Origin of the sequence: Aeromicrobium sp. CF4.19 (assembly GCF_051262555.1) — a bacterium.
GTDB lineage: Bacteria > Actinomycetota > Actinomycetes > Propionibacteriales > Nocardioidaceae > Aeromicrobium.
Genome location: NZ_JBIMEU010000012.1, coordinates 1 through 41,020 on the forward strand (window position 1 = coordinate 1; position 41,020 = coordinate 41,020).

Annotated in this window: 39 protein-coding genes, 3 tRNA genes and 1 pseudogene; 17 read left to right on the forward strand and 26 right to left on the reverse strand. The window is 69.3% G+C overall.

What is annotated here, in order from left to right:
* Positions 1-228: 228 nt before the first annotated feature.
* The 4 genes from ettA to ACHAAC_RS16655 all read right to left on the reverse strand — a co-directional run bounded on the left by ettA (position 229) and on the right by ACHAAC_RS16655 (position 6,625).
* Entirely contained in the window at positions 229-1,911 is a 1,683-nt protein-coding gene (gene ettA, locus ACHAAC_RS16640) for an energy-dependent translational throttle protein EttA (RefSeq protein WP_435717439.1), read from the reverse strand.
* A 45-nt stretch (positions 1,912-1,956) separates the two neighbouring features.
* A complete protein-coding gene (locus ACHAAC_RS16645; protein ID WP_435717440.1) occupies positions 1,957-3,597 on the reverse strand; it encodes a GTPase in 1,641 nt (546 codons plus the stop codon).
* Positions 3,597-5,306, reverse strand: coding sequence for an ABC transporter (locus tag ACHAAC_RS16650; protein WP_435717441.1), 1,710 nt, complete (start codon positions 5,304-5,306; stop codon positions 3,597-3,599). The genes ACHAAC_RS16645 and ACHAAC_RS16650 overlap by 1 nt, the downstream gene beginning before the upstream one ends.
* A 92-nt stretch (positions 5,307-5,398) precedes the next feature.
* On the reverse strand, positions 5,399-6,625 hold the full coding sequence (locus ACHAAC_RS16655) for a PrsW family intramembrane metalloprotease (protein ID WP_435717442.1): 1,227 nt from the start codon (positions 6,623-6,625) through the stop codon (positions 5,399-5,401).
* A gap of 59 nt (positions 6,626-6,684) precedes the next feature.
* On the opposite strand from ACHAAC_RS16655, the gene ACHAAC_RS16660 reads away from it, so the two are divergent.
* Positions 6,685-6,758, forward strand: a tRNA-Arg gene (locus ACHAAC_RS16660).
* 26 nt (positions 6,759-6,784) lie between these two features.
* Here ACHAAC_RS16660 and ACHAAC_RS16665 read toward each other — a convergent pair.
* Positions 6,785-7,717 carry an aldo/keto reductase gene (locus tag ACHAAC_RS16665; protein WP_435717443.1) on the reverse strand — a complete coding sequence of 311 codons (933 nt, stop codon included), beginning with the start codon at positions 7,715-7,717 and terminating at the stop codon, positions 6,785-6,787.
* A gap of 154 nt (positions 7,718-7,871) precedes the next feature.
* Here ACHAAC_RS16665 and ACHAAC_RS16670 point away from each other — a divergent pair, with 154 nt between their 5' ends.
* The 3 genes from ACHAAC_RS16670 to ACHAAC_RS16680 are packed head-to-tail and all read left to right on the forward strand — an operon-like array spanning position 7,872 to position 10,745.
* The gene (locus ACHAAC_RS16670) at positions 7,872-9,977 is read left to right on the forward strand and encodes a PhoX family protein (protein WP_435717444.1); all 2,106 of its coding nucleotides are present in this window, start codon (positions 7,872-7,874) and stop codon (positions 9,975-9,977) included.
* Positions 9,978-10,029: 52 nt separating this feature from the next.
* Positions 10,030-10,401 carry a fluoride efflux transporter FluC gene (locus ACHAAC_RS16675; protein WP_435717445.1) on the forward strand — a complete coding sequence of 124 codons (372 nt, stop codon included), beginning with the start codon at positions 10,030-10,032 and terminating at the stop codon, positions 10,399-10,401.
* A complete protein-coding gene (locus tag ACHAAC_RS16680; protein ID WP_435717446.1) occupies positions 10,398-10,745 on the forward strand; it encodes a fluoride efflux transporter FluC in 348 nt (115 codons plus the stop codon). Before ACHAAC_RS16675 ends, ACHAAC_RS16680 begins: the two co-directional genes overlap by 4 nt.
* Positions 10,746-10,821: 76 nt before the next feature.
* On the opposite strand, the gene ACHAAC_RS16685 is transcribed toward ACHAAC_RS16680, so the two are convergent.
* Entirely contained in the window at positions 10,822-11,613 is a 792-nt protein-coding gene (locus ACHAAC_RS16685; protein WP_435717447.1) for a DsbA family protein, read from the reverse strand.
* A 128-nt stretch (positions 11,614-11,741) separates the two neighbouring features.
* Here ACHAAC_RS16685 and orn point away from each other — a divergent pair, with 128 nt between their 5' ends.
* Positions 11,742-12,353 (forward strand): oligoribonuclease, encoded by a 612-nt coding sequence (gene orn / locus ACHAAC_RS16690; protein ID WP_435717448.1) that lies wholly within the window; start codon positions 11,742-11,744, stop codon positions 12,351-12,353.
* Positions 12,354-12,437: 84 nt separating this feature from the next.
* Positions 12,438-12,510 (forward strand) — tRNA-His (locus ACHAAC_RS16695).
* A 71-nt stretch (positions 12,511-12,581) separates the two neighbouring features.
* Here ACHAAC_RS16695 and ACHAAC_RS16700 read toward each other — a convergent pair.
* From ACHAAC_RS16700 to ACHAAC_RS16730, 7 genes are all read right to left on the reverse strand, one after another.
* Positions 12,582-12,785: a hypothetical protein gene (locus ACHAAC_RS16700; protein WP_435717449.1), complete on the reverse strand. Its 204-nt coding sequence runs from the start codon at positions 12,783-12,785 to the stop codon at positions 12,582-12,584.
* Positions 12,786-12,905: 120 nt separating this feature from the next.
* The gene (locus ACHAAC_RS16705; protein ID WP_435717450.1) at positions 12,906-13,106 is read right to left on the reverse strand and encodes a hypothetical protein; all 201 of its coding nucleotides are present in this window, start codon (positions 13,104-13,106) and stop codon (positions 12,906-12,908) included.
* A 188-nt stretch (positions 13,107-13,294) separates the two neighbouring features.
* Complete coding sequence (locus ACHAAC_RS16710; RefSeq protein WP_435717451.1) at positions 13,295-14,086, reverse strand: DUF4097 family beta strand repeat-containing protein; 792 nt, start codon at positions 14,084-14,086, stop codon at positions 13,295-13,297.
* 2 nt (positions 14,087-14,088) lie between these two features.
* A complete protein-coding gene (locus tag ACHAAC_RS16715; protein WP_435717452.1) occupies positions 14,089-15,819 on the reverse strand; it encodes a glycerol-3-phosphate dehydrogenase/oxidase in 1,731 nt (576 codons plus the stop codon).
* 80 nt (positions 15,820-15,899) lie between these two features.
* A complete protein-coding gene (glpK, locus tag ACHAAC_RS16720; RefSeq protein WP_435717453.1) occupies positions 15,900-17,423 on the reverse strand; it encodes a glycerol kinase GlpK in 1,524 nt (507 codons plus the stop codon).
* Between the two features lie 46 nt (positions 17,424-17,469).
* A complete protein-coding gene (locus ACHAAC_RS16725) occupies positions 17,470-18,306 on the reverse strand; it encodes an MIP/aquaporin family protein (RefSeq protein ID WP_435717454.1) in 837 nt (278 codons plus the stop codon).
* Between the two features lie 106 nt (positions 18,307-18,412).
* Positions 18,413-19,705 (reverse strand): Nramp family divalent metal transporter, encoded by a 1,293-nt coding sequence (locus tag ACHAAC_RS16730; protein WP_435717455.1) that lies wholly within the window; start codon positions 19,703-19,705, stop codon positions 18,413-18,415.
* Between the two features lie 80 nt (positions 19,706-19,785).
* Here ACHAAC_RS16730 and ACHAAC_RS16735 point away from each other — a divergent pair, with 80 nt between their 5' ends.
* Both ACHAAC_RS16735 and ACHAAC_RS16740 read left to right on the forward strand, forming a co-directional pair.
* Positions 19,786-21,381 carry a phytoene desaturase family protein gene (locus tag ACHAAC_RS16735; RefSeq protein ID WP_435717456.1) on the forward strand — a complete coding sequence of 532 codons (1,596 nt, stop codon included), beginning with the start codon at positions 19,786-19,788 and terminating at the stop codon, positions 21,379-21,381.
* Positions 21,382-21,452: 71 nt separating this feature from the next.
* A tRNA-Lys gene (locus ACHAAC_RS16740) sits at positions 21,453-21,525 on the forward strand.
* A gap of 64 nt (positions 21,526-21,589) precedes the next feature.
* On the opposite strand, the gene ACHAAC_RS16745 is transcribed toward ACHAAC_RS16740, so the two are convergent.
* Positions 21,590-22,747, reverse strand: coding sequence for a tyrosine-type recombinase/integrase (locus ACHAAC_RS16745; RefSeq protein ID WP_435717457.1), 1,158 nt, complete (start codon positions 22,745-22,747; stop codon positions 21,590-21,592).
* Between the two features lie 82 nt (positions 22,748-22,829).
* Here ACHAAC_RS16745 and ACHAAC_RS16750 point away from each other — a divergent pair, with 82 nt between their 5' ends.
* A complete protein-coding gene (locus ACHAAC_RS16750) occupies positions 22,830-23,210 on the forward strand; it encodes a hypothetical protein (protein WP_435717458.1) in 381 nt (126 codons plus the stop codon).
* A gap of 21 nt (positions 23,211-23,231) precedes the next feature.
* Here the strand turns inward: ACHAAC_RS16750 and ACHAAC_RS16755 are convergent, their stop codons facing one another.
* The 5 genes from ACHAAC_RS16755 to ACHAAC_RS16775 all read right to left on the reverse strand — a co-directional run bounded on the left by ACHAAC_RS16755 (position 23,232) and on the right by ACHAAC_RS16775 (position 26,265).
* Positions 23,232-23,777: a hypothetical protein gene (locus ACHAAC_RS16755; RefSeq protein WP_435717459.1), complete on the reverse strand. Its 546-nt coding sequence runs from the start codon at positions 23,775-23,777 to the stop codon at positions 23,232-23,234.
* Between the two features lie 123 nt (positions 23,778-23,900).
* Complete coding sequence (locus ACHAAC_RS16760) at positions 23,901-24,614, reverse strand: hypothetical protein (RefSeq protein WP_435717460.1); 714 nt, start codon at positions 24,612-24,614, stop codon at positions 23,901-23,903.
* A gap of 620 nt (positions 24,615-25,234) precedes the next feature.
* Positions 25,235-25,492: a hypothetical protein gene (locus ACHAAC_RS16765; protein ID WP_435717461.1), complete on the reverse strand. Its 258-nt coding sequence runs from the start codon at positions 25,490-25,492 to the stop codon at positions 25,235-25,237.
* 7 nt (positions 25,493-25,499) lie between these two features.
* Positions 25,500-25,736, reverse strand: a complete 237-nt coding sequence (locus ACHAAC_RS16770; protein ID WP_435717462.1) for a hypothetical protein — start codon at positions 25,734-25,736, stop codon at positions 25,500-25,502.
* 349 nt (positions 25,737-26,085) lie between these two features.
* Positions 26,086-26,265: a helix-turn-helix transcriptional regulator gene (locus ACHAAC_RS16775; protein WP_435717463.1), complete on the reverse strand. Its 180-nt coding sequence runs from the start codon at positions 26,263-26,265 to the stop codon at positions 26,086-26,088.
* 148 nt (positions 26,266-26,413) lie between these two features.
* On the opposite strand from ACHAAC_RS16775, the gene ACHAAC_RS16780 reads away from it, so the two are divergent.
* Entirely contained in the window at positions 26,414-27,157 is a 744-nt protein-coding gene (locus ACHAAC_RS16780; protein WP_435717464.1) for a hypothetical protein, read from the forward strand.
* A 212-nt stretch (positions 27,158-27,369) separates the two neighbouring features.
* Here the strand turns inward: ACHAAC_RS16780 and ACHAAC_RS16785 are convergent, their stop codons facing one another.
* On the reverse strand, positions 27,370-28,437 hold the full coding sequence (locus tag ACHAAC_RS16785) for a hypothetical protein (protein ID WP_435717465.1): 1,068 nt from the start codon (positions 28,435-28,437) through the stop codon (positions 27,370-27,372).
* A gap of 223 nt (positions 28,438-28,660) precedes the next feature.
* On the opposite strand from ACHAAC_RS16785, the gene ACHAAC_RS16790 reads away from it, so the two are divergent.
* The 4 genes from ACHAAC_RS16790 to ACHAAC_RS16805 all read left to right on the forward strand — a co-directional run bounded on the left by ACHAAC_RS16790 (position 28,661) and on the right by ACHAAC_RS16805 (position 30,743).
* A complete protein-coding gene (locus ACHAAC_RS16790) occupies positions 28,661-28,864 on the forward strand; it encodes a cold-shock protein (RefSeq protein ID WP_435717466.1) in 204 nt (67 codons plus the stop codon).
* Positions 28,865-29,044: 180 nt separating this feature from the next.
* A complete protein-coding gene (locus ACHAAC_RS16795; RefSeq protein WP_435717467.1) occupies positions 29,045-30,040 on the forward strand; it encodes an endonuclease/exonuclease/phosphatase family protein in 996 nt (331 codons plus the stop codon).
* A 78-nt stretch (positions 30,041-30,118) separates the two neighbouring features.
* Positions 30,119-30,403, forward strand: a complete 285-nt coding sequence (locus ACHAAC_RS16800; RefSeq protein WP_435717468.1) for a DUF503 domain-containing protein — start codon at positions 30,119-30,121, stop codon at positions 30,401-30,403.
* Positions 30,404-30,407: 4 nt separating this feature from the next.
* Positions 30,408-30,743, forward strand: coding sequence for a TraR/DksA family transcriptional regulator (locus ACHAAC_RS16805; protein WP_435717469.1), 336 nt, complete (start codon positions 30,408-30,410; stop codon positions 30,741-30,743).
* A gap of 10 nt (positions 30,744-30,753) precedes the next feature.
* Here the strand turns inward: ACHAAC_RS16805 and ACHAAC_RS16810 are convergent, their stop codons facing one another.
* A complete protein-coding gene (locus ACHAAC_RS16810; RefSeq protein WP_435717470.1) occupies positions 30,754-31,188 on the reverse strand; it encodes an Lrp/AsnC family transcriptional regulator in 435 nt (144 codons plus the stop codon).
* A 140-nt stretch (positions 31,189-31,328) separates the two neighbouring features.
* Here ACHAAC_RS16810 and ald point away from each other — a divergent pair, with 140 nt between their 5' ends.
* A complete protein-coding gene (gene ald / locus ACHAAC_RS16815) occupies positions 31,329-32,444 on the forward strand; it encodes an alanine dehydrogenase (RefSeq protein WP_435717471.1) in 1,116 nt (371 codons plus the stop codon).
* Positions 32,445-32,502: 58 nt separating this feature from the next.
* On the opposite strand, the gene ACHAAC_RS16820 is transcribed toward ald, so the two are convergent.
* From ACHAAC_RS16820 to ACHAAC_RS16835, 4 genes are all read right to left on the reverse strand, one after another.
* Positions 32,503-33,315, reverse strand: a complete 813-nt coding sequence (locus tag ACHAAC_RS16820; protein ID WP_435717472.1) for an ABC transporter permease — start codon at positions 33,313-33,315, stop codon at positions 32,503-32,505.
* Complete coding sequence (locus ACHAAC_RS16825; RefSeq protein ID WP_435717473.1) at positions 33,315-34,235, reverse strand: ATP-binding cassette domain-containing protein; 921 nt, start codon at positions 34,233-34,235, stop codon at positions 33,315-33,317. The genes ACHAAC_RS16820 and ACHAAC_RS16825 overlap by 1 nt, the downstream gene beginning before the upstream one ends.
* Positions 34,236-34,393: 158 nt before the next feature.
* Entirely contained in the window at positions 34,394-34,705 is a 312-nt protein-coding gene (locus ACHAAC_RS16830) for a hypothetical protein (protein WP_435717474.1), read from the reverse strand.
* Complete coding sequence (locus ACHAAC_RS16835; RefSeq protein ID WP_435717475.1) at positions 34,702-35,013, reverse strand: hypothetical protein; 312 nt, start codon at positions 35,011-35,013, stop codon at positions 34,702-34,704. The genes ACHAAC_RS16830 and ACHAAC_RS16835 overlap by 4 nt, the downstream gene beginning before the upstream one ends.
* 435 nt (positions 35,014-35,448) lie before the next feature.
* Here ACHAAC_RS16835 and ACHAAC_RS16840 point away from each other — a divergent pair.
* Positions 35,449-36,641 (forward strand): annotated as a pseudogene (locus ACHAAC_RS16840) (IS3 family transposase).
* Positions 36,599-37,165 (forward strand): transposase, encoded by a 567-nt coding sequence (locus ACHAAC_RS16845; RefSeq protein WP_435717476.1) that lies wholly within the window; start codon positions 36,599-36,601, stop codon positions 37,163-37,165. The pseudogene ACHAAC_RS16840 and the gene ACHAAC_RS16845 overlap by 43 nt, the downstream one beginning before the upstream one ends.
* Before the next feature lie 354 nt (positions 37,166-37,519).
* Here the strand turns inward: ACHAAC_RS16845 and ACHAAC_RS16850 are convergent.
* The coding region (locus ACHAAC_RS16850) for an RHS repeat domain-containing protein (protein ID WP_435717477.1) at positions 37,520-41,020 on the reverse strand (3,501 nt) is incomplete at its 5' end.

Genomic DNA, 41,020 nt, shown 5'->3' on the forward strand with positions numbered 1-41,020 from the left:
GAAGCCGCCATGAACGCCCGACCCCGAAAACGACTCGACTACGCTCAACCCGACGAGCTCATGCCCCGACTCATCCTCGGAGCCTGAAACCAACCCTTGTTGCGTCCACGGCACGAATCCGCCCATGTCGACATGGGAATCGCGTGGCCCGCGGGGCGGATGTGACGCGCCCTCCCGGCGTCAGTCGCGCGTGAGTCGGCGCACGCGCCGACCGCCTCCAGCGAGTCCTCAGTCGCGCGTGAGTCGGCGATGGGTGACGCGGTGCGGGCGCGCGGCCTCCTCGCCGAGGCGCTCGATCTTGTTCTCCTCGTAGGAGGCGAAGTTGCCCTCGAACCAGAACCAGCGTCCCGGCTCGTCCTCGGTGCCCTCCCAAGCCAGGATGTGCGTGGCGATGCGGTCCAGGAACCACCGGTCGTGCGACGTCACGACGGCGCACCCGGGGAAGTCCAGCAATGCGTCCTCCAGCGAGGACAACGTCTCGACGTCCAGGTCGTTGGTCGGCTCGTCGAGCAGCAGCAGGTTGCCGCCCTGCTTGAGGGTGAGCGCGAGGTTCAGGCGGTTGCGCTCACCACCGGAGAGCACGCCGGCCTTCTTCTGCTGGTCGGGCCCCTTGAAGCCGAACGAGGCGACGTAGGCGCGTGAGTTCATCTCGAAGTTGGCGACCTTGATGAAGTCCAGCCCCTCGGAGACGACCTCCCAGACGTTCTTGGTGCCGTCGAGGTTCGCCCGGCTCTGGTCCACGTAGGAGAGCTTGACGGTCTGGCCGACGTCCAGGACGCCGGAGTCGGGCTCCTCCGCCCCGGTGATCATCCGGAACAGCGTCGTCTTGCCCACACCGTTGGGTCCGACCACGCCGACGATCCCGGCGCGCGGCAGCGAGAAGGACATGTCCTTCCACAGCACTCGGTCACCGAAGGCCTTGGTGACGTTCTTGGCGTCGAGCACGACGTCGCCCAGGCGCGGCCCGGCCGGGACGTTGATCTCGCTGGTGTCGATCTTGCGGGCCCGCTCTGCCTCGGCCGCGAGCTCCTCGTAGCGTGCGAGGCGGGACTTGGACTTGGCCTGACGCCCCTTGGCGTTGGACCGGACCCACTCCAGCTCCTTCTCCAGCATCTTCGCGCGCTTGGCGTCCTTGTTGCCCTCGACGACGAGACGGTCCTTCTTCGTCTCCAGGTAGGTGGAGTAGTTGCCCTCGTAGCCGTGGATGCGGCCACGGTCGACCTCGGCGATCCACTCGGCGACGTTGTCCAGGAAGTAGCGGTCGTGGGTGACGGCCAGGACAGCGCCCGGGTAGTTCTTCAGGTGGCCCTCGAGCCACTGCACCGACTCGGCGTCCAGGTGGTTGGTGGGCTCGTCCAGCAGGAGCAGGTCCGGCTGCTGCAGCAGCAGCTTGCACAGCGCGACCCGCCGCCGCTCACCGCCGGACAGGTGATCCACCAGCTCGTCCGCCGGAGGGCACCGCAGCGCGTCCATCGCCTGGTCGAGCCGGGAGTCGATGTCCCACGCGTCGACGCTGTCGAGGAAGGTCTGCAGGTCGCCGGTCTCGGCCATGAGGGCGTCCTGGTCGGCGTCGGGCTCGGCCATCTCCATGTACGCCTCCTCGAGGCGCTTCGTCTTGTCCTTGATCTCCGCGACCGCCTCCTCGACGTTCGCCAGGACGGTCGCACCCTCGGTCAGTGGGGGTTCCTGCTGGAGCATGCCCACCGTGGCGTCCGGGTCGCGGACGACGTCGCCGTTGTTCGGCTGGTCCAGACCCGCCATGAGCTTGAGCAGCGAGGACTTGCCCATCCCGTTCGGACCCACGACGCCGATCTTGGCGCCGTGCAGGAACGACAGGGAGACGTCGTCGAGGACCACCTTGTCGCCGTGGGCCTTGCGGATGTTGCGCAGTGTGAGGACGTAGTCAGCCATAGATCGACCAGCCTACCGAGCCGCACTGCGCGAGGACGCGGTGGATCAGCCGAGGGCCCGGGTGATGCCGGCGCGATAGCGCGCATAGCGCTCGAGCTCGAGCCGCACCGGGGCCAGCACCCGCTGCTCGGCCACCTCGACGACCGCGTCGTGGAGCTGTCGCTCCACTCGTCTCGCCGTGGAGCGGGCGGTGGAACGGACCAGGAGCCTTGCGAGCAGCGCCAGGACGATCCCGCCGACCAGGCCGCCGACGGCCAGCACCCCCGGCAGCGGGTAGCCCAGCACGTCCGGCCCGCCGGGCACCTCCGCGGAAACGAGGGAGCCGATGCCGAGGGCGCCGAGCCACACCACGCCGACGACGAGTGCGGCGAACAGCACCCACTGCAGCAGCCCGACCACGTGCCACCAGGGCGCCGGGCGGGTACGGCCGAGGTCGGTGCCGAGCACGGCGTCGTCCAGCGCTGCGACCGTGTCGTCGGTACGTCGAACGGAGGCGTCGACGACGGCCTCGCGCCACGGTGCGGCCAGGCCCACCGACGCCTTCTGCGACAGCTCGCGCACGGCAGCCTCCGCCTGCGCCCGGTTGGCATGTCCGGCTGCCGGTACCGCCCCTCGGGCCAGCGCCGAGAGGTCCTCCTCGAGCCCGAGCTCGGCCAGCGGGTCCTTGCGGAACCGGCCCAGCCACCGGATGGGCGGCCAGCCCGTGTGACGGACGGCGCGCCGGCGCGTCGACGCCTCGACCGCGTCGGTCAGCGCGGGGACACCCGCGGCGTCGAGCAGGCCGAGCTCGACCGCTTCCCTGTCGACGTCGCCGATGCCGGGGACCACGCTGGTCCCACCGGCCTCGGCGATGTCCTGTGCGACGTGGGAGAGATCGCTGCCGAGCCGGCCCTTGGCGGACTTCTTGGCCTTGATGCGACGCACGAGCTCACGCTTGAGGTCGTCGATGCCGTCGTTGCGGGTGGCCGAGACCCCGATGACCGGGACGTCCGGCAGGCCCTCACGGGCGAGGATCGAGCGTACGTCGTTCAGCGCCCGGTCGCGCTCGCCGTAGGCGATGCGGTCGATCTGGTTCAGGACGACGAGCGTGACGTCGCTGTAGGCCGCCATCGGCTTGATGTAGCGGTCGTGGATGGCGGCGTCGGCGTACTTCTGCGGATCGAGTACCCAGATGAGCAGGTCGGCGTACTCGACGAGCCGTTCCATCTCCAGATGGTGCGAGACCTCGGTGGAGTCGTGGTCGGGCAGGTCCAGCAGCACCAGGCCCTCGAGCTTGGTCTCCGCGGAGGAGGTGTCCAGCATGCTCATGCGGGAGACCTGGTGGCGCGCCGGGATGCCCATCCACTCCAGCAGCTCCGAGGCTCCGTCCGGGCCCCACGCACACGCCAGGGCCCACGACGTCGTGGGCCGCCGCACCCCCACTCCGGCGAGCTCGAGGTCGGTCAGCGCGTTGAACAGCGACGACTTGCCCGACCCGGTCGCACCGGCGAGCGCGACGATGGTGTGGTCGCCGGAGAGCTGCAGCCGCTCCGTGGCCCGTCCTCCGAGCGACCGAGCCGGCTCGAGCACCTCCTCCTCGAGCCGCCCGTGTCCCGCCTCGACGGCCTCGGACAGACCGGCCAGGCGGTCCGACACGTCGGCACGCGTGCCCTCGAACACCTGTCGGGCGTCTGCCAGCGCGCTCATCAGTGCCGTCCCCCGTCCAGGAAGTCGATGTGTCGTGCGTATTCTGCCCGACGCGCGGCCTCACGCAGCTCCGCCTCCGCGCCGTCCAGGCCGGCAGGCCCCGGCAGGAGGTCGGTGTAGCGCTTGCGTTCGCTCTCCAGCAGGGCGACGACGGACTGCTCCAGGTCGGCGCGAGCGCGACGCTCCAGGTCCTGGACCTCCTGCTCGCCGAAGATCCCCACCAGCAGCTTGCGGGCCACCGAGCTGCCGGCGACGTCGTCGCGGCCGGCGGTCCGCACGAAGACCTGGACCATGAGGGCGACGCCAAGCCCGTCGACGCCCAGCGCCAGGAACCTGGCGGTGAGCCGCTTGTCCGACCCCGCGGTGCGCACCAGGTCGAAGACGCGGGTCTGCCAGTCCCTGACGAGTCGCTCGGAGGTGACGCGGACGTCGCGCGAGGCGCGATCCATGCCGCGGTGCGCCGCCAGGACCCCTCGGCCCCCGGAGGTGGCCGACCACGCACGGTGGGTCTGCTCGGCCGCGGACTCCGCATGCTCCATGACGAGCACCTGCAGGCCCGACCCCACGGCCTCCAGGACCTCGGCGGCACGGGTGCGTCGGCCCGTCACGTTGTCGACCAGGCGGTCCCGCAGCCTGCTGACCCGCTCCTCGACCGACTTGAGCAGCTCACCGCTGCCCACGAACTCCTGCCACCGGCTCAGCACCTCACCCCTCAGGAGCGTGCCGTCGGAGGTCTGCTCCACCAGGGTCTCGATGGTCTTGGCGTAGACGCTGTCGACGTCGCCGCGCAGCTGCTGCGCCGCGGCGACGTGCTGACCGATCGCGTCCCCGACGTCGTGACTGCGCACGATGTTGTGCCGCACGGCACCGTCGAGCGTGCCCTGGATGACCGTGGCGCGGCCCTGCGGGTCGGCGGCCAGGTCGTGCAGCCAGGTGACGATGGGGGCGACCGCCTCGCGGGGCAGCAGGCCGTGCGCATCCACCTCGGACTCCGGCACCGTGAACAGGGGCGAGTCCGACAGCCCTCGCGAGGTCATCATCCGGGCCAGGTGCCCGCGGACCTCGACGACGTGCGCGTCGTGGGTGCGATCGAGCACGACCGCGACCGACGTGCTGCGCTCGGCGGCTCGGCGCAGGTAGTCCCACGGCACCTGGTCTGCGTAGCGGGCCGCGGAGGTGACGAACAGCCACAGGTCGGCCGCGGCGAGGAGCTGGGCGGCGAGCTCACGGTTGGCCGCGTCGATGGAGTCGATGTCGGGGGCGTCGAGCACCGCGAGGCCACGGGGCATGAAGCGTGACGGGGCCAGGCGCAGCGCGTAGACGTCGTTGGTGATGACGTCCGTGCGCGGCAGGTCAGGCAGGATGCGATCCGGCCGGAACCACTCGCCCTCGTCCGGGTGGTGGACCAGGACGGGCGAGCGGGTCGTGGGGCGCAGGACCCCGGACTCGGTGACGGTCTCGCCGACGATCGAGTTGACGAGGGTGGACTTGCCGGCGCCGGTGGACCCGCCCACGACGGTGAGCAGCGGTGCCTCGAGCTGGACCAGACGCGGGATCACGTAGTCGGAGAGCTGGTCGGCGATCTCGTCGCGCGTCTCACGGACCTCGTCGGACCCCGGGAGGTCCAGCGAGAGGTCGAGCGAGTTGACGGCGGACAGCAACCTGCTCAGGGCTCCCAGCATCTCTGCGGAAGCGTGTTCGCTGGGCACCGGAGCTCCTCTCTTGACCTCGTGTCTCGCGCTGTCGTCCAGATTAGTGGACGACGGCCCCCGATGAGCGCTGCCGTCCCCGTTCGACGCGCTCAGCGTGGACCCAGCGGCACGAGCGCCGGCGGCAACCGCAGCGCGGGACGCAGCTCGTTCATCTCATCGAGCAACCCGTAGGTGCGCTCGATGCCGTGTGGCTTCGCTCGTCCGGCCATGATCGCGTCGTGCAGGAAGGCCATCTCGGTGGCGAGTCGCTGGTAGCGCGTCACCACCTGACCGGCCACCTTGCCGTGCTCGGACCGCGCGTGGTCGCGGGCGGCCTTGCGGTGGCCGAAACGCGAGAGGTAGGGAATCTCTGCAGGGTGGATCCAACCACGCTCGGCGACGAAGGACAGTGACCGCTCCAAGGTGCGGACCTGCCCCACACGCATGACGATCGCGAGGACCCCGAGGCCGACCAGCAGGAGGCCGAGGACCAGGTAGACGAGCACGAAGGCGGCGCCCCCGCCGTAGGACAGGGAGGCGTTCCACAGCCCGTGCAGCGCGATGCTGACGGCCATCCCGGCCGTCAGCACCAGGACCTTGAGGACCTTGGAGCGCAACAGCACCGCGATGCCGATCGAGATGCCGAAGGCGGACAGGAAGAGCGGGTGCGCGAGGGGGCTGAAGATGCCCCGGACGATGAAGGTGGAGGTGGCGCCGTCGGCACCGGCCACCCGCAGGTCCGGCGAGCCGAGGTAGCTGGCGGCGTAGTAGCCGATGTTCTCCACGAAGGCGAAGCCGACGCCGACCAGTCCCGCGACGACCAGGCCGTCGACGAACCCGTCGATGATGCGGCGCCAGCGCAGGAAGGTCAGCAGCAGGAACAGGCCCTTGGCCGGCTCCTCGGACAGCGGAGCCACGAAGGACGCCATCTGCTCGTCACCGAGGTCGAAGACGGCCTGCACGCCGATCTGCACCGCGAGGGCGATGGCGACAGCCACGACGGCGCCCCACACGAACGCCGCGAGCTTGTAGCGGCGTGGCTCCGGCTCGTAGCGATCCAGCCACCAGTAGGCCAACCACAGCAGCGGCAGGGGGATGAAGGCGTAGCCGATGGAGAGTCCGGCGCCGGCGGCGTCGCCGGCCTGGGTGGAGATGAAGACGCCACCGACGATCCCCGCCAGCGCCACGATGCCCACCAGGATCGTCAGCAGCAGGCGCCCGCGCTGGCGCGGCCGCTCACGTCGGCGGGGCAGCCGCCCCGGGATATCGCCCGGGGCGGCGGCCGCTGCGGTGCGGTGGGTGCCGCTGGGCGCAGGGGCGGTGCTGGTCTCGTCCACCGGACGACCCTATGACACCGGGTCGAGACCCCGTGCAGCACGACTACGCTTGGTCCCGGGCGCCCGTAGCTCAGCCGGACAGAGCAAGAGCCTTCTAATCTCTGGGTCGCAGGTTCGAGTCCTGCCGGGCGCACTCGCCGCCCCCTCTGTGCCGTCGTGTCAGCGGGGGTCGTCCAGCGCGGCCAGCTCGTCGGGCCCGAGATCCACCGCGGCCACGGCGAGGGCGGACTCGAGCTGCTCGAGCGAGCTCACGCCGATGATCGGGCGGGCCCGCGGTCGCCCGGAGAGCAGCCAGGCCAGCACGATCGTCGAGCGTGCGACTCGATGGTGCTCGGCGACGGCGGTGAGGGCCTCGAGCCGGCTGGCCGTCCCGGGGTGGTCGTACGCGGGCGGGAACGGTCGGTCCGCCCGGTCGTAGGCGCCCTGGACGAGCGGCGAGTAGGCCCACAGCTCCAGGGCGGGGTGCTCCTGCAGGTAGTCCACCGTCTCGTCGGTGACGAACCCGAAGCGATGGTCCTTGCCCTCCACCGCCGCCCCGGGCCGCGGTGCCACGTAGGAGGTGGTCAGCTGCAGGAGGCTGAACGGCTCGACGCCCGCGTCGGCAGCGAGACGGCGTGCCCGCTCCAGCCGCCAGGTGGGGTGGTTGGACAACCCGACGCGCGATGCCCTCCCCCGCGCGACCACCTCACCGAAGGCGCCGACCGTCTCCTCCATGGGGGTGGAGCGGTCTTCGCCGTGGGCCCAGAAGACGTCCACCGACTCGACGCCGAGGCGCTCCAGGCTGCGATCGCACTCGCGCAGGACGACCTCCCGCGAGAGCCCCTCCACGCCGTCACCCGCAGGCTCCTGCCCCACCTTCGTTGCCAGCTCGACGAGCGGCCGATGCCCGGAGTCCGCGGCCAGCCAGCGGCCGAGGAGGCGTTCGCTGTCGCCTCCGCGCCCGGTCCCGGAGGCCCAGAAGGCGTAGCAATTGGCGGTGTCCAGGGTGCGTCCCCCCGCCTCCACGAAGCGGTCGATGATCGCGAGCGACGTCGGCTCGTCGACGCGGGTGCCGAGGTACATCGTGCCGAGCACGAAGCGCGAGACGTCCATGCCGGGAGCCTACGTCGTCACCCTGCGTTCATCCGATGGCTCGGTCCGCGTCGATCTGCGCGCCTAGCGTCCACGCATCGGGGGGACGGACACCTGTCCCCGAGCCTGTCAGCCCACCTGTCAGCCCACCTGTCAGCACTGCGAAGGGGAACACGTGACCACCAGCTCCGAGCGAGAGCTCCTGCCCGTCGTCGACCTCCATGGCGAGGGTGCCCCGGCCCCCTGCTCCACGGCGCGATCGGCCCTGACCTGCCGGTACCGGTGTGGTGACGCCTGCGCCCAGGAGGCCCCCAACACGTCCTCGAACGAGACCTTCGCGCAGGTCGTGGAGCGGGCGATGAGCCGCCGCGGTGTACTGCGTGCCGGTGCCGTGATCGGAGCAGCCGGAGCGGTGGGCCTGTCCAGCGGCGCACCGGCCGCTGCCTCCCCGCCGCTCTCGGCCACCCCGCGGGGGCGCGGACCCGGGCGGGGGCCCGGCCGCGGGCCGCTCGGCCTGCGCTTCGACGCCGTGGCACCCAACCGGGTCGATGCCGTGACGGTTCCGACGGGCTACGCCCAGGACGTCGTGATCCGCTGGGGCGACCCGTTGTTCCGAGGCACCCCGGCCTTCGACGCGGACCGCCAGACGGCTGCCGCCCAACGCCGGCAGTTCGGCTTCAACTGCGACTTCCTCGGCATCCTGGACCACGAGCGCGACGTGCACCTGCTCGTGGCGAACCACGAGTACACCAGCGAGACGCTGATGTTCCCCGGCTACGACCCCGCCAACCCCACCCGGGAGCAGGTGGAGACCGCGTGGGCCGCGCACGGGCTCAGCGTCGTGGCGGTGCGCTCCCACCGTCGGGACGGGTCCCTGAAGCCGATCGTCGGCCACCCGCTCAACCGCCGCCTGCACACGTCGTCCCCCTTCGAGCTCACCGGCCCCGTCGCCGGTCACCCGCTCGTGCGCACGACTGCGGACCCGCGTGGACGCACGGCGCTCGGCACGCTGAACAACTGCGGCGGAGGCCTCACACCCTGGGGCACCTGGCTGACCGCCGAGGAGAACTTCAACCAGTACTTCGCCAACGCGGACTCCGTCACGGACCCGGTCGCTGCCGAGCGCCTCGCCCGCTACGGCATCGCCGGAACCACGACCGAGCGTCGGTGGGAGGAGTTCGACCCCCGCTTCGACATCGCGCAGGAGCCGAACGAGGTGAACCGGTTCGGCTGGATCGTGGAGGTCGACCCGTACGACCCCGACGCGACCCCGAGGAAGCGCACCGCCCTCGGACGCTTCAAGCACGAGGCCGCCGAGCCCCAGCTCACCCGCGACGGCCGCATAGCGGTGTACATGGGCGATGACGAGCGCTTCGACTACCTCTACAAGTTCGTCTCCCACGAGAAGATGCGCAAGGGTCGCTCCGCCGCCGCACGTCGGCACAACGCCACCCTGCTCGACCACGGGACGCTCTACGTGGCGCGGTTCGCCGGCGACTCCCCCGACGAGATCGACGGCAGCGGCGAGCTGCCCGCAGACGGCGCGTTCGACGGGACCGGGGACTGGGTGCCCCTCGTCTCGGGAACGGACTCCTTCGTGCCCGGCATGAGCGCGCAGGAGGTCCTGCTGTTCACGCGCCTGGCCGCGGACCGGATCGGCGCCACCGCCATGGACCGGCCCGAGGACGTCGAGCCCAGCCCCCGCAGCGGCAAGGTCTACGTGGCGCTGACCAACAACAGCAATCGGGGCGCCGCCGGAGCCGCGGCTCCCGACGAGGCCAACCCTCGCAACGCCAACAAGCACGGGCACGTCCTGGAGCTGACCGAGCGCCGCAACGACGGCGCGGAACGTCGCTTCACCTGGAACCTGCTCCTGGTGTGCGGCGACCCGCAGGACCCGTCGACCTACTTCGGGGGCTTTCCCAAGGAGCACGTCTCACCCATCTCCTGCCCGGACAACCTGGCGTTCGACCCGCACGGGAACCTCTGGATCTCCACCGACGGCAACGCCCTCGGCTCCAACGACGGGCTCTTCGGCGTGGCGGTGGAGGGGCGCGACCGTGGCCGCACGACGCAGTTCCTGACGGTGCCGCGCGGCGCCGAGACGTGCGGCCCGGTGATCCAGGCCGAGCGCGTGATGGTGTGCGTCCAGCACCCCGGGGAGGTCGACGGCGCCAGCGCGGACGCACCCGCCTCGCACTGGCCCGACGGTGGCGCCTCGCTGCCTCGCCCGTCCGTCGTCTCCGTCTGGAACGCCCGGGGGCGCCGGATCGGCACCTGAGGGACGCCGGGCCCGCCCCCCTGCCCACCACGGGCGCGAGTAGGTTCGGGCCATGAGCTCCCCGAGCCCCCGCCTCGTGGCGGCGGTCGCCGCCGGTGGCGCCCTCGGCACCCTGGGCAGGCATGCGGTGGTGACGTGGACGGGAGAGGTCGGCGGCCTCCCGCTCGGCACGCTCGTGGTCAACCTCGTCGGCTCCCTGCTGCTCGGGGTCGTCGTCGCCATGCTCGGCTCCAGCCCGTGGCGGATGGCGCTGGGCACCGGGGTGCTCGGCGGCTTCACGACCTACAGCGCCCTCGCCGTGGAGACCCACGAGCTGATGGGCCCCGAGCCGGGCCTGGCACTCGCCTACGCCGCCACGACGATCCTGGGCGGGTGGGCGCTCGCCCTCGTCGGACTCGTGGTCGGCCGGCGGTGGCAGCGATGACCGTGATCCTGCTCGCCGTCGCAGGAGGGCTCGGCGCGGCCGCCCGGCTGCTCGTCGACGAGGCCGTCTCGGCACGCGTCGGGCGTCGGCTGCCCTGGGGCCTGCTGCTGGTCAACGCGACCGGGTCGTTCGGTCTCGGCGCGCTGGTGGGGGCCGAGCTCGCCCAGGCCTGGCACCTCGTGCTCGGCGCCGGCTTCCTCGGTGGCTACACCACCTTCAGTGCCGCCAGCGTGGCCACGGCCGAGCTGTCCCGACGACGTGACGTCGCCGGTGCTCTCGCGAGCAGCCTCGGCATGCTCCTGGTGTGCGTCGCCGCAGCCGCGCTGGGCCTGGCCATCACCTGAGACGACGATCGCGAGCCACCCCGACGGGGCGGCTCGCGATCGCACGACCACCGGGCTCGCGCCCGGTCGGTCCGGCTCAGCCGGCCCGTGCCGCCTCAATGGCCTCCTGCAGGTCCGGCGGGCCCGGCAGGGTCGGGTTGCCGCCCTGCTCCGGACCGGAGACGTCCTCGCCGTCGATGCGGACGGTCGGGGTACCGGTGACGTCGGCCTCCTGGCCCTTGGCCAGGGCCTCCTCGACCCACGGGGTGAACGTCTCGACCCGCAGGCACTCGGAGATGTCGCCCGCGCCCGCCTGCTCGGCGAAGTCGGCGAGCTCGGCGTCCTCGGGACCGGCGCCGCCCTCGGAGGGCTGGTTGGCGAACAGGATGTCGTGCATCTGCTTGAACGCCTCGACGCCGGAGTCGTCCAGCACGCAGGCCGCCGCGTTGGCCGCACGCTGGGAGTAGCGGTTGGTGCTCTGCCCGGTGAGGAAGGCGTAGGGCCGATACAGGATCGAGACCTCGCCCTCCTGGACCATCTCGGTCAGGAGGGGACCGTTGGTCTGCTCGAAGGCCCCGCATCCCGGGCACAGGAAGTCCTCGTAGATCTCGACGACGACCGGCTCGCCCTCGACGTCCTCCGCCCCGGCGGCCTCGGGCGTGTAGAGCACGCCGTAGTCGTCGGTGGCTCCCTCGGGCGCGACGAGCTCGGTGGCCGTGGCGTTGTCCTGGGAGGTCGTGGAGATCGCCCATGCGGCCCCACCGATGAGGGCGATGACGATCACGACGATCACGATGCTGATGACGTTGCGCTGTCGCTTCTCGGCCTTCTCGCGCTCCTTGCGCATCTGCTCGGCGCGTTCGGCTCGCTTCTTGCGGTCGTTCGTCACGTGCGGTGCTCCCTGGCGATGAGTCTGATGGGCCCTTGTGAGAACGGTCCCGGCCCGTGTTCGGTTCCCGGCGAGCCTACCGGGACGCACCCCAAGGGCCCGTCCGCGCCTCGACTATGGTGCGGAGCGTGAATGACAAGCTGGTGTGGATCGACTGCGAGATGACCGGGCTCTCCCTGGAGCACGATGCGCTCGTGGAGGTCGCGGCCTTGGTCACCGACTTCGAGCTGACGGTCCTGGGCGAGGGGATCGACCTGGTCATCAAGCCTCCGCCGGCTGCGCTGGAGCAGATGAACGAGGTCGTGACACAGATGCACACCGCCTCCGGCCTCATCACCGAGCTGGACGCCGGCATCGGGCTGCGCGAGGCCGAGGAGCAGGTGCTGGAGTACGTCCGCCAGTTCGTCACCGAGCCCCGCAAGGCTCCGCTCGCGGGCAACTCCATCGGCACGGACCGCGCCTTCCTCGCACGCGACATGGTCGAGCTCGAGGACTGGCTGCACTACCGCGTCATCGACGTGTCCTCGATCAAGGAGCTCGCCCGCCAGTGGTACCCGCGGGCCTACTTCGCGGCGCCGGCCAAGGCGGGGAACCACCGCGCCCTGACGGACATCACCGAGAGCATCGACGAGCTGCGCTACTACCGGCACGCCATCTTCGCCGAGCCCCCCGGCCCCGACAGCGAGACCGCGAAGGCCATCGCAGCGCAGGTCTCCGGCACACCGCCGGCCGACGCCTGACCCCAGGCCGGGGCCCGGGCGGCCCCGCGCCGAGACTGGGATATGATCGTCAACGCCGTGTCGGGCGCACGCCCGGCACGCATGGTGGGCGTAGCTCAGCAGGTAGAGCCCCGGCTTGTGATGCCGGTGGTCGCGGGTTCAAGTCCCGTCGTCCACCCCGATGATCGGCCCCAGCGTTCTCGCGCTGGGGCCGATCTGTTGCTCGAAGCTCCCGGTCCGCCGCCCCGACTATCCGCCGTCCGAGCCAGAGCTCGACGGTCGACAGAGCCGGGCGCCCACGGCGAAGACCCCGGCGAGGCACGCGAGCACCACGAGAGCCTCGACGCTGACCTGCTCGCCCGAGCCGAACAGCGAGGGGACGAGCAGGATCAGCACGGCGGCCGAGACGGACATGCCGGCCAGGCTGAGGACGAACGGCCAGGTCTTCGTCATGATGATGTCCTCCCTCGAGCCGTCCACGTCGTCGGGCTCCACTGCACCACAGCCGCTCGCCTCGCACCACCGACTGGGCGGAAAGGTCGAGGGAACAGGCGATCCTCGGTGAGGGCGCGGTCAGGTCCCGGTCCACTGCCGATCCGGGGGCAGGACCACCCGAGCGCCGGAGCCCGGCGCCCAGCCCTCGGGCACGTCGGGCTCGGTGCGGTCGGGGCCGGGCCGATCGGACTGCATCGGCGCGGTGGGCTCGGACCTCACCTCGCCCAGTGCCGACCACGGGGTGGGGAGCTGCACGGCGAGGATGCCGAGCAGGGCCATGGCACCACCGATCAGCGACAGGCGGACGGCGACGGCAAGGTCTCCGGGTCGTCGTTGCTCATGCGTCTGCTCCCTGCCGCGCTCTCGCCGTGCGGAAGGAGGCCGTCCGTCGCGGAGCACGTTGCTCGGTGTCATCAAGCACAACGCGCGCCGGCGTGGCGCGTCACGGCCGGGGCCGACTCGTGACGTCAGGGGCGGGCGAGGCTGATGTCGCCGGAGTCCGAGCGCACCCGGACGAACCCCGAGGACTCCTCTACGGACTCCATGTCCTGTTCCAGCTCGCCGGTCTCCGTCAGCACGTCGACCTGGTACTCCCGCTCACCCGAGGCCATCACGAGGTCGACGTCCCCGCTGTCGGTGGACGCCTTGACGGCGAAGGGCTCACCCACGAACGACGCATCGACGTCCCCGTCGGCGGCGGTGGCGGAGAGCTCATCGACCTCCAGGTCGCGGGCGCGGATGTCTCCTGAGGCCGCGGCGAGCGTGAGCACACGATCTCCGAGCCCGTCGGCCACGATGTCGCCCGAGCCGGTGGCGACCTCCACCGGCAGACCGGCAGGCACCGTCACCGTCACCTCCACCCCGCACCCGGGGTTGAGCACCGCGAGGCACCCGGACACGATCTCGATCTCCGGCCCCCGGCGGCGCAGCTCGTAGTCCGTGCCCAGCAGGCCGCTGGTCACCGAGGCCTCGATGTCGATGTCCTCGGTGTCGCCCTCGACGATGCGCACGTCGGCGCTCTCGGCCCGCAGCACCACCTGGGGGAGGTCGGTGGCGTCCACGCTGCTCCGGGCGGTCTCGGTGTCCCGCATCGCGACGGAGACCGCGATCAGGGCGCCGATGACCACCCCGGCGACGATCAACGTCGCGACGACGGTGATGAGCGTGCGTGCCAGCGGCGAACGCTCCTCGATCACCTCCAGCTCCTCGGCGATGCCGTCGGCGAGGTCCCCCAGACCGGAGTGGTCGTCCGTGGTCACGATCAGCCCTCCGTGAGCACGGGGACGACGTCCGCGGCACCCATGCGAGCGGCGTCAGCGGTCTCGTCGTCGGGCATCCGCTGGCTCTCGCGCTCGGCCTCGACCCGCTTGATGTAGTGCTCGACCTCGCGCTCGCGCTGCTCGGAGGTCCAGTCCAGGACGCCGCCCATCAGGTCGGCCACCTCCACGGCCACCTCCGCGCCGCGGTCGAAGGTCTCGATGGAGATGCGCGTCCTGCGGGCGATCGCGTCATCGAGGTGCCGAGCACCCTCGTGCGAGGCGGCGTAGACGACCTCGGCGCGGAGGTAGTCATCGGCGCCGGTGAGGCCACGCCCCAGGTCGGGCTGGTCGGCGACCAGCTCGAGCAGCTCGGTGACCAGGGAGCCGTAGCGGTGCAGCAGGTGCTCCACCCGCGCGACGCTCAGGCCGCTCTCACGGGCGAGCTTCTGGCGCTGGTTCCACAGGGCCTCGTAGCCGTCCGCGCCCAGGAGGGGCACGTCCTCGGTGCAGCACGGTGCGACGGTGCGATCCAGCATGCTGCTCATGCCGTGCACGGCGGCGTCGACGGCGTCCTTGGCCATGATGCGGTAGGTCGTGTACTTGCCGCCGGCGATGACGACGAGGCCCTTCACCCCCGTGCCCACGGCGTGCTCGCGCGACAGCTTGCTCGTGGCCTCGTCCTCACCCGCGAGCAGGGGCCGCAGCCCGGCGAAGACGCCCTCGACGTCGTCGTGCGTGAGGGGCTCGACGAGGACGGAGTTGACGTGCTCCAGGAGGTAGTCGATGTCGGAGCGGCTGGCGGCCGGGTGGTCCTTGGACAGGCTCCAGTCGGTGTCCGTGGTGCCGATGATCCAGTGCCGGCCCCACGGGATCACGAACAGGACGGACTTCTCGGTCTTGAGGATGAGTCCGGACTCGCCGCGGATCCGGTCCCGCGGGACCACGAGGTGGATGCCCTTGGAGGCGCGGACGTGGAACTGACCTCGCTGACCGGCGAAGGACTGCGTCTCGTCGGTCCAGACGCCGGTGGCGTTGATGACCTGGCGCGCCTGCACGTCGAGCTCCCGCCCGCTCTCCAGGTCCTTCACCCGGGCACCCACGACGCGGTCGCCCTCGCGCAACAGATCGACGACGCGGGTCCGGCTGGCCACGTGGGCACCGTAGGCAGCCGCCGTGCGCGACAGGAACATCGTGTGGCGGGCGTCGTCGACCTGGCCGTCGTAGTAGTGGATGGCGCCGACGAGAGCGTCCCGGCGCAGCGCCGGCATGAGCTTGCGCGCCCCGCGGCGGGTCTTGTGCCGGTGCAGCGGGACGCCCGAGCCGTAGCCCGAGGCCTTGCTCATCGCGTCGTAGAGCGCCACGCCGGACCCGGCGTAGAGCCGTTCCCACCCGTGGTGGGTCAGCGGGTAGAGGAAGCCGACTTCCCGCACCAGGTGCGGGGCCAGCTTCTGCAGGTTCAGGCCGCGTTCCTTGAGCGCCTCCGCCACGAGGCGGAAGTCCAGCATCTCCAGGTAGCGCAGCCCACCGTGCATGAGCTTGCTGGAGCGGCTGGACGTGCCGGAGGCGAAGTCCCGGGCCTCCACCAGCCCCACGCTCAGTCCCCGGGTCGCGGCGTCGAGCGCAGCACCGCCACCGACGACTCCGCCGCCGATCACGAGGACGTCCAGCACCTCCTCGGCCATGGCGTCGAGCGCTGCTTGACGGGACTGTGAGGACAGGGGGACGGCACGCATGCTGCTAGTCAATCAGCCCGTGGCGAGACGCGCGCTCCGAGGCGAGGAGCGGAGCCGGTGACGCTCGTCGCGCTGTCCGCTCACTCCTCGATCCACCCCAGGGAGCGCTCGACGGCCTTGGTCCACTGGGCGTACCCAGCCTCGCGCTGCGCGTCGTCCCACTGCGGCGTCCACCGGCTCGCCTCGGCCCAGTTGGTGGCCAGCTCGTCGGTGTCGGACCAGAAGCCCACGGCCAGGCCGGCGGCGTAGGCGGCCCCCAGGCAGGTGGTCTCGGCCACCTCCGGCTTGCTGACGCTGACACCGAGGATGTCGGCCTGGATCTGCATGCACAGCTCGTTGGCCGTGATGCCGCCGTCCACCTTGAGCGCGTCGAGCTCCAGGCCGGCGTCGGCGACCATCGCGTCGACGACGTCCTTGCTCTGGTAGCAGACGGCCTCCAGCACGGCCCGCGTGATGTGCGCCTTGGTGTTGAAGCGGGAGAGCCCGACGATGGCCCCGCGGGCGTCGGGACGCCAGTAGGGCGCGAACAGCCCGGAGAAGGCCGGCACGAAGGAGACGCCGCCGTTGTCCTCGACGGAACCGGCGAGCTCCTCGCTCTCGGCGGCAGCGGAGATGACCCCCAGCTGGTCGCGCAGCCACTGGATGGCCGAGCCGGTGACGGCGATGGACCCTTCCAGCGCGTAGACCGCGGGAGCGTCGCCGAGCTTGTAGCCCATCGTGGTGAGCAGCCCGTTCTCGGACCGGACGATCTCGTGACCGGTGTTGAGGACGAGGAAGTTGCCCGTCCCGTAGGTGTTCTTCAAGGTGCCGGGCTCGAAGCAGGCCTGGCCGAACAGCGCCGCGTGCTGGTCACCGAGGTCGCCGGCGACGGGGACCTCTCCGCCGACCGGCCCGTCGGCGAGGGTGTGCCCGTAGACCTCCGAGGACGAGCGGATCTCCGGCAGCATCTGCTTCGGGATGTCGAACAGGGCGATGAGCTCGTCGTCCCACGCCAAGGACTCCAGGTCCATCAGCATGGTCCGACCTGCGTTCGTGACGTCCGTGAGGTGCAGACCCTCGTCCCGGCCGTCGCGGGCCGGTCCGCCCGTGAGCCACCAGATGAGCCAGGTGTCGGTGTTGCCGAAGATCGCATGACCCTGCTCGGCCGCCTCGCGCACTCCGTCGACGTTCTCCAGGATCCACTGGATCTTGCCGCCGGAGAAGTAGGCCGCCGGTGGCAGACCGGCCTTGCGCTTGATCGTCTCGTCGTGCCCGGCCCGGGTGAGCGCGGCAGCGATCTTGTCGGTCCGGGTGTCCTGCCACACGAGGGCGTTCGTGTACGCCTCGCCGGTGCGGCGGTCCCACACGACGGTGGTCTCACGCTGGTTGGTGATGCCGATGGCAGCGAGGTCTGCGGCACCCAGGCCGGCCTTCTCCAGGGCTCCCTTGATGGCGGTCTGGGTGTGCTCCCAGATCTCGGCCGGGTCGTGCTCGACCCAGCCCGCGCGCGGCATGATCTGCTCGTGCTCCAGCTGGTGCCGGGCGACCTCCGCCCCGTCGTGGTCGAAGATCATGAATCGGGTGCTGGTGGTGCCTTGGTCGATGGCACCGACGTGATCTGCCATGGGTCCTCCTCAGGAGCGTGCTGCGAGCGTAGTGGGAACGGCGGGTTCAGCTGGTCCGCGGAGCGGGCTTGGGGGCGGGCTCCGCCGTGGGTTGGGGCTCCGGCTCGGGCCCGCCCTTGGGCAGGTGGACGTCGATGAGCCAGTGGAAGATGGCCCCGCCCACGAGCCCGCCGAGGAGCGGCGCGACGATCGGCAACCAGAAGTAGAGCTGATCGCCCCCGGCGGCGTAGAGAGCGTCGTCGTATCCCGTCAGCAGCGACGCGAGCCTCGGGCCGAGATCGCGGGCGGGGTTGATCGCATAGCCGGCGTTGGTGCCCCACGCCATGCCGATGCCGACCACCAGGAGCCCGATCATCAAGGGCGCGGTGTTGGACAGCGGTGGGTTGTTGGCTGCCGTGGTGAGGGCCAGGACGACCGCGACGAGGATCGCCGTCCCGACGACCTGGTCGGCGAACGCCGTGGCGATGGAGACGCCCTCGCCCGGCGAGGTCGAGAAGATCCCCTGGGTGGCGCCGGTGGTCTCGGGATCGACGCGCAGGATCTGGTCGGCGTACACGAGCCGGACGATGATCGCCGCGACGAAGGCACCGGTGAGCTGCGCCAGCGAGTACGGCAGCACCTTGCGCCACGCGAAGCCGCGGAAGACGGCCATGGCGAGGGTGACGGCCGGGTTGAGGTGCGCTCCGCTGACCCGGGCGGCGACGAAGACACCGAACGCCACACCGAGGCCCCAGCCCCACGCGATCGTGTTGTAGTCACCGCCGGCCTCGGCGTCGGGGAATCCTCCCGTGGTCACCTGGGCCACGACGCCGCACCCGAAAAGGATCAGAATCATCGTGCCGAGAAGCTCGGCCGACAGCTCACCGACGATGGTCTTGCGCATGTCTCCCCCGAAACACTCAGGACCCGACTGACCGTGGTCCTCGTCACGTCAACCTAACGCACGCCGCCACGGGCCGACCCAGCCCCGGGCCGATGGCCCCGGGGGGTCACAAGACGCCCGAGACCGCCTTGTAGAGCTCGTTCACGCCGACGGCGAGGAACAGCAGGGCGCACACGCCGAGCGCGGCATTGCCCTTGATCGAGTTGCGCCACCGCTCGGGGGTCCGGTCGGTGTTGAGCAGACCCAGGAGCGTGATCGCCAGGAAGGGCATGAAGACCGCGCCCAGGACGCCGTAGGCCAGGATGATCCCGACCGGCTCGTTGAGGAACAGCAGCAGCATCGGCGGGAAGGTCAGCCACACGACGTAGCCCCGGTAGTAGGTGCCTCCGGAGTGCATCCGCGGGTCGGCGGCATCGAGCCCCCGCGAGGTGCCCAGGTAGTCGGCGAACATCAGGCTGACGCCGTTCCAGACGCCGATGAGCGAGGAGAACGACGAGGCCCAGAACCCGACCAGGAAGAGCTTGCCGAAGAACACCCCGTAGCGCTCCTCGAGCACGTCGGAGAGGTCCACGAGGGCCTGGTCGCCCGTGGCGAGCGCGAGGTTGGCGCTGTAGAGCAGCTCGGCGCCGACGATGAGCATCGCCACGACGAAGATGCCGGTGACCAGGTAGGCCACGCCGTTGTCCAGCCGCATGACGCGCATCCAGCCGGGGCTGGCCCAGCCCTTCTCACGCAGCCAGTAGCCGTAGGCCGCGAGCGTGATGGTGCCGCCGACGCCTCCGGCCACCGCGAGGGTGTTGACGAGGGCGCCGTCCGGGATCGTGGGCACCAGGCCGGGAAGCATGTCGGGCAGGTTGGGCGTGGCGAGGATCGCCGCTCCTACGACCGTGACGAACATGAGTCCGACGAACAGCGCGACGAGCTTCTCCACGAAGCCGTACCGACCGATCCAGACGATCGCGAACCCCACCAGGCCCATCCCGATGGCCCAGACCTTCAGGTCGGGTCCGTCCGGGAACAGCGCCACCAGGGGCAGAGCCGACGACGACATCGCCGTCGCGCCGTAGACGAAGCCCCAGATGACGATGTACGGCCCGAAGTACCAGCCCGTCCAGCGGCCGAGGGACTGCCAGCCCTGGAAGATCGTCCGGCCCGACGCGAGGACGTAGCGGCCGGCTCCCTCGACGAGCACGATCTTGAAGACGGTGCCCAGGATGACGGCCCACAGCAGGGCGTACCCGAAGCTGGCGCCTGCCGCCAGCGTCGCCACCAGGTCGCCGGCACCCACGCCGGTCCCCGCGACGACGATGCCCGGCCCGATCAGCTTCCACCGTGCGGCGGGCTCCAGGCCCGACCCCTCGGACGGCTGCGGCTGCTCCTGCTCGTCTCCCCGGCTCATCCCGACATCGTACGAGCAGCGTGTGACGCCCGTCGCCCTCGGTCGCAGCGGCGAGCCCGGGCGTCCGAGAGGATGGCGCCATGAGCAGCGCGCAGGGACCGGGACCGAGCAACGCCCCGGATGACGAGGCCGCCTGCGACGTCGTGGTGGTCGGTGGCGGGCACAACGGCCTGGTCGCAGCCACCCTGCTGGCCCGCGCAGGTCTCGACGTCGTGGTCCTGGAGCGCCTGGACCACGTCGGTGGCGCGGCGGTCAGCGCCCGGGTCTTCCCCGAGCACGACGCCCGGCTCTCCCGCTTCTCCTACCTGGTCAGCCTCATGCCCGACGCCCTCGTCGAGGACCTCGGACTGCGCCTGGAGCTGCGTTCGCGGCCCACGGCGTCGTTCACGCCCCACGACGTCGAGGGGGTTCCCGGTGGCCTGCTGGTCGAGACCGAGGAGGGCGAGGCGACACGGGCGGCCTTTCGTGCCCTCACCGGCGACGACGACGAGCACGATGCCTGGTCGTCCTTCTACGAGCAGGTCGCCGGCCTGGCCGCCGCCGTGGCCCCGACCCTGCTCGAGCCACTCCCCCACGTGGCGGACGTGCGTCAGGGCGTCGACCCGGCCCTCTGGGCCGACGTGGTGGAGCAGCCGCTCGGAGCGACGATCGAGCGACGCTTCCGGCACGACCTGGTGCGCGGCGTCGTGGGCACCGACGCGCTGATCGGGACCTTCGCGTCCCTGCACGACGCCTCCCTCGTGCAGAACCGCTGCTTCCTCTACCACCTCATCGGCAACGGCACGGGTGAGTGGCGGGTGCCCGTGGGTGGCATGGGCGCGGTGACGACCGAGCTGGATCGGGTCGCCCGGGAAGCGGGAGCCCGCATCCTCACCGGGGTCACCGTCGAGGGCGTCGACGTGCGGGACGGCACGTCGGCCCTCGTGACGGGTCGCCGTGGCGAGGGCAGCGTGCGCGTCCGGGCCGACTGGGTGCTCAGCGGGGTCGCCCCGTGGACCCTGGACGGCCTGCTCGTCCCGGCGCCGCCTGCCACCCGCACCAAGCCCTCGGGCTCACAGCTCAAGATCAACCTGCTGGTCTCGCGGCTGCCCCGGCTGAGGTCCGGTGTCGACCCGCGGGAGGCGTTCGCCGGGACCTTCCACGTCAATGAGTCGATGAGCGAGCTCGAGGACCTGCATGCCGCCGCCGTCCGCGGGGAGACCCCCTTCGCCTCCGGCGAGCTGTACTGCCACACCCTCACCGACCGCTCGATCCTCGGCGCCGAGCTGGCCGCGACCGACGCCCACACGCTCACCTACTTCGGCCTGCACACGCCTCGCGAGAACCTCGACGCGCCCGGTGCCGGCGAGCGCGCCTACCGACAGGCCCTCGCCGCGATCGAGCAGCACCTCGCCGAGCCCCTGGAGCCGCTGATCCTCGCGGTCGAGCACAAGACGCCCGCCGACGTCGAGGCCGCGCTGGCCATGCCCGGCGGGCACATCTTCCACGGTGACCTGGCCTGGCCATGGCTCGACGAGCACGAGGAACCGGACTCCCCCGCGGGTCGGTGGGGAGTCGCCACCGACCACCCGCGCGTGCTGGTGTGTGGCAGCGGCGCCAGGCGCGGTGGGGCGGTCAGCGGGATCGCCGGCCACAACGCCGCCCGGGCCGTCCTGGAGGCGGTCCACACAGGCTGACGCTCAACGTTCACGGTCGTCCCGACTCGATTTTCTCCCGTGGGAGGGCCGCTGCTAGAGTCTCTCCTCGCGCGGCATTAGCTCAATTGGCAGAGCAGCTGACTCTTAATCAGCGGGTTCGGGGTTCGAGTCCCTGATGCCGCACCGTTGCAACGAAAAACGGGAGCCGATGGCTCCCGTCCCCCTTCTACCCCCCGGATTGGTCTCGCTAGAGCACCGCCGCAGCGGCCTCGGTCGAGCCCTTGCGCCCGAGGTAGACCCGCGCCGTCATGGCAGGGTCGGCGTGCCCAAGGACGTTGGCAGCAAGCGCGATGGACAGTCCGGCCGCGTCGATGTCAGAGGCCACGGTTCGCCGGAAGGTGTGCGGAGTCGCCCACTCCAGCCCGGCCGCGTCGAGCACCCTGCGCAACTCCCTTGCGATGTTGCGACGGTCCCGCACCTTCTGGTCAGTCAGGCGCGGCGAGGGGAAGACCAGCCCGAACGTGTCGGCGTTCTCATCACGAGCGGTCAGCCGGTCCAGCAACCACGCGGGGAGGTGGAGGGTCCGGTCACTCGCCTCGGTCTTGGTTCCACGGACTCGGACGGTCCCTGCGTCGAGGTCGATGTCCTCCCAGCGCTGCTGCAGTGCCTCACTGATGCGGACTCCGGTACCGGCGATGAAGTGTCCAAGGTCGATCACGTCGACCACCTCGGCCCGGTCGTCCTCGCGCAACACCTGGAGGAAGCGCTCACGCTCCTCACGGGTGAGGGCGCGGGTCGTGTCGCGGTCGGTGGCCTTGCGCTCGCTGGCCTTTGCAGGTCGCACCTCACGGCAAGCGTTGAAGGGCAGCACCCGCAGTCGCACAGCCTCGGTGAGGATGCCGGACACGACCGACCGCGCAGTCTTGGCCGCGCCGGTGCCGTGGCTGTCAGCGATGCCCTGGAGGTAGCGCTCCAGCGCGGCCACACGGTTCACCTCGCGCAGCGTCAGCCCTTGGATAGTGGACCCCTGGACGTAGCGAGCGAAGTTGGCTGCGTACTGGTCGCGGGTGGACTGCGACAGTCCGCCATCCTCACGCTTGACCCGACGCTCCAGCCATACCCCGCCCGCGTCAACGAGGGTCATATCGGCTCGCATATCGGTCTTGCCAGCGGGAGCCTGCCGCTCCTTGACGGCGCGCTTGAGCGCGGCCTCAGCCTTGGCCTTGGTCGGCGCGAACCTCTCGACGTCGCGGAGCATCCCGTCCTCATCGCGGTACTTGGTGCGAGCGCGCCAGCGTGTCGGCCTGGTGCCCTCGGGGACGGTCGTCCAGCGTCCGTCCACCTGGACCTGTCCGATGAGGCGGACGGCTCCGAACGAGCCAACCTCGGTGCGGGGTCGTGCCATGGGTCAAGTCCTTTCGAGCATTGGGCAGTGACGACAGCGTAGCAGAGTTTCCAGGGAACTAATAATAGGGTAGGAGATTGAAGTGATCGAGGTAGAAACAGCGGCTCACGTGGCCGTGCTGGACCCCATGACCGGGTACGGCTCGCTGGTCATGCCGAGCGGCGCGGACGTGCCCGCCGTGAGTGAGCCTGAGCCGGTCGTGCTGGCCGGTGGGCTGCAGGGGGTCGCGCCTGCGCTGTCCCTGCACGATGCAGACCTGAGCGCGATGCTGACGCGCCTCGACGGCATGGGATGGGAGCCGCTGGAGGACGAGCAGCACGGCGGGTTCCAGCACGACGAGCCGACAGCGAGCGGGAAAGCAGTCGTCGGCCTGTTCGGGCGAGAGCCCATAACCACCCGTCCCAGCCTGCACGACCTGGCAGTGTCCAATGAAGGAGTCCGGAGAGCTCTCGCCTTGCTCTGACTGTTGCGGAGCGAGCTGTTTTCAGTCGAGTCCGCTCGGAGGGAGCACAGGCACATCCTCGGTCGGAAGGATCGGCTGTCCCGACACATCAAGAAGTCGTCCCGGTTCCAAGACTCTCGCAAGCAGCTGATTGAGGTGAGCGACGATCCACGTGCAGTCGTCACTGAGGTCGTGGAAGGTCTGATTCACCAGAGGTCGAGATGGTTGCGCCTTTCGAGGAAAGCCTTGTACGAACGTCCCTTCGTCCCCGTACGAGAGAACCGCGTCCCATCCGTTGCCACCGTGTACGGCGGCATCCCGGTAGCGCTTGGCTCGCATGTATGCGGCCTTGACGTTGCCCATTCGGTCATAGCCGACAGCGGCCGCGACGTCCTTCACGTAGTCGACCCGATCCTCGTCCGTGATCCGTTTCGTCAAACGATCCAGGAACCGATCACGTGGCTTGTCATCGAGGCTTGGGACCAAGTAACGACGAAGCACGAACGTCGACTGATCTTGCGCCGCCGTGAATGCCCGCACCAGTTCGAGAACCGATTGATCGCTTGGACCTTGGTCGACCGTCACCATCTAGCGAGCGTAGCCGGGGGTATGACCCCTCAGCCCGCGACGTCAGTGACCGGGGGTACATAGCAGAAAGAACTCTGCCAGAGATCCAGGGTCGTTAGGACGAGCGCCAGAACCGAGCCCGCACTACCGACGGAGCAACGACGCGGCCCATGCCTCGGCAGCGGACGCGGTGGGCTCGTCCACGAGCAGCGGCGTGGCGTCCCACACCTTGCGGACCTTGAGACGCACGGAGTCCACGACAGCATCCGCACCAGTACCGGCGTGGGTGCTCATGGCGGCGACCTGGAAGCCGGCCCGGTCGGTGTAGCGCTCCAGCCGCTCCCCGCTCAGCGGGGAATGCAGGTCGTCGCGGACGTAGGAGACCACGACCTCATCGGCGGAGTAGAGCCCTCCCTGGTCGGTCGTCGGCTTGGCTTGAGTGAGCACGAGCAGCGGCAGAGACTCGCCAGCGGCGGCACGAGGGGCAGCACCGAGGCGGACCTCTACGGGCACGCGCCCCTTGAGCGCTTCAGCCACCACGGGGACGAGAGCATGGGCAGCCTTGGTGTCGGTGCTGATCTGGTGTCGCTGGAGGCGATCCACGGCGGTCTGAGCAGCCTTGAGCAGAGCGGCGGCAGCCCGCTCGGCAGCCTCGGCGCTGCCGAGGTCGTCGGCGGTGTAGGTCTCATCGTCGCCGGTCTCGAATGTGTCGAGCACGTCGGCGGCGTGCTGTTCGGCGGCGGTGTGCTCAGCCTCGCGCTGGTCCAGCACGGCGCGGGCAGCCGTCAGCTGAGCCGCGAGGTCGTCGGCCTTGGCTTGCATCGGGTCGGTCTTGGTCTTGCTGGTCTTGCTGGTCATGGAGTCCTTATCGGTTGATCTGGTCAGCCCTGTTGACTGGCCAGGGGTGTTGACCGACCCCCTCAAGGGGTCGGGTGTTGACGGTTTCAGCGATCAAGGGAGAGCAGGTCCCCCCTCCCTTCCTGCCGGTGCCCCAGATAGATAAAGAAGGACGACCGGATACGCCTGGAACGGCGCGAGGGCAGCGTCACTGAGTGAGCCTCACAGCGTCACTGAGTGACGCTGTGGTTCACGCTTTGCAGGGGCAGCAGCGTCACTGAGTGACGCTGTTCAAACCGCGTCATGGACTCGGCACGGCGCGTGCTCGCTCCCGGCGCTTCCTCCCCAGACGGCGTGCCCCGGCACCACGAGACATGTCGTCCTGGAGCCTCTGGCCAGCCACCGATGCCGCACCGCGAGGTTGACGGCCCGGCTCACGTTGACGCACGGCGTGAGCACACCCGTCTCGGTGTCGACCCGCGCCAGCGCGAGGCGCAGGTCTCCCGGCTGAAAATTGGCGTGCCCGTTCCTGCGGTGCTTGCCGTAAGCGAGCGAGACGAGGCGCAACCAGTCCGGCAGGTCAGAGTTAGCGGCTCTCTCCTCCCACACAGGCTGAGAGTGCATGGCGAACGGCACAGCACTCACGGCAGCACCTCCACGCCCTCTGTGACATGGATCGTCCGCACCGTCGAGGCCCTGCTGACGAGCCCGGCCGCGATAGCCCGGCGCAGTGTTCCGTGCCCGGCGTGGTCCCCGAGCCCGAGCAGCCCGGTCACCTCGGCATGATCGAACCTCGCCACGCCGTCGGTGTCGGCTCTCTCCAGCGCGTAGAGCCACAGCCGCACCGGACGAGCGAGGTCCCCCCGCGCAGCAAGATCGCACAGCAGGTCAGCGCTCAAGGTCGCGTCACCCACAACGCTCACCCCCGAGCAGTCGCTCTACCTCGCGTTCGGCGGCGGCGATCTGACTTCCCAGTGAGGTGATGGTCCCGTGGAACATGTGCACGTCGGGCCACTTGCCAGCGGGTGTAGACCGATGCCCGTCGAGCGCTTCTAACGCTTCATGCCGACGCTCGGTCAATACCCCGATGCGCTCGGACAGGACGTCGATCCGGTCCAGGTCGCCATCTGTCAGCGCGCTCACTGTCCACCCACCAGCGACCCGCTCAGCGTCTCTAGGTGCCCCGGCAGCATCGCGCTCGGCGTTCCCGAGTCCTGCACTGTCCCCGCGTCCGATGTTGTAGCCACGGAGGCACACAGAAGGTCATCGGAACCGAGCGCGAGAAAGCGCCAGCCGTTCCGCTTGGGGCTCGGGAAGGTGCTCACGACGACGGCGCACCGAGTGCACGGCGCCTGGACGGCGCGGGAGCCGTGGGCGTGCCCGTAGGCAGCCTGGGCCGCGCAGACGTCACAGAGTCCCGCCCCGGCGTAGCGGTTGCGCCTCGTGCCGAACGCGACAGCCTCGCGCTGCGTCTCAGGTCTAGTCAGCGTGCTCACGCGGTCACGACCAGTCGCTCGGCCTCGTACTCCTCCAGGTCAACCAGTCGATACAGGACCGACGAGCCGATCTTGACGTAGGGCGGACCCTCCCCGGCGCTCCGTAGGTTTGCCAGCCATCCGCGCGAGCAGCCCCACCGGGCTGCCACGTCCGTGGCCCTCAGGTGCTTGTGCAATCTCTCGTCCTCCTGTTGATGGCCCCGGCTGATCCGGGGCGACTTCAAACAAGGTCTCACGGATCGGGAATATCGGGTAGTATCCTCGGTATTTGAGACAATGACGAAGACACGAGACGGGAGAACAGCGAGAGTGCAAGGTCAGAACATGAGGATCGAAGAACGCGAAGACGGCGCAGCGGAAGTGACCCTCCAGCACGCGCTAGCGGTCCTGACACTCGTCATGCGCGAGCAACGGCGAGGCGACGGAGACTGGAGACTCGTGCACGTCGCGGCCAGTCCTCACGACGGCGACGACCTCACGCCGGGGCTACTCCGAGACCTCCCCCTCGCCAGTACCGTCGAGTCGGCACGCGCCCAGTTGGCCGCGAGACGTCAGCCCAAGTTCTGGCAGGCCAGCCACCTCGTCCCGGAGGCATGGCTAGGAGATCGTCGCGGCAGACCGCCGAGGACGCCCCGAGACTGGGCCGGGCTCGCTCTCGCCTACTCGGCAGCCCCCGAGGGAGCACGACGGCGTGCACTCCCCCGAGAGTGGGCGGCACGCCACGGCGGCAGCGTGGCGACATGGCAGGACCGCGTGTCCGACGCGAGGGCCAAGGGGTATCTGGACGACAGCGGGGTGACTCCCGAGGCTTTGGAGGTGCTCGGATTCGACGGCGACCCTGACGCGCCGGGCGGTCCCATCTGGCGAGCGCTCGTCGCCCTCGGCCTACAGGGAGCCACCCACGCGGAACGCCACAGGACGCAACGCGAGTGGGCCGAACGGGTGAAGCGCAACAGGGGCGACCTCCGAGAGGAGATGGCTCGCCACGAGAGGGATGTCCGCGCCTACTACAAGATCCCCGACAGCGACGACCTCAGAGACCACTTCCCCGCGCCTGAGGACCGCTAGCCTGTTCCCTGGAAACCCCCCACTATCCCCCGGATTGGAGATGAGCCCCGATGACCAACATCCGACACGAACACTGCAATGCCAGTCTCCTAGTGGAGTGTGATGATCTCCGGATCCTGGCCCGCTCCTACTCAGCGGGTTCGGGGTTCGAGTCCCTGATGCCGCACCACAGCGCCCGTGAGCCCGCCTCCTCGGCGGCGCGGAACCGGGACTCACGCCGACTCCGCCTCGGCATCCTCCGACGGGTCGTGGAAGCGCTGGCGCTCGCGCTGACCGTGCGTCAGGCGACGCACGTCGGTGTCGGCGTCGAAGCTGGCGCCCAGGGCACCGGCCACCACTCCCATGGCGGCACTGAGCCAGGCGATCGCGAGGTAGTTGGCGGCCGAGGCCTCGAACCCCAGGACGGTCCCCATGAACCCTGGCTCGATGACGATGGCCGAAGCCAGCAGGATCACGACCACGAGGACTGCGTAGAGGCCCGTCACGCACAGGAACAACGTCAGCAGGGTCGAGACGTTGTACAGCCCCACGACCCGACGCATCGGCTCGAGGCGCGAACGGTCCCACAACCCGTTGCTCAGGACGAGCCACGCGGTCATCGAGACGATGGCGCCCAGCCCGATCAGGACGAGCCGGGGGGTGGAGAGCGCGGCGGCCATCTGCCAGATCGAGCTGTAGAAGATGCCGAAGGCCCCCACCGCTGTCGCGGCTGCCATGGCGCTGGAGAGCCGCGGTGCCGTGCGCAGCGGCTCGTTGGCCGCCGTCATGCCCAGCACGAGTCGGGGGATTCCCGTGGAGGCAGGCGCGAGCAGGACGAACGAGCCACCGTGGTGGTCGCTCTCGGTCCATTCCGTCCCACGGTCGTCCAGGCTCTCAACCTCCCGCCCGGGGACGTCCGGCAGGGAGCGGGCGACGCTCGCCAGGACCAGCCGGCGCAGGCGACGACGCGTCCTCACGATGCCGAGCGTCGGGCAGGAGATGACCGCCACGCGCAGGTCCGGGCGCAGCTCACAGACCAGCGGACGTCCGCCGCTGTGGCGTGGGATCTCGGTGAGCACCACCGTGACGTCGGGCTCCGTCTGCGCTGCCCTCCGCGCCACCGCGTCGAGCTCCAGGGTGTTGTCCTGGAGCAGCAGCAGTGACTGCCGGCGCACGTCGAGGTCGACCGTGCGCCCGAACCAGCTCTCCAGGTCCTCGCGTAAGCCATCCTCGATCGCCGTCGCCTGCCGGGAGGGCAGGCCCGGATCGGCGAACAGCAGCACATGCAGCGTCTCGGACATCGGTCCGCAGACTACCAACGCGACCCCGCGTCGGCAGGAAGCAGCGGCCCCGCGCCCGGGCCTGCTACGCTTGAGGAGTTGTAAGGCGTTTCTATTGCCGCAGATTCGAATGCAGTACCTCTCGTCTCGACGAGGGTGTGAGTTCTTCTCCAAGGTTGATGTGCGTCGCGACACCTCACGTCGCCCGCGAACAGCGCGAGCGCACGACGATATGGAGAACACCATGGCTACTGGAACCGTCAAGTGGTTCAACGCTGACAAGGGCTTCGGCTTCATCGCCCCCGACGACGGCGGCGACGACGTCTTCGCGCACTTCAGCTCCATCCAGTCCTCGGGCTACCGCTCGCTGGAGGAGAACCAGAAGGTCGAGTTCGACGTCGAGCAGGGCCAGAAGGGCCTGCAGGCCACGAACATCAACCCGCTCTGACCTGAGCCCGACTCTGCGGTGACGTCTCGACGTCCGCCGCGATCGGTCACGAACGCCCGTTCCCCCAGGGGAGCGGGCGTTCGTGCATCCTCCCGTGCCTGGCAGCGACGGCGCCGCCCCGCGTGAGGGCGCGTGCCCCGGTTCGCCAGGGGCTCACCGGCACCCCGGCAGACTGGCACCGTGGACGTCCCCGAGGTCAGGTTCGCCGGTGCGCGATGGGTGCTCGCCGGGGTCTCCTGCCTCGGCGTGGTCCTGTTCGCCGTCCCCGGACACCTGGGGCTGTGGGACGTCTACCCGTTCACGCAGCTGTCGTCGATGCGGACGCTCACGGCACTGGGGATCCTCGTCGGTGCACTCAGCTGCCTGGTGTGGGCGGGCGTCGTGCGACGCGGCACCTGGTGGCGACCCAGCCTGGCCACCGCGCTCGTGAGCCTGGTCTGCGTCGGCATCGTCGGCACGACGGCGGTCGGGGACGGCGCCCTGCGCAGCGAGGCGATGCGTGAGGATGCCGCGGACGTCACGGTCATGAGCTTCAACGCCAAGGACACGCGTGCGGTCGACATCGCTCGCGCCGCCGAGGAGAGCTACGCCGACGCGATCCTGCTGGTCGAGGCCCCGGCGGAGGTGGTGCAGGAGGTCGCCGACCTCCTGCGCGACGAGGCCACGGCCTTCACCAACGAGGACGCGGCGACCAGCAGCTTCGACTCCGTGGGAGTCGTGGTGCTGAACCGTCTCGGTCGCTACGAGCAGAGCGCGGGCCCGACCCTCCAGCTCGGCTCCGTCGTCATCGAGGGCAACGGCAACGGGCCGACGCACCTGGCTGCCGTCCACCCCCCGCCTCCCGTGCAGCGCTGGGCGCCCGCCGCCCACTGGGGCGAGCAGCTGCGCACCGTCGTCCGGTGGTGCGAGGACAATCGTGACGGGATCGTCGGTGGGGACCTCAACGCCATCTCCGACCACGTGCGCCGTTCCGGCCTGGACCGCTGCGAGAGCGCGACCGACACCCTCGGCCTGGCCGGCCGCGGTACCTGGCCGGTCGACCTGCCGGCCTGGCTCGGTGCCGGGATCGACCACCAGCTCAGTGATCCCACGGTCTGGGACCCCGTGGCGGCACGCATCGTCGAGGTCGGCGACTCCGACCACCGCGCCGTCCTCGTCGGCTACCGCCGGGGCTGACAGCGGAACCCACGGGGCAGCGGACCGGGGAACACCGCCGCAGGGCCCGGCGTTGCACCGGACATGTGGATCGGGTGGTTGGAGCTGGACCTGCGCCTGGGCGACGTGCACTCGCTCAAGGCGAAGCGCTCGGTCGTGCGACCGATCGTGGCCGACCTGCGCCGACTCCTGCAGGTCAGTGCCGCCGAGACGTCGTCGCTGGACCTGCACCGCCGGGCGGGTCTGGGCGTCGGGCTCGTGTCCGCGGACCGCGCGCACGCCGTGGCGGTGCTGGAGCGGGCCGAGCAGGTCGTTGTGGACCACGTCGAGGTGGAGGTCCTGTCCGCCCGGCAACGCGTCATCCACGCCGACGACGTGGCGTGACCTGATGGACGCCCGCACCGAGGAGACGCTGACGGCCCATCGGGCCGAGGCCGCACGCCACCTGGCCGTCCTCGAGCACGACCTCGAGGGCGTCGTGGAGGCGTCCCGCAGCTCCAACGCGGACGACGAGCACGACCCGGAGGGCGCCACGATCGCCTTCGAGCGCGAACAGCTCTCCGCGTTCGTCGACCGGGCTCGCCGGCGGATCCACGACCTCGATGCCGCGCTCGCTCGCCTGGCGGACGGCTCCTACGGTGTGTGCACGGGCTGCGGCAGCCCCGTGGGCGCCGAGCGGCTCGAGGCGCTCCCCGCCGTGCGGACCTGTCGCGGCTGCGCCTGACCGTGCCCGTTCAGGCCTGGGGCCGGCCGGCGAGGTGGTCGAAGATCAGGTGCGTCTCGGTACCTGACACCTGGGGCATCGAGCTCAGCTCGTTGACGATCTCCCGCAGCGCGTCGCTGCCTCGCGCGGCGACGTGCAGCAGGTGGTCGTACGTCCCGGAGACGTAGAAGACGTTGACCACGAAGGGACGTCGGGCGACGATCGCCGCGAACTCACCGATCCCCGCGCGGGAGTCCGACCGGAGGCTGACCGCGATCATCGCCTGGATGGACAGGCCGAGCGCGACAGGATCCACGTCGGCGTGCACGCCACGGACGACGCCGCGCTCGCGCAGCGAGCGCACCCTCGCCACGCAGGTGGAGGGCGCGATGCCGACGATCCGGGCCAGCTCGTTGTTGGGTGTTCGACCGTCACGCTGCAGTGCCGTCACCAGGGCGCGGTCCACCTCGTCGAGGGAACGAACATCCTTCGCGTCGCCAACCATCCCAGCACCCCGCATCGAAGATCGTTGCACCATCTGTGGATCAGACCGAATCATCATCGCATCACTTGACCTGTAATCAGGGAGAAGTTCACCCTTGGGCCATGCGCATCGGCATCCCCACAGAGGTCAAGAACCACGAGTACCGCGTCGCCCTCACCCCGGCCGGCGCCCACCAGCTCATCGAGCACGGCCACGACGTCGTCGTCCAGTCCGGCGCGGGGCTCGGCTCCTCCATCACCGACGAGGAGTTCCGCGCAGCCGGGGCGACCCTCCAGCCCGACCCCGACCTGGTGTGGAGAGATGCCGACCTCGTCATGAAGGTCAAGGAGCCGGTGGCGTCGGAGTGGCACCGGATGCGCCGCGACCAGGTCCTGTTCACCTACCTGCACCTGGCCGCGGACCCCGCGTGCACGCAGGCGGTGCTGGACAGCGGCATCACCGCGATCGCCTACGAGACCGTGCAGCTGCCCGACCGCTCCCTGCCCCTGCTGGCACCGATGTCGGAGGTGGCGGGACGGCTCGCCACGCAGGTCGGCGCCTACCACCTGATGAGCCAGGTCGGCGGCCGCGGGACGCTGATGGGTGGCGTGCCGGGCACCGATGCGGCGAAGGTCACCGTCATCGGCGGCGGCGTCTCCGGCACCCACGCCGCCACGATGGCGGTCGGCCTCGGCGCCGACGTCACGATCCTCGACGTGAGCGTCCCGCGGCTGCGCGAGCTCGACGCCCGGTTCGCCGGACGGGTCGCCACCCTGCACTCCAGCCCGCTGGAGATCGAGCGCGCCGTGACCTCGTCGGACCTCGTCATCGGAGCCGTCCTGGTCCCCGGGGCCAAGGCTCCGAGCCTGGTCAGCAACGAGCAGGTGAGCCGGATGCTGCCCGGGTCCGTGCTGGTCGACATCGCCATCGACCAGGGCGGCTGCTTCGAGGACTCACGCCCCACGACGCACGACGACCCCACCTTCACGGTGCACGGCTCCGTCTTCTACTGCGTGGCCAACATGCCCGGCTCCGTGCCGCGGACCTCGACCTTCTCCCTCACCAACGTGACGATGCCCTTCGCCCTGGCGCTGGCCGACCACGGCTGGAGGGACGCGCTCGCGGCGGACGCGACGCTGGCCGGCGGGCTGAACGCCCACGACGGTCGACTGTTCCACGCCTCCGTGGGGAAGGCGCTCGGGCTGGAGCACCACGACCCCGCCGAGCTGCTCTCCTGAGCGACCCCGCGGGGGCCCAGCGTCGACGGCCCAGCGTCGAGGGCCCAGCGTCGAGGGCTCAGGCGATGTCGCGACGCAAGGTGACGAACCGCGCGAGCACGGCGAACACGGCGGCGTAGCCGAGCATCATCAACAGTCCTGCCCAGCGGGGCAGCATGTCCCCGCCCGTCTCGGCCCCCGCGAAGGACGTGAACAGGCTCGCTCCGATGACGGCGTCGGCCGCGGCACCGGGGAGGTACTGGGCGACACCGGAGAGGGACTCCACCGCCGCTCCGACGGTACGGGCGATCGGCTCCACGAACTGGGTGAAGGCCAGGATCGCGACGATCGCGGTGACCTGGTTGGTGACCAGTCCGCCGAACGCCACGCCGATCATGCTCCACGCGGCGAAGGCCACGAGGGTCCACCCGAGGACGGACCACACCTGCGAGGACCCCAGGAAGGCACCGTCGCCGAGCAGCCCCAACGTCGTTCCCCCACCGAGGAGGACGGTGCCCACACCGACGGCCCCGTAGGCCAGCCCGAGCGCGAGACCCAGGACGAGCTTGGCGAGGAGCAACGTCCCGCGGCTCGGTTCGACGAGCAGGGCTCCGGTGATCGTCTTGTGACGGAACTCCGTGGTGAAGACCATGCTGCCGATGAGCAGCGGGAAGACGTAGCCGATCGGGTTGGTCACCGAGTACGTGGCGACGGCGGCATCGACGCCGCTGGGCAGGCCCGCAGCCGCCTCGTCGGTGGCCATCGTCCCGCTGAAGGAGAAGGCGATGACCACCGCCACGAAGCCCAGGTAGGCGACCATGACGAGGCTGATGATCCACCACATCCGGGTCGACAGCAGCTTGCGGACCTCGGCGGTGAGCGCGGCACCCATCAGGCCACCGCCCTCGGTGTCGTGGCGGTCTCCGGTGAGGTGGTGAGCCCGAGGAAGACCTCCTCGAGGTCGATGCTGCGGTCGGCCAGCTGGTGCAGCTCCACACCCGCGGCGAAGGCCGCAGCACCGACCTCACGCCCCGTCGCACCGCGGACGAGGACGGCGCTCCCGTCGTGCACGATGCTCCAGCCGCGCTCCGCGGCGACCCGCTCGAGCGCATCGGGGACCGGGGTGTGCACCACCACGAGACGCTCGGCCAGCTCCTCCAGCCCGGACAGGGGCGAGGAGTGCACCAGCCGACCGCCGGTGATGATGACGACGTCGTCGACGGTGCTCTGCACCTCCTTCAGGACATGGCTGGAGACCAGCACGGTGCGTCCCTCCGCCGCGAACGAGCGCAGCAGATGACGCAGCCACACGATGCCCTGGGGATCGAGGCCGTTGGCCGGCTCGTCCAGGACGATGACCTCGGGATCACCGAGCAGCGCGGTGGCGAGACCGAGACGTTGCCGCATGCCCATCGAGTAGCCACCCACCCTGCGGCGTCGGGCGTCGTCGAGCCCGACGAGCTCCAGCAGCTCGTGGCACCGGGCGTCGTCGACACCGGTCTGGGGCGCCAGGGTTCGCAGATGGCCCAGGCCCGTGCGGCCGGGGTGGAAGCTGGAGGCCTCGAGCGCGGCGCCCACGTGCTGGGCAGGGCGGTCGAGGTCGGTGTAGGCCCGGTCCCCGATGAGCGCGGTGCCACTCGTGGGTCGGACCAGACCCAGCAGCATGCGCAGGGTCGTGGTCTTGCCCGAGCCGTTGGGCCCGAGGAAGCCGGTCACCGCCCCCGGACGGACGGCGAAGGTCAGGTCGTCGACCGCTGTCACCGCCCCGAAGCGCTTCGTCAAGCTCTCGACACTGATCCCCACCGCAGTCATGGATCGATCCTATGATCCGGTCCCCCAAAGGACGCCACTCGCCTCGGCCGCTAAGAGAAGAACGTCCGACGTCGAGGGATTACGAGCCAGCGTAAGACGACCACTGAGCCGCTGAGTCTCGCCCCGACAGTGGCTGAGTGGCGAGGGAGCTGGCCTTCCTACGGGTCCTTGCACACCGCGTGGTCGCCCACGCGTCGCCACCGCACACGCATCTCGTCCTCGACAGTCACCAACTCGAACGTGGCGCGCCCGTCAGGGCTGGCGAAAGGCCAAGTCATTTCGAGCGCGCCGGCGGCGGCTCGAATCGATTTGACTCGCAGCGACGTCGGCCATGTCGCCGCGGGATATGTCGCAACCGCGTCGCGGGCCGGTACGAACTTCTCGCGCATGACCTTGCGGAACTCGACCGCATGCTCGGGCTTAAGCCGACGTACATCGCTGTCGAAGGTGGGCGAGGTCTCGAACTTCACTCGCTGGTCAGCGCGTCGAGATCAGCGATGAAGTCTTCACCTTCGTGAACGATGACGCGGTCGGTCGCCACGTGCTCGTCGACCTCACGCTCCCGCTCCTGCCAACGCCGGGTCCAGCACCACGCCTGGTCAACCGGAACCGGCACCGTAGGCCGCAGCTCAACCACACCGTCGGGTCGCTCGGTGACCTCAAGCTGGACGCCAGGATCGTCCAGGGTCAGACGCTCGCGTAAATCGGCGGGCAACGCGATCACGCCGCAGCGCTGAACGGCGATCAAGCCGTGGAATCCCTCAGGCTGAGCAGCCATGCTCGCTGTGTGCCCAGATAGCCGCAAGACCGTAATGCCGTTCCTCAAGTTGAAGCCGATAATATTCCTTATGTCAACAAGTGCCGGTTACTCTAATCTTGCTGGCGCGCCAGGGCGGCCGGACGAGCGCTGCGTGGGCGACCCACCTTCAACCGGTATGGCAATCGCTTGCGCAGTAAAAACAGCCATTGACCTGGCTGTAGTAGTTCTTCGCGGCTTGAACGGCTCCACGACAGGTCGCATGGTTTCCGAGGGCCTGGCGGTTGCCTGCGGCGGGCAGGAAGGAGCAACTTGCTGACAAGTCGTGAACTTCGTGATCTCCATTGGTCTGAGCGTTCGTGTTTACGCAGAAGTTCGACAAGGGTCGGGACTGCTGCACGGATAGGTGACATCTGATCTGTGGTGCCGAGAGGTGCTGCTGGAAGGATGTTGACCGTGCCCAAGCCTTATCCCCGTGAGTTCCGTGAGGATGTTGTTCGAGTCGCTCGTGGCCGTGAGCCCGAGACTCAGTTGAAGCAGATCGCTGCCGACTTCGGGATCAGCGAGTCGTGTCTGGCGAACTGGATGAAGGCCGCGGATGTCGCCGATGGGACCAAGCCCGGCGAGACCACGGCTGAGCGGTCTGAGAACCGCGAGTTGAAGAAACGTGTCCGGCTGCTGGAGCAGGAGAACGAGGTTCTGCGTCGGGCCGCTGCCTATCTGTCTCAGGCGAACCTGCCGGGAAAAGGCTCTACCCACTCGTGAGGGACCTGGCCGCCGACGGCATCGCCGTCAGCGTGTCATGTCGGGTGCTCGGGCTCGCGCGTCAGCCGTACTACCGCTGACGCGCCTGCCCGATCACTGCCTCCGAGTGGGACGAGGCCCTGCTGAGCCATGCCGTCTTCGAGGCGCACCACGAGGATCCGGAGTTCGGCTACCGCCTCGTCGTCGACGAGGTCCGTGCTGCTGGCTTCTCGGTGGCCGAGCGAACGGTATGGAAGATCTGCAGCGCCAACGGCTGGTGGAGCGCGTTGGGCAAGAAGCGCAGCAAGAGTGGCAAGAAGCCCGGACCACCGGTCCACGACGACCTGCTCGCGGTCATCGATGAGCACGGCGTGATCCGCCACGAGTTCACCGCCGACACCCCGAACCAGCTGTGGCTGGCCGACATCACCGAGCACCGCACCGGTGAGGGAAGAGTCTATCTGTGCGCGATCAAGGACGTCTGCTCCAACCGGATCGTGGGCTACTCCATCGACTCACGGATGAAGTCACGACTGGCGGTCGCGGCGCTGAACAACGCCGTTGCCAGGCGCGGCGACGTCGAGGGTTGCATCGTTCACACCGACAGAGGATCGCAATTTCGCAGCAGGAAGTTCGTCCACGCGCTCAACCGCCACGGCATGGTCGGATCGATGGGTCGAGTCGGCGCGGCCGGCGACAACGCTGCCATGGAGAGCTTCTTCGCTCTGCTGCAGAAGAACGTCCTCAACCGCCGCACCTGGGCCACCCGAGACGACCTGCGGATCGCGATCGTCACCTGGATCGAAAGGACCTACCACCGCCGACGCCGACAAGCCGCGCTCGGCCGATTGACCCCCATCGAGTGGGAGACAATCATGAACCAGACCGTCACCCTGGCGGCTTAACCCCAACTGTCACCCGATCGTGCAGCAGTCCCGGGTTCTGCTACGTCTCGTTCATCACCGACGTGTACTCACGCCGGATCCTGGGCTGGCGGGTCACGACGTCCAAGACGACCCCGTTGGTGCTCTCAGCGCTCGAGCAGGCACTGTTCACGAGACGAAGGACGAGCTTCGAGTTCACCACCGCCGGGCTGCTGCACCACTCCGATGCCGGCAGCCAGTACACGTCGTTGGCGTTCACCGAGGCACTCGTCGACGCTGGGATCACCGGCTCGATCGGGACCGTCGGCGATGCGCTGGACAACGCGCTCATGGAGTCCACGATCGGCCTGTTCAAGACTGAGGTCATCGGCCATGAACAGAAGATCTGGACCAGCTGGCGACAGGTCGAGGAAGCGACCGCTTCCTGGGTCCACTGGTTCAACCACGAGCGTCTGCACTCCTCGATCGGAGATGTCCCACCCATCGAATTCGAGCAGTCGCACTACGATGCAACACGAGGGCACGACGATCCCGTCGCGGCCTAACCACGCCCTCCAAAAATCCCAGGCCGATTCAAGCTTCTCTAGCGAGCCAAGCAACTTCACCTATATCGGGGTCCCGTCCCAAACCTCGCCATGCTGCCATCGCCCTACCGGCGACGTCGGGCGTCGACCATGGAAGGAACACACCCGAATCCTCATCGACGTCACCAATTGCTACGTCGGTACCAACAAGCGCGTCTAGGATTGAGGCCGCGATTTCTTGCACTTGCCGATCCGGCGCCGTCGGCAGAGCGCGCCTGATGTGCCACGGAAGTGCCCACAATCCAACCATGTCTTCGTCAAGTTCGCGGTCCAGCATCAAGGCTACGCCGACAGCAGCTGCAAGTCCCTCGTCCCTCATGGGTTGAACTTTAGCTTTCGGAGGTCGTCCACCCCTGAAACATTGACGTCAATGGTTGCCGCCGTTCTCGGGCTCTTCTTGGACATGGCTGTTCGAAGCTGCACGGTTCCACCGCGCGGCAACTCCACACGCGTCAACTTCGACGTTTGAGCAACCACTGAGCCACCTTCACTCAGTTGCGAGAACATCGCGCGCGCCTCGGGTAGACCCCCTGGGATTTCTCGGATCGCATCGTTCGAGCCGGCCTTGCCCACTCTCTGACCAACCGGCCCCAGGACCCCCTCCAGCGATTGAACCGATGACGAACTTCCGTTTCTGATCCTCCCGAGGGCTCTAGCAAGGAGATTACTTCCCTTGGCTGCGCTGGCAGTCTGTCCGCCGGGAATCAAGAGTTGGCCGAGGTGACCGGCGAGGTTTCCCGTCAGGTACTCCGGTGCCTTTCGATCCACCCCGACCCGGTCGAACCAGCCGTTCAGCATGTGGCTTGGAGTCTGGTTGGGGCGCATACTCGGCGGCACCCTCGGGTTCGAGATGACGGCGTCGGCCAACCATGCGAGGGATGACAGAGCGCCCGCAGCTCCGTTGACTCGGGAACGGAAGTATGACGGCTGCTTGGGCAGCCAACTGTGTCGGGTGGTCCACGCACGCCGCTGAGCCTGTACATACGGCTTTGGGTTGTACGCCTTGTTCCCCGGCTTCGCTCCCTTGCGGGCGGTGCCGTTGTAGTTGTGCTTGTAGGCGACGGGACTGTTGTAGTCGCCACCACAGCCTCCCCCGCAGGAGGGACGAAGTCCGTCAGGATCCATCATCGTGACGGGAGTGTTGTTGGCGTAGGCGTACCCGTTGAGCTGTTGCGGATCAGCGAAGTCGGCGATGGGGTCGACGGAGATGAATCTGCCGTCGGTGGGGTCGTACTCGCGAGCGTCGAGGTGGACGGTGCCGATGTCGGTGTCGGTCTGCTTGTTGAGGAACCCACGGGCGGTGGGCCACGGCGTAGAGGGGTTCTGCAGTTGTTCGCCGAAGGGTGAGTAGCGGCGTTTGGTCCAGTCCTGGGTTGCACTATTAGCGGTCAGGACAGGGGTGTTCTGGTGGTTGACGGCGCTCATGTGCAGGCCGTTGCTGTCGCGTGTTGCGACGGGGACGCCATCGAGGGTGTAGGTGCGGACGGTGGAGCGAGCTCCATCCTTGACGGTGATCTCGGCGGTGCCCATGTAAAGGATTTCGGAGTCATCGGCGCTGTTGCGTTCGATGAGGCGGTTGCCGTCGGCGTCATAGAGGTAGGTGATGGTCTCGTCGGTGTCGAGGTCGGTGACCTTGGAGACGCGCCCCTCCCTGTCCCACTCATAGGCCGTGCCCTCATCTGCTGCCGTGGAGCGCTGCAGCAGGTTGCCGGTCATGTCGTAGCTGAAGTCCTCAGTTTCAGCATCGTGGCCGGTCTTGACGGTCTGGGTGGCGGCGTGTGGTTGCAGTGCCGTGGGTGACGGGTAGCTGGTGGTCTCGGTGGAGTTGGTGATGCTGGCGCCGGGCTTGCGCTTGGAGACCACCTCGGTGCGGTTGCCGTTCTTGGCGTAGGCGTAGGTGTCCGCGTACGGGGCCTGGCTGCCCAGGGTGGCGTCGCTCGGTGCGGCGCAGTCGGTGGTCGTGGTGGTCCAGGCCTTTTCCAGGCGACGTAGGTAGTCGTAGTCGAAGCACTCGCGGCGGGTGTCGGCCGCGGCGACGTCGTCGAGCTTGGTGATGTTGCCTTCCTGGTCGTAGGAGTAGCGCAGGTCCATCCGGTTGGTGGTGGCGCTGCCCTGCAGGGAGAACGACTGGCCGGTCAGCCGGCGGGTCGATGCGTCGTAGGTGCTGGCTGCGTAGGCGAGCTTGCCCTGCACGGTCCCGAGGGTGCGTTGCAGGACCTCGCCGGTGGAGCGGCGGTAGGTGTCTGAGGCGAAGTAGCCCACACCGCGCATCGAGTCGACGTTGCCGAGATCGTCGTAGGTGTACTGGATGTTCTCGTTGCTGATGCCGAACACCAGCGGCTGACGTGCGAGCCTCACGCTGCCGTCGGGGTTGTAGGCGAACCCTGAGGTGTGGCCGCCGGCCCAGTAGTGCAGCCCCTCGCTCTGGGGAATCAGGAAGCGACTGTCCAGCGGCCGTCCGGCGGCGTCATAGTTGGTGGTCTCGTTCGTGTACTCCTCGCCATTGGCGTGACGAGTCGAGGACGTCAGCGACCCTTCTCGGACGGTGTCATAGGTCCATTCGGCCCGCAGGTCGCCATCGGCGTCGTCGTCACGGAGCTCGGTCTTTCGCCCGAGCGCGTCGTGACCGGTCCACAGGCTCAGGCCGCGAGCATCGGTGGAGCTGACGCGGCGGTCCATGGCGTCATAGGTGTGGCTGGTGGTGCCCTTGTCCGGGTCGACCTCGCTGATCAGGCGACCGCGGAGGTCATAGGACTTGGTCCACTGCGTGCCGGAGGAGTCCGTCACGCTGGCCAGATCGCCGGCCGGGGTGTGGGTGTAGGTGGTGACGTCGTTGGCTCCACTGGGCGTGCTGCCCTGGAACTGGTGCAGCTTGGTGGTGCGACCCCGCACATCCTGCACGGTGACGGTGGGCGTGCCGCCCTCAGGCGGGGTCACCCGGGTGCGGTCCCCTTCGTGGCTGGTGAGCGTGGACCACTTCACCGCTCCGAGCGAGGCCAGGGATTCGCGGGTCACGCGGCCGGCTCGGTCATAGCCGTAGAGGGTGTAAGAGTCGACCTGGTTCTCCTCTGCACTGACCAGGGTGGTGTTCACCGAACCGGTCGTGTAATAGGGGCCCATCTTGGCGCTGACCCAGCCGCGATCGTCATAGCGGGTCTCGGTGATCACCCGTCCGCCGGCGTCGTTGGCCGACGGGCTCTGGGTGCCACGCTCGCGCATCAGGCCGTCGTAGAACGCCACGGACTTCACGTAGTCACCGGCGGGGTTGAGGCGTTCTGTGGTGACGGTGTTGGCCTTGGTCTTGGACACGTCATAGGCGAACTTGGCGTGCGGGGTGTCGGTGCCCTTGGTGCGGTCCGGCCCCCAGACCGAGACGATTCTCCCGAGCGCGTCGTGGCTGGTGTCAGTGTGGGCGCCGGCGACGTCGGTCTCGCGAGTCGGGGTGCCCCAGGATCGGGTGGGATGTGTGACCGTCGCCTGATCGAGCGGGTTGGTGGTGGTGACGGTCTCCACGGGGCCACTGGAGGGGCTGTAGGCGGTGGTCGTGGTCTGATCGGCGGCGTCGGTGACCGCGGTGGGGCGGCCGTAGGCGTCATAGGTGGTGGTGGCTTCACGCTGGTAGTCGATGGAGCCGGACCAGTCCTTCGCACCGTCGACGCGGGTCGGGTTGCCCTTGGTCGGCGTGGCACCGAACCCGGCACCGTCATAGGCCGTTCGGCTTGCGGAGACGATGTGCGACTCGGCCGTGGGCGCGGTGCCGCAGGGGCGTGCGGTGGTGACCTCTTGGGAGGGGAACTCATACATGCCCGCCGTGGC

What these genes read in the sequence shown, in the direction of transcription:
- ettA (WP_435717439.1), bottom strand. Translation starts at nt 1,911, where the DNA reads ATGGCTGACTACGTCCTCACACTGCGCAACATCCGCAAGGCCCACGGC.
- ACHAAC_RS16645 (WP_435717440.1), bottom strand. Translation starts at nt 3,597, where the DNA reads ATGAGCGCGCTGGCAGACGCCCGACAGGTGTTCGAGGGCACGCGTGCC.
- ACHAAC_RS16665 (WP_435717443.1), bottom strand. Translation starts at nt 7,717, where the DNA reads ATGGACGTCTCGCGCTTCGTGCTCGGCACGATGTACCTCGGCACCCGC.
- ACHAAC_RS16675 (WP_435717445.1), top strand. Translation starts at nt 10,030, where the DNA reads ATGAGCTCCCCGAGCCCCCGCCTCGTGGCGGCGGTCGCCGCCGGTGGC.
- ACHAAC_RS16680 (WP_435717446.1), top strand. Translation starts at nt 10,398, where the DNA reads ATGACCGTGATCCTGCTCGCCGTCGCAGGAGGGCTCGGCGCGGCCGCC.
- ACHAAC_RS16700 (WP_435717449.1), bottom strand. Translation starts at nt 12,785, where the DNA reads ATGACGAAGACCTGGCCGTTCGTCCTCAGCCTGGCCGGCATGTCCGTC.
- ACHAAC_RS16705 (WP_435717450.1), bottom strand. Translation starts at nt 13,106, where the DNA reads ATGGCCCTGCTCGGCATCCTCGCCGTGCAGCTCCCCACCCCGTGGTCG.
- ACHAAC_RS16715 (WP_435717452.1), bottom strand. Translation starts at nt 15,819, where the DNA reads ATGCGTGCCGTCCCCCTGTCCTCACAGTCCCGTCAAGCAGCGCTCGAC.
- glpK (WP_435717453.1), bottom strand. Translation starts at nt 17,423, where the DNA reads ATGGCAGATCACGTCGGTGCCATCGACCAAGGCACCACCAGCACCCGA.
- ACHAAC_RS16725 (WP_435717454.1), bottom strand. Translation starts at nt 18,306, where the DNA reads ATGCGCAAGACCATCGTCGGTGAGCTGTCGGCCGAGCTTCTCGGCACG.
- ACHAAC_RS16730 (WP_435717455.1), bottom strand. Translation starts at nt 19,705, where the DNA reads ATGAGCCGGGGAGACGAGCAGGAGCAGCCGCAGCCGTCCGAGGGGTCG.
- ACHAAC_RS16735 (WP_435717456.1), top strand. Translation starts at nt 19,786, where the DNA reads ATGAGCAGCGCGCAGGGACCGGGACCGAGCAACGCCCCGGATGACGAG.
- ACHAAC_RS16745 (WP_435717457.1), bottom strand. Translation starts at nt 22,747, where the DNA reads ATGGCACGACCCCGCACCGAGGTTGGCTCGTTCGGAGCCGTCCGCCTC.
- ACHAAC_RS16755 (WP_435717459.1), bottom strand. Translation starts at nt 23,777, where the DNA reads ATGGTGACGGTCGACCAAGGTCCAAGCGATCAATCGGTTCTCGAACTG.
- ACHAAC_RS16760 (WP_435717460.1), bottom strand. Translation starts at nt 24,614, where the DNA reads ATGACCAGCAAGACCAGCAAGACCAAGACCGACCCGATGCAAGCCAAG.
- ACHAAC_RS16780 (WP_435717464.1), top strand. Translation starts at nt 26,414, where the DNA reads ATGAGGATCGAAGAACGCGAAGACGGCGCAGCGGAAGTGACCCTCCAG.
- ACHAAC_RS16785 (WP_435717465.1), bottom strand. Translation starts at nt 28,437, where the DNA reads ATGTCCGAGACGCTGCATGTGCTGCTGTTCGCCGATCCGGGCCTGCCC.
- ACHAAC_RS16790 (WP_435717466.1), top strand. Translation starts at nt 28,661, where the DNA reads ATGGCTACTGGAACCGTCAAGTGGTTCAACGCTGACAAGGGCTTCGGC.
- ACHAAC_RS16805 (WP_435717469.1), top strand. Translation starts at nt 30,408, where the DNA reads ATGGACGCCCGCACCGAGGAGACGCTGACGGCCCATCGGGCCGAGGCC.
- ald (WP_435717471.1), top strand. Translation starts at nt 31,329, where the DNA reads ATGCGCATCGGCATCCCCACAGAGGTCAAGAACCACGAGTACCGCGTC.
- ACHAAC_RS16820 (WP_435717472.1), bottom strand. Translation starts at nt 33,315, where the DNA reads ATGGGTGCCGCGCTCACCGCCGAGGTCCGCAAGCTGCTGTCGACCCGG.
- ACHAAC_RS16825 (WP_435717473.1), bottom strand. Translation starts at nt 34,235, where the DNA reads ATGACTGCGGTGGGGATCAGTGTCGAGAGCTTGACGAAGCGCTTCGGG.
- ACHAAC_RS16835 (WP_435717475.1), bottom strand. Translation starts at nt 35,013, where the DNA reads ATGGCTGCTCAGCCTGAGGGATTCCACGGCTTGATCGCCGTTCAGCGC.